Genomic DNA, 55,180 nt, shown 5'->3' with positions numbered 1-55,180 from the left:
TCAATACTGCTTGGGTTTTGAGAAAACCCTAAACTTGGCTCAGCAATCTCAAATGACTAATTCGAAGTCTTTCGACTTCTCGTGCAGTCACTTGTGATGCTGATAATCTTTCTGACTATCAGTCTGATCCACAAGCACCCACACGAATTGCTTGATTCGATTGTTAAAGAGCGTTGGCTGAAGTCTTTCGCTTCAACCGAGGCGCGCATTCTACGCTTTCCTCAAAGTGTGTCAAGCGATTATTTTGAAGTTTTTCAGAATTTCTCTTTCAACTTCAACCGCTTAACTCGCTGCGATCTCTCGTCAGCGGGAGGCGAATTCTACAGCGTTTCAATTCGCTGTCAACTACCTTTTTCACCGCTGCCGATCTTTCGATCGAAGCACTTCCAGCACTATCTGAAACATCTAACTCATTGAATCTCAAGGAGTTTTCCGTTCCGACTACGCCGGAAGTGGGGCGAATTATAGACACATCCGCAGGGGCGTCAAGGACTTATTACAACTTTGTTTCAAGAGGGACATTTCGACTATAAGAAGCATGCTGCAAGGAGAACCGCGAACACCATGCTCCTCTTGCAGCTTATCGCTTAAAGCTTGCCGCCCTTTATATAGCTTTGAGGGTAATACGAGCGAACGCCTTCTTGCCGGCCTGACAAACATGGGTAGAGCCCAAGGCAAATACGAAGCCACGGTCAACTACCTCACCATCGACCCGCACGCTACCCGCGGCAAGTAGATCGCGTGCTGCTGCAGAGTTCTTGACCAAGCCCGCCTTATTAAGGACAGCGGAGATAGGCATTTCCTCACTCGCCTGCACCTCGACTTCCGGCAGGTCCTCCGGCAGCTCGCCTTCCTTCATGCGGTTGCCTGCGCCGCGATGGGCATTTACAGCGGCCTCTTCACCATGGAAGCGCGCAACAATCTCTTCGGCCAGCTTGATCTTGATGTCACGCGGGTTCGCGCCGGCTGCAACATCAGCACGAAAGGCGTCGATTTCTTCCATCGAGCGGAAGCTCAACAACTCGAAGTAGCGCCACATCAGCGTGTCGGGAATCGATACAAGCTTGCTATACATCACCCCCGGCGCCTCCTGGATGCCTACATAATTACCCAGGGACTTGGACATCTTCTTGACGCCATCCAGGCCTTCGAGCAACGGCATGGTCACGATGTTCTGGGCTTCCTGGCCGTACGAGCGTTGCAGCTCGCGCCCCATCAGCAGATTGAACTTCTGATCGGTACCACCCAGCTCGACATCGGCCTTAAGCGCAACAGAGTCATAACCCTGTACCAACGGATAGAGGAATTCGTGAATAGCAATCGGCTGATTGGTGGTATAGCGCTTATCGAAGTCATCGCGCTCAAGCATGCGCGCCACGGTGTATTGCGAGGCCAGTCGAATGAAGTCTGCAGGCGAGAGCTTGTCCATCCAGGTAGAGTTGAACGCAACCTCAGTCTTGGCCGGATCAAGAATCTTGAATACCTGCTGCTTATAGGTTTCGGCGTTATCGAGCACCTGCTCGCGAGTCAGCGGCGGGCGCGTGGCACTTTTACCACTCGGATCACCAATCATGCCGGTGAAGTCACCGATCAGGAAGATCACCTGATGCCCCAGATCCTGGAACTGGCGCAGCTTATTAATAAGGACGGTATGCCCCAGGTGCAGGTCGGGGGCGGTAGGGTCGAAACCCGCTTTGATCCGCAGTGGCTGCCCACGCTTGAGCTTCTCGACCAATTCGGACTCGACCAATACCTCTTCCGCACCACGTTTGATCAGCGCTAGCTGCTCTTCAACCGACTTCATAACAGACCCGCAGGCTCAGATTCAAAGGGACCCAACCATACAAGATCAGCCATCAATTACAAGTTTTTGCCCCGGATGTGACCCCGTAGCCGACTGATGACGTCTGCGCGCTTGCGCTGAAAGGGATTTGGTTATATTTTATACAGTTATTTCATCTTCATCATGTCATTCATCTTTTCCAATTCATCTATTTCAAAGTCAATTCATCTATGACCAACGAACCGCCTAAAGCGCCCCCGCTTTATCCGAAGAGCCACCTGTTGGCCGCCAGCGGCATTGCCGCCCTACTCAGCCTGGCCTTGCTGGTGTTTCCATCCAGCGAGGTGGAAGCCAAGAAAACCACCCTGAACCTCGAGCTTGAAAGTCCTGCCGACCAGCTCAAGCAGGAACAGGAAGCCCCACTCACCCAAAGCGTCGAAGCGCCTGCCGCTTCTCCGTTCGCCCAAATCGACAACAGCAGTACGCCGACCGAGGACACCGCCAAGGTCGAGGCGGTCCCGGCTGCTGCATCTACCCCAGCCAAAGATGATGGCCAGCATGAGCTGACTGTTAGCCGCGGCGACACGCTTTCGACCCTATTGGCCAAGGTCGGCCTACCAGCCGCCACCGTTCACGAAGTACTGACCAGCAACAAGCAGGCAAAGCAGTTCAGCCAGCTTAAAAGCGGCCAAGTACTGCAGATCGAGCTTGATAAAGCAGGACAACTGAGCAGCCTGCGCAGCAAGGTCAGCGACCTGGAAACCATTAGCCTGACTAAAAGCGCAAACGGTTACGCATTCAATCGCGAGGTCAGCAAACCAGTAGTTCGCTCGGCCTACAGCCACGGCGTGATCAAGAGCTCATTGTCAGCCTCCGGCCAGCGCGCAGGCCTGTCCCACAGCCTGACCATGGATATGGCGCGGATCTTCGGCTATGACATTGACTTTGCTCAGGATATTCGTCAGGGCGATGAGTTCGATGTGATCTACGAGCAGAAGGTCATGAATGGCAAGGTGGTAGGCAACGGCAATATTCTTTCCGCGCGCTTTACCAACCGCGGCAAGACCTACACTGCAGTCCGCTATACCAACAAGCAAGGCAACACCAATTACTACACAGCTGATGGCAACAGCATGCGCAAGGCGTTCATCCGTACTCCGGTTGATTTCGCCCGCATTAGCTCGCGCTTTTCTGCAGGTCGCAAACATCCAATCCTGAACAAGATCCGTGCGCACAAAGGTGTTGACTACGCAGCGCCACGAGGCACGCCAATCAAGGCTGCCGGTGACGGCAAGGTACTGCTGGCAGGTCGTCGCGGGGGTTATGGCAATACGGTCATCATCCAGCACGGCAATCGCTATCAGACTCTCTACGGTCATATGCAGGGTTTCGCCAAGGGCGTGAAGACCGGCGGCTCTGTGAAACAGGGTCAGGTCATCGGCTATATCGGCACCACTGGCCTGTCCACAGGTCCGCATTTGCACTATGAGTTCCAGGTTAACGGCGTACACGTCGATCCGCTGGGACAAAAGCTGCCAATGGCCGACCCAATCGCCAAAGCCGAGCGTCAGCGTTTCCTGCAGCAGAGCCAACCCCTGGTTGCTCGTATGAACCAGGAAAAAGCCACTTTGCTCGCGTCAAACAAGCGCTAACCAGTGGCTCTTTATCTGGGTGTGATGTCCGGGACCAGCCTCGATGGCCTGGACATTGCCTTGATCGAGCAGGAGCAACACACCCGCCTGCTCGCGACTCATTACATACCGATGCCCTCCAGCCTGCGCCAGGATCTCCTGGACCTGTGCAGCAGCGGGCCGGATGAAATTGCCCGCGCCGCGCTGGCAGAAGCGCAATGGGTCCAGCTAGCAGCAAAGGGTATCGCTGATCTACTCCATAGCCAGAACCTAAAGGCGACTGATGTTTGCGCCATTGGCAGCCATGGCCAAACCATTCGCCATGAGCCTGCACGTGGTTTCACCGTACAAATAGGCAACCCAGCCTTATTGGCCGAACTCACCGGAATCTGCGTTGTAGGCGACTTCCGGCGCCGCGATGTAGCAGCTGGCGGCCAGGGCGCGCCGTTGGTTCCTGCGTTCCATGAAGCGCTGTTCGAGCATCAGGGCCAGCGACTGGCCGTTTTGAATGTCGGCGGATTCAGCAACCTCAGCCTGATCGAACAAGACAAACCTGTCAGCGGTTTCGATTGTGGCCCGGGCAACGTGCTACTCGACGCCTGGGTTCAGCAGAAGCAAGGCCACAGCTATGACGCTGACGGCGCCTGGGCAGCTACAGGCCGAGTTGATGTCAACCTGCTGGTTAGCCTGTTGAGTGATCCATTTTTCGCCGGCACTGGCCCGAAAAGTACCGGCAGGGAGGTGTTCAACCTGCCTTGGCTGATGCAGCACCTGGCCAAGCAGCCGCTGATTGCCGATGCCGATGTGCAGGCCACTCTGCTGGAAGTGACTGCTCACAGTATTGTCAGCTCGCTGCAAGCAGCACAGGAAGATACCCAGGCGCTACTGGTCTGCGGCGGCGGGGCCCACAACGCAACCCTGATGCGTCGCCTGGCAGCCCTTCTACCGGGCGCACTTGTCAGCAGCACAGCTGCCCACGGTGTAGATCCAGACTGGGTTGAAGCGATGGCATTCGCCTGGCTGGCGCATTGCTGCCTCCACGGCATACCTGCCAATCGCCCCAGCGTTACCGGCGCCCGTGGAGCAAGAGTGCTGGGCGCCATCTACCCAGCCTGAGGCACATGGCAAAACGCCGCGCTTGTGCGCGGCGTTTGCAAATACTCACTTACCTAGCGATCAAATCGAGAACGACGAGCCGCAACCACAGGTGGTGCTGGCGTTCGGGTTCTTGATAACGAAACGCGAGCCTTCCAGGCCTTCCTGGTAATCCACTTCGGCTCCTGCCAGGTACTGGAAACTCATTGGGTCGACCACCAGGGCAACACCTTCGCGTTCGACGATGGTGTCGTCTTCAGCGACATCTTCATCGAAAGTAAAACCATATTGAAAACCCGAGCAACCACCACCTGTTACGAATACTCGCAACTTCAGGCGATCATTGCCTTCTTCATCGACCAGGGTCTTCACCTTGTGAGCTGCACCCTCAGTGAACTGCAAAGCTACAGGGGTGAAGGATTCTACGCTCATGCTGACTATCTCCCGGCGCTATGCCGCCATAATGCGTGATGGTGCGCATTATCCGCTTCTCCGAGAAAATCGGTCAACAATACAAAAGCTGCAAGGGGCAAGCTGCAAGCAATAAGGCGACCGTACAGGTCGCTCACTACAGCTTGCAGCTAGAGGTTTAAGGCAGCAGGCCCGCGTGAGAAAGCCCCATGCGCTCATCCAGGCCGAAAAGGATATTAAGGTTCTGCACAGCCTGGCCCGATGCGCCTTTGACCAAGTTGTCGATTACCGAAAGAACCACGACCAGGTCACCGTCCTGAGGGCGGTGTACGGCGATTCGGCAAACGTTGGCACCGCGTACGCTGCGGGTTTCCGGGTGGCTACCAGCAGGCATTACGTCGACGAACGGCTCATTGGCATAACGTTTCTCGAACAGCGCCTGCAGATCGACCGATCTGTCGGCAACTGTCGCGTATAGCGTGGAGTGAATACCACGGATCATCGGCGTCAGATGCGGCACGAAGGTCAGGCCCACATCGCCGCCAGCAGCCCGACGCAGGCCCTGGGTAATTTCTGGCAGGTGGCGGTGCCCTTTGACCGCGTAGGCCTTCATGCTTTCACCCGCCTCGCAGAACAGCGAGCCAACCGCAGCGCCACGACCTGCGCCACTGACGCCAGACTTACAGTCGGCAATCAGGCGCGAGGCATCAGCGATGCCGGCCTCCAGCAGCGGCAGGAAGCCCAACTGAGTTGCTGTCGGGTAGCAACCCGGTACGGCAATCAGGCGAGCCTGGCGGATCTGTTCACGGTTCACTTCCGGCAAGCCGTAGACGGCATCCTTGAGCAATTCCGGCGCACCATGGGGCTGGCCGTACCATTTGGCCCACTCATCAGAATCCTGCAGGCGGAAGTCCGCAGACAGGTCGATGACCTTGGTGCCTGCCGCCAGCAACTCTCCCGCCAGGGCATGAGCGACACCATGAGGCGTAGCGAAGAATACGACGTCGCAGGCAGCCAGGGTTTTCGCGTCTGGCACACTGAAAGCCAGGCCGTCGTAGTGGCCGCGCAGGTTTGGGTACATGTCGGCAACCGCCAGGCCAGCCTCGGAGCGCGAAGTGATTACCGCCACTTCCGCTTGTGGATGCTGTGCCAACAGACGCAGCAACTCGACGCCGGTGTAACCCGTGCCGCCAACGATACCGACCTTGACCATAACGCGTGCCCCTTATCAACGAACCAACAGGAAAGCCCACGATAATAGGGGGCCGCAAACACGCCCACAACTGTTGAGATGGCCCGCGAGGCGCCTAGCCTCTACTATCTGACGACCGTGAACCCTGAAGGAACTCAACTCCATGCTTTTTCTCTGGATCAAAGCGCTGCATATCGTCAGCGTGGTCTGCTGGTTTGCCGGGCTGTTCTACCTACCGCGCTTGTTCGTCTACCACGCGCAAAGCCAGGACAGCATCAGCCAGGAACGTTTCATCGTCATGGAGCGCAAGCTGTATCGCGGCATCATGCTTCCGTCGATGATCGCCACCCTGGTCTTCGGAATCTGGCTAATGAGCCTGACGCCAGGCTTTCTCAGCCAAGGCTGGATGCACGCCAAGCTCACCCTGGTCATTCTATTGATCGGTTACCACCACATGTGTGGCGCGCAACTCAAACGCTTCGCCCGTGGTGAAAACACGCGCAGCCATGTGTTCTACCGCTGGTTCAACGAAGTACCGGTTCTGATCCTACTGACCATCGTAATTCTGGTGGTGGTCAAACCGTTCTAATCTCAAACCTTATTCAGCCTCGGGAAACCTGCCATGTCCCTGCCTGCACAGCTCGACCAACGTCTGCGTCTGCCAGTAGTGGCGGCGCCGATGTTTCTGATCTCCAACCCGCAATTGGTACTGGCCTGTTGCGCCAATGGCGTTATTGGCAGTTTTCCTGCGCTGAACCAGCGTGACAGCAATGGTTTCAAGGTCTGGCTGGAGGAGATCGAAGCGGGCTTGGTAATACTGAAGAACCCCGCACCCTATGCAGTCAATTTGATCGTGCATCAAAGCAACCCACGCCTGCAGGCGGACCTGGCGCTATGTGTTGAACACAAGGTACCGATCGTGATCACCAGCCTCGGTGCAGTAAAGGAGATCGTCGATGCAGTGCACAGCTATGGCGGCTTGGTGTTTCATGACGTAACTACACGGCGCCACGCCGAGAAAGCCGCAGAAGCTGGGGTCGATGGATTGATTGCCGTCGCAGCGGGCGCTGGTGGCCACGCAGGCACCTGGAGCCCGTTCGCCCTGGTCGCCGAAATCCGGCAGTTCTTCGATAAAACGCTGTTGCTTGCCGGCAGCATTAATCATGGCCATGAAATCCTCGCCGCCCAATTGCTTGGCGCGGACCTCGCCTATTTGGGAACCCGATTCATTGCCACCCATGAAAGCCATGCTTCAGGCCCCTACAAAGAAATGGTGCTACAGGCTAAGGCAGCCGATATTATCCACACCGCTGCAGTTTCCGGGGTGCCTGCCAGTTTTATACGCCAAAGCCTGGAAAACGCCGGCTTCGACATGGCAGCACTGCGCAGCCATACAGAAATCAAGCTCAAACCCATCGATGACGAAGCCAAGGCCTGGAAGACCGTCTGGTCTGCAGGACAAGGCGTCGGCACCATTGACGCGCTTTGCTCGGTAGAGCAGCTGATAACCCGCTTGGATGCCGAGTATCGCCAGGCGCAATGTTCAGCCGTAGCCCTTGGCCAGCGCTGGCCTGCCGGACGCCTGTAAACTTGACCTTTTACCCCTTCCCGCCTGGAGAATTGCATGACCCGTTACGCCATGATCACCGGTGCTTCCAGCGGCCTCGGCCTGGCACTGGCCGAGGCGCTGGCACGTCGGGGACGCAATCTGATTCTGGTGGCCCGCCAACGTGACCCGTTGGAAAGCATCGCTATCGAGCTGACTCAACGCTTTGGTGTTGAAGTGCTGTTTCGCGCCTGTGATCTGGGCGAACCTTTGCGCTTATCTGGATTTCTACTGGAACTTGAAGAAAGCGAGCGATACATCGACCTGCTGGTCAATTGTGCGGGCATTCGCACCTACGGACCGTTCCTGGCTCAGGAATGGGGAGACGAGCAAGACCTGATTGAGGTAAACATCCTCGCCCTGACCCGCCTTTGCCACGCCTTGGGCAATGCAATGGCCGTACAAGGCGGCGGACAAATCCTCAATGTTGCATCTCTGGCAGCCTTTGCTCCTGGCCCATGGATGAGCAGCTACGCAGCAAGCAAAGCCTATGTACTGCACTTCTCCGAAGGTCTTCGCGAAGAGCTCAGACGTACGGGAATAAAAGTCTCGGTATTGTGCCCAGGCCCAGTGCGCTCACCGTTACGTCGAGTTCCTCGCCTGGAAAAGGGCCATCGGGCCCTAAGCCCCGAAGAGGTAGCGCTGCATACCGTACGCGCCCTGGACAAAAATCGCGCACTGATCATTCCAGGTCGACGCAACCGCTGGCTGGCCTTCGCGCCGCGCCTTTTGTCGCGCTGGATCACACGCAAGCTGACCGGTGCCATCAATCAGGCCTATAGCCCACGCTGAGCGCACAGGGCTGGGCGCCGGCTCCCAGCCTGAGTACACTCAGGCACGACCCCTAACATGGAGCAACCGTAGTGGAAACTCTGTTCACCAAGATCATCAACCGGGAAATCCCGGCCAAGATCATCTACGAGGACGACCAGGTTCTGGCCTTCCACGATATCGCCCCGCAGGCACCCGTGCATTTTCTGGTCATTCCGAAAAAGCCGATTCGCACCCTCAACGACCTTACCGAGGACGACAAGGCCCTGGCCGGACACATTCTGTTCACCGCCCAGCGGCTGGCCAAAGAGCAGGGCTGTGAAGACGGCTTTCGCGTAGTCATGAACTGCAACGAGCTGGGTGGCCAGACTGTTTACCACATTCATATGCATGTGCTTGGCCAACGCCAAATGCATTGGCCGCCGGGCTGATCCAGAACAAGAACGATCATCTCGATTGCGGTAAACTATCGGGCACATTCTTGCGGAGGTGCCCGATGGCTACCGAACGTCACTATTCGCCGCTCGACCGCTTGTTGCTGCAGGCCGATACTGCCATGCGTACCTTGCTGCCCTTCAGCGGCCAACCATCCCGCCCGTCACCGGCAATCATCCAGCCGGATGCAAGCCTGGACGATACCCAAACCCGCCATGTCGCCGGGTTGATGCGTATCAACCATACTGGCGAAGTCTGTGCGCAGGCGCTGTATCAGGGTCAAGCCTTGACCGCCAAACTGCCACAAGTGCGCAAGGCCATGGAGCACGCCGCTGAAGAAGAGATCGACCACCTGGCTTGGTGTGAACAACGCATCCGTCAGCTTGGCAGCCATCCGAGCGTACTCAACCCACTGTTCTACGGCATGTCGTTCGGTATTGGAGCGCTGGCCGGTCTGGTCAGCGACAAAGTCAGCCTCGGTTTCGTTGCAGCCACCGAGCACCAGGTGTGCAAGCATCTGGACGAGCATCTGGAGCAGATTCCGGCCGAGGACGAAAAATCCCGGGCTATTCTTGAGCAAATGCGTGTCGACGAAGAACAGCACGCGGAGTCAGCACTGGAAGCCGGCGGTTTCCGTTTCCCTGCCCCCGTGCGTTTTGGCATGAGCCTGATGGCCAAGGTCATGACCAAGAGCACCTACCGTATCTAGGACACACTATGGCAGAACGCTTCGATGCCAAGGACCTGGCCCGCGCTGTTAGCGCAGGCGTTCTGAACCCGGGCCAGGATAAAGCCCTACTCGACTTCCTCAAGCGCCAGCCTGCAACGCAGGCCAGCTTTCAACTGGCCCATATTGCCTTCTATTTCGGTGCCTTGCTGATAATGGGCGCCATGGGCTGGCTACTCAGCGAAGCCTGGATGCGCGTCGGTGACAGCGCACTATTGCTGATTGCGCTGATCTATATTGGTGGTTTTACCTTGGTCGGCCTGCTTATGCAGCGCCGCGGTCAAATCGTCCCCGCCGGCGTACTCGGCGCGGTAGCCGTGAGTATCGTGCCGCTGGCTGTGTTTGCTATAGAGCGCCTGACGGGCTTCTGGCCACTGGAAGACACGCAAAGCAAGTATCACAACTACTACACCTACGTGCAGGGCGGCTGGCTGCTCATGGAGGCAGCTACGGTTGTTGCTGGCCTGCTGATGCTACGCCTGATCCCCTTCCCTTTTATCATCATGCCAATTGCCGGGGCGCTATGGTTCATGTCCATGGATCTGAGCGAGTGGTTCTACGGTGACAGCTTCGATTGGGACCAACGGCTCACGGTGTCGCTATGGTTCGGCCTCGCAGTGCTCCTGGTCTTTCTACTGATCGATGGACGCACCCGCCAGGACTATGCCTTTTGGGGCTACTTGGCTGGACTGCTGGCGTTCTGGTTGGGGCTGAGCATGATGGAAAGCGACAGTGAATTGAGCAAAGCGCTTTATTGCCTGATCAATCTAGGCCTGATGGCATTGGCGGTGTTGTTGCGCAGAGCGATGTTCATGGTCTTTGGCGCCATGGGCGTGGCGGCGTACCTGGGCTACCTGTCGTACGACGTATTTGCCGAGTCACTGCTGTTTCCAGTGGTACTGACCTTGATCGGGCTGGGTGTGATTGCTTTGGGTGTGTTTTACCAAAAACATCGAGAGGCCTTGAGCGTTCGGCTTCGTGCATTGATGCCTGATAGCCTGCTGCAATTCTTGCCAGCCCTGCGTCGTTGACGTCTCGATGATTGGCTTTGACAATGGATCTGGAGACGCGGCGGATTGCGGGGCAAGCCCGCTCCCACAGTGGTTGAGTTCACCCAAGGGAGCGGGAGCGTTTTAACCGAGTTCGACAATCTCGTAGCTGTGGGTGATTTCGACACCCGCTCGACCAAGCATGATCGATGCAGAGCAGTACTTCTCCGCCGAAAGCTCCACGGCACGCTTCACTTGGGCATCCTTGAGTCCGCGGCCCTTGACCACGAAGTTCAGGTGGATCTTGGTAAAGACCTTCGGATCCTCGCTGGCGCGCTCGGCCTCCAGGAAAGCTTCGCAGCTTTCCACGGCCTGCCGGGATTTTTTCAGAATGCTGACGACATCAAAGTTGCTGCAGCCACCGAGCCCCAGCAAAAGCATTTCCATGGGCCGCACACCTAGATTGCGACCGCCAGCCTCAGGTGGTCCGTCCATCACTACGACATGACCGCTACCCGATTCGCCCAGAAACATGGCTTCACCTGCCCACTGGATACGCGCCTTCATCTTCCGGACTCCCTTGTTTGAAAAAGGCTGCCAGCTTAGACCCAGAAGGGCTCGCGGAAAAGCTCAAGCATCAGAGTAAATCTGCCGATACAACAACAAGTGTCTGATAAGCTGGCGCCAAATCACTGGCGCGCGCCGCCAGACTACCTATAAAAGTACACAAGCGTCGCCTCTTACCGGGATTCAGCCATGGTTGCCTCAGCCCTTCCAGCCAAGATCAAAAACATCGACAAGTTGCTCGCTCATTGTCAGCGCCGCCGTTTTGCAGCCAAAAGCAATATCATTTGCGCAGGAGACAAATCCGATACGTTGTCGTTTATCGTCAAAGGGTCGGTAACGATCATGATCGAAGACGACGATGGCCATGAAATGATCATTGCTTACCTCAACAGTGGCGATTTTTTCGGTGAGTTGGGTTTGTTCGAGCCGGTTGGTCAGGAACAACCTCGCAGTGCCTGGGTGCGAGCAAAGAGTGAATGTGAAGTTGCCGAGATCAGCTACGAAAAATTCCGCGAACTGGCCCGCCAGGACACCGACATCCTTTATGCCTTGGGCAGTCAAATGGCACAGCGCCTGCGCAACACCACGCGCAAGGTGGGTGACCTGGCGTTCTTCGATGTTACTGGGCGCGTGGCCCGCTGCTTGTTGGAACTGTGTAAGCAACCCGACGCAATGACTCACCCAGATGGCATGCAGATCAAGATCACCCGCCAAGAGATAGGTCGCATCGTAGGCTGTTCAAGGGAGATGGTCGGCCGCGTGCTCAAAGATCTTGAAGAACGCAGCCTGGTTCACGTCAAAGGAAAAACGATGGTGGTTTTCGGCACTCGCTAGTCGCGTGCGATACCTTCGATCACATGGGTGTAGGCCTGGCCAAGACGTTCAAGCAAAGGTGCATCAGGCACTACTTCATGCAGGGCAATGTGACTGTCGGCAAGGCATCGCTGTTCCAGCTCACAGCATTCATTGAAGCGATTGACCGCAGCCACCATCGACTCGCGTTCGTTATCGAGCAACAAGGCCCCGTGCACCAGCACCACCGGCCGCTTGCCGCCCAGCCCCTGGCGCCAGCGCTGGGCAGTGCCAACCAACTTGCGACCGTTCAGGTTAACGTTGTAGCGGCCATCACAAAATGCGCCTTCGATCTCGCCTACCGATGCCAATCCACCCCATTCGCGCAGTACCTCACATAGGGGCAGGCACAATCGCTCGTAAGCGTTCTCGATGCGGCCATGATCGCCTTCACTACGCGGCGCCACGTAGATCAGGGCAATATTGATCACTGCTGGTGACTGCGGCACTGGCTCGCCGCCGGTCTCGCGCAACAGGACCGGCCACCCAGCAATCGCAAGTTCTGCGCAGGCCGCCTCAAAACCCTCAAGGCGACTCATGCGGCGCGGCATCACCAGCGCACGATCGGTTGGGCGCCAAAACAATAAACCGTAATCGCGTTCACCCTTGCACACCGCCGCCAGCAATTGCTGCTCGGCCTGCAGCCCCGCCTCGACAGTCACATCCATTATTTGATCAGTCATCGGAATAACCTTAGAGATACAAAAAAGCCGGCAATTGCCGGCTTCAGTGTCGAATCAGTCCAGTCCTGGTACCAGGTTCTGCACCGCGCGCTCAGGGAAGAACAGACGTTGCAGCTCCAATCCCGGATGCTCGGCACGCATGAAGGCTTCACCGACCAGGAACGAGTACACCTCGTTGATTTCCATTAACTCGACATCCGCGCGATTGAGGATACCGCTTTCGGTAATGGCCAGACGATCGCGAGGGATTCGCGGCAGCAGGTCGAGCGTGGTTTCCAAGCTGACCTCAAAAGTATGCAGGTTACGGTTGTTTACGCCGACCAGCGGAGTGTCGAGGGTTTTCAGTGCCCGCTCCAGCTCATCGCCATCGTGGACTTCAACCAGTACATCGAGGCCGACACTTTTCGCAGTTGCGGCCAGCTCGGCCATCTTCACATCATCGAGCGCCGAAACGATCAACAACACACAATCTGCGCCCAGGGCACGCGCTTCAACGATCTGGTAAGGATCGATCATGAAGTCCTTGCGGATCACCGGCAACTTGCAAGCTGCGCGAGCCTGCTGCAGGTAAACGTCGGCACCCTGGAAGTAGTCGACGTCTGTCAGCACCGACAGGCAGGTCGCACCGCCCTTCTCATAGCTGACTGCAATGTCAGCGGGCGCAAAGTTCTCCCGGATAACACCCTTGCTCGGAGAAGCTTTCTTGATCTCGGCGATGACTGCCGGCTGCTTGCGCTTGGCCTGTTCGATCAGTGCATTGGCAAAGCCGCGCGGTGCATCCGCAGCGCAGGCAAGGCGCTCAAGCTCGGCCAGGCTGACTCGCGCACTGCGCTCAGCGACTTCCTGAACTTTGCGCGCCAGGATGTTTTCCAGAACCGTCGGTACACTCATCCTTCATTCTCCAACTTGAATACGGCGGTGAAAGCGCCCAGTTCTTCGAGTTTTTCCCGAGCAAGCCCAGTATGCAGTGCGTCATGGGCCAGCTCGACACCTTGCTTGAGGCTCATGACATGGTCGGCGGCATACAACGCGGCGCCGGCGTTAAGCACGATCATTTCCGCAGCCTTTTGCCCGTTCTCGGTCTTGCGGCGTCCCAACGCGTCGCGGATCAATTCCAGGGATTTTTCCGGACTTTCCACTGCCAGGCCATGCAGGCTTTGGCTTCTCATACCAAGATCTTCGGGCTCTACCCAATACTCGGTAATTTGGTCATTCCTGAGTTCGGCAACGAAGGTTGGGGCGGCCAGACTGAATTCGTCCAGGCCGTCCTTGGAGTGCACCACCAGGACATGCTTACTGCCCAGGCGCTGCAACACTTCGGCCAGCGGCCGACACAGCGCCTGGGTAAATACGCCGACCACCTGATGCTTCACACCGGCCGGATTCGTAAGCGGGCCAAGCATGTTGAAAAGCGTACGCAGGCCCAGGTCGCGGCGCGGCGCAGCGGCATATTTCATTGCTTTGTGGTGGGTCTGGGCGAACATGAAACCAATACCGACGCTGTCGATACAACGAGCAACCTGCACCGGCGTCAGGTTCAGGTAGATGCCAGCGGCCTCAAGCAGGTCAGCACTGCCGCTCTTTCCAGAAACAGCACGGTTACCATGCTTGGCCACCGTGCAGCCGGCAGCGGCAACAACAAAAGCTGAAGCTGTAGATACGTTGAAGATATTCGCACCGTCGCCACCGGTACCCACAACATCAACCACTTGGTCGAGCGTATTGAGCTCAACCTTATCCGCCAGCTCACGCATGACCGAGACCGCACCAACGATTTCGTCGATGCTTTCGCTCTTCATGCGCATGCCCATCATGAACGCGCCGATCTGCGCTTCGCTGCACTGGCCAGTCATGATTTCGCGCATTACGTCGCGCATCTCTTCGGTGCTCAAATCCAGATGACCGACAATACGGCCAAGGGCGCTCTTGATATCCATGATCGTTCCTTAGCGGTGGCCGCCGGTCTGTTTGAGGAAGTTGGCGAACAGCTCGTGGCCCTGCTCGGTAAGAATCGACTCAGGGTGGAATTGCACCCCTTCTATATTCAGTGTCTTGTGTCGCAAGCCCATGATCTCGTCTATCGAGCCATCTTCCAGTGCAGTCCAGGCGGTGGGCTCAAGGCACTCGGGCAGGGTTTCGCGCTTGACCACCAATGAATGGTAGCGGGTTACGGTCAACGGATTGTTCAGGCCTGCAAATACGCCAAGATCCTTGTGCAAAACCGGGCTGGTCTTGCCGTGCATTACCTGGCGGGCACGCACTACATCTCCACCAAAGGCCTGGCCAATAGACTGGTGACCCAGGCATACGCCGAGAATCGGCAGTTTGCCCGCAAAGTGCAAAATGGCTTCGATGGAGACACCGGCTTCGGTCGGCGTGCAGGGGCCGGGCGAAACCACTATGCGCTCGGGGTTCAGGGCTTCGATTTGAGCAATGCTCAGCTCATCATTGCGAATGACCTTGACCTCCGCACCCAACTCGCCAAGGTACTGCACGACGTTGTAGGTGAAGGAGTCATAGTTGTCGATCATCAGTAGCATCTGGGTTCAACCTCTAGAATCAATTTCGCCGGGTGTACAGGCGCTAGGCGGCGCGCTTGGGGCGCCGCGATTTTGATTAGCTGCGTGGCGTCTGTTCCGCCAGCGCTACGGCCCGGAACATTGCCCGGCGCTTGTTGATGGTCTCTTCCCATTCCAGTGCAGGTACCGAATCGGCAACAATGCCGCCACCGGCCTGTACATGCAGCTCGCCATCCTTGATGACCGCAGTGCGAATCGCGATTGCTGTGTCCATGTTGCCATTCCAGGCAAAGTAACCGACCGCACCGCCGTATACGCCGCGCTTGACCGGCTCAAGTTCATCGATGATTTCCATGGCGCGAATCTTTGGCGCCCCGGACAAAGTGCCTGCAGGCAGAATTGCGCGCAGCGCATCCATGGCGCTGAGGCCCTCCTTCAGTTCACCGGTAACGTTGGAAACGATGTGCATGACGTTGGAATAACGCTCGATCACCATCTTCTCGGTGACCTTCACAGTGCCGGTGGTCGACACCCGGCCAGCATCATTGCGGCCCAGGTCAATCAGCATCAGGTGCTCGGCGATTTCCTTGTCGTCCGACAGCAAGTCTTCTTCAAGCGCCCGATCCGCCTCTTCGGTTGCACCACGTGGACGAGTGCCAGCGATGGGACGAACAGTAACGAGGTTGTCTTCGACCCTTACCAGTACTTCAGGTGAACTGCCGACGACATGGAAATCACCGAAGTTGAAGAAGTACATATACGGTGTTGGGTTGAAACAACGCAGGGCGCGGTAGAGATCAATCGGCGCGGCCTTGAAGTCGATCGACATCCGTTGGGACGGTACGACCTGCATGCAATCGCCCGCCAGGATGTACTCCTTGATGGTATCGACTGCACGCTCATAGTCACTCTGGGTAAAACTGGAGCGGAAGGTCGGCTCAGCAGCTTGCGGACCACCCAGCTCCAGGCCCCGACGCGGCGTAATCGGGTGACGCAGTTGTTCAAGCAAGCCTTCCAGGCGCTGCAGGCCGCTTTCGTATGCCTGTTCCTGCGCTGGGTCGACCAGCACAATGGCGTGCATCTTGCCCGCCAGGTTATCGAACACCACGACGGCATCGGAAACCATCAGTAAAATGTCTGGTACACCCAGCGGATCAGGATTCGGGCACTTGCCCAGGCGCTTCTCTACGTAGCGTACACAGTCATAGCCGAAGTAACCCACCAGGCCACCGTTGAAGCGCGGCAAACCGGCAATGGTCGGCACGTTGTAGCGTTCCTTGAAGGCCTCGACAAAGGCCAATGGATCGTCCACATCGTGACGCTCGATCTCTACGCCATCATGGGTGATTCGGACTTGATGGTCATGCACGCGCAACACCGTGCGGCAGGGCAAGCCAATAATCGAGTACCGCCCCCACTTCTCACCGCCCTGCACAGACTCGAGCAAGTAGGAATTGGGTTGATCAGCCAGTTTCAGGTAGATCGACAGCGGCGTGTCGAAATCGGCCAGCGTCTCGCAGGCCAGAGGGATACGGTTGTAGCCGGCAGCAGCCAGGCGCAGGAACTCTTCGCGGGTCATGATAGCCTCGTGGCAAACAGCAAATAGGTCAGACAGGCAAACGGGCCGACAAGGGTCGGCAGGGAACAGTCAGGCGCGCCAACGCCAACGGGCCAAGGCCTTGATGACTTTCATCCAGAGTTTGCTGGTAACCGCCACGATGGAATCTCTATCTTTGGGGGAATGAACGTCCGTCAACGTTATCCCAGTGGCCGCATCTAAGCAACCAGGCAACAGTGCGCGCAGATCATCAATAACCAGGCAAGGGGCTTCATCGCTGATCGGACGCCCATGGTTGTAACCATAGGTCAGCCCCACGCACTTGACTCCAGCAGCCTTGGCCGCCAACACATCACTGCGCGAGTCGCCGATAAACAAGGCCTGATCAGCGGACACTCCAGCCATTTTCATGACAAACAGCAAGGCTGCCGGATCTGGCTTTTTCTGTGGCAGGGTGTCGCCACCGATGATCCAGCGAAAATAACGGCCAATCTTCATTTGATCGAGCAACGGCGCGACGAAGCGCTCCGGCTTGTTGGTAATCAGGGCCATTTCCACGCCCTGCTTATGCAACCACTTGAGTGTGTCCCGCACACCGGGATAAACCACCGTCAGTTCGTGATTGTCCGCATAGGCCTGCATGAACAGTTCCAGGCCTTTTTCTGCTTCGTCCTCATCGACGGCGGTGTAGTCCAGGCCGCCCGCCAGGGCCCGGCGCACAAGCACCGGGGCACCGTTTCCAACCCAGTGGCGCACGGCCTCAAGGCCCGCGGGCTTGCGCCCCATTTCGAGCAGCATTCGATCCACCGCCGCGGCCAGGTCTGGAACCGAATCGATCAGAGTACCGTCCAGATCGAACATCACCAGCCTGGGCAGCGCCCCGGGGAATAGCTGCTCGAAGCCACTCATGGGCGAGCCAGGGCCAGTTCGGCACGCATTTTGGCGATAACCTCCTGGTAGTCCGGCGTATTGAAGATCGCCGACCCTGCAACGAAGGTATCGGCACCGGCGGCAGCGATTTCGCGAATGTTGTTCACATTCACTCCGCCGTCGATCTCGAGGCGGATATCACGGCCGCTGGCGTCGATCAGCGCACGTGCTTCACGCAGCTTGTCGAGTGTGCCAGGAATGAATTTCTGACCGCCAAAGCCTGGGTTGACGCTCATCAACAGGATCATGTCGACCTTGTCCATCACGTACTTGAGGGAATCGAGCGGGGTTGCCGGGTTGAACACCAGGCCAGCCTTGCAACCGCCGTCACGAATCAACTGTAGTGAACGATCGATGTGCAGGGTAGCTTCCGGATGGAAGGTAATGAAACTGGCTCCTGCCTCGATGAAATCGCCGATGATACGGTCAACCGGGCTGACCATCAGGTGCACGTCAATCGGCGCGGTAACGCCGTATTTGCGCAGCGCGGTGCAGACCATAGGGCCGATGGTCAGGTTGGGAACGTAGTGGTTGTCCATCACATCGAAGTGAACAATGTCGGCACCAGCGGCCAGCACATTGTCGACTTCTTCACCCAGGCGGGCGAAATCGGCAGAAAGAATGGAGGGGGCAATAGCGTAGGGCTGCATGGCGCACCTGTAGGGCAGAATCACGGTGGCGCGCATTGTACCTCAGGGAAACGGTCACCGGCTGACCGGTATCAAACCGTACGACAGATGCAGCCCACTCCCACAACGGGAGCGGGCTTGCAACGCGATACCGTCAGCCAGGCTGCTGAGTACGCAGTTTTTCGCTACGCCCACGCAGCCATTCGAGGGTCAGCAGCAGCAACACCGAAAACGCGATCAACAGGGTCGCCGCCGCGGCGATGGTCGGGCTGAGGTTCTCGCGGATGCCGCTGAACATCTGCCGAGGCAAGGTCGCCTGTTCAGGGCCGGCCAGGAACAACGTCACGACCACTTCATCGAACGAAGTGGCAAAAGCGAACAAGGCACCAGAGATCACCCCGGGGGCGATCAACGGCAAGGTCACGCGGCGAAAAGCGGTAATAGGCGAGGCGCCGAGGCTGGCTGCCGCACGCACAAGGTTGTAGTTGAAGCCCTGCAACGTCGCCGAAACGGTGATGATGACGAACGGCACACCCAGTACCGCATGCACCAGAATCAGCGAAATGAAGCTGTTGCCCAGGCCCAGCGGTGCAAAGAACAGATAGCTGGCCACACCGATGATCACCACAGGCACCACCATCGGTGAAATGACCAGCGCCATGATCAGCGGTTTGCCAGGGAAGTCGCCCCGGGTCAGGCCGATCGACGCCAGGGTACCGAAGATCATCGCCAGCACGGTCGCCGCCGGGGCGACGATGATGCTGTTCTTCAAGGCCCGCATCCACTCGGCCGAGGCGAAGAAGTCGTGGTACCACTGCAGGGAAAAACCTTGCAGTGGATAGACCAGGAAGCTGCCAGAGTTGAAAGACAGCGGAATGATCACCAGAACCGGCAACACCAGGAACAACAGGATCAGCCCGCAAAGGATGCGCAAACTGTAGAACCAGACCCGCTCGACGGGCGACATGTAAGGACTCAGCATGACAACGCTCCTCAGCTCAGGCGCAGACGGCTGGCGCCGACCAACCAGCTATAGATCAGGTACAGAATGACGGTAGCGAGCAGCAATAGGCCGCCCAGCGCAGTAGCCATGCCCCAGTTGATGCTGGTGTTGGTATAGAAGGCCACGAAGTAGCTGACCATCTGGTCATTTGGACTGCCGAGCAACGCCGGGGTGATGTAGTAGCCGATGGCCAGGATGAACACCAGCAGACAGCCCGCACCTACACCTGCATAGGTCTGCGGGAAGTACACCCGCCAGAAACTGGTGAAGGGGTGGCATCCCAGAGAGATGGCTGCTCGCATGTACGTGGGTGAGATCCCTTTCATTACGCTGTAGATCGGCAGAATCATGAACGGCAGCAGAATATGAACCATGGAGATGTACACACCGGTACGGTTGAACACCAGCTCCAGTGGTTTGTCGATGATACCCAGGGCCATCAACGCACTATTGATCAGGCCACCTGACTGCAGCAGCACGATCCAGGCCGCAACTCGCACAAGGATCGATGTCCAGAACGGCAGCAGCACCAGAATCATCAACAAGTTGCTTTGCCGGGTCGGCAGGTTGGCGAGCAAGTACGCCAACGGATAAGCCAATACCAGGCAGAGTGCAGTGATAACGAAGCCCATCCACAGGGTGCGGGTGAAAATATCCAGGTAGATGGACTGGTCCGGCGTAGCCTTGGCCAACTCGCCAAGGTCGTCGATGCGGTGGTCCACCGACGCCAGCAGATAGAATGGTGTGACGCTACTGGTGTTACGGCGAATTGCCTGCCAATAGGCCGGATCGCCCCAACGCTCGTCCAACTCCTGCAGCGCTTCTTTATACGAAGCCGGCTCGGTCTTGAATGGCAAAGCTCGGGCAGTTTTCGCCAGCAGGCTGCGATAGCCGGCCAGCTCCATGTTAAGTCGTTTGGACGTATCGCCAAGGGTCTGGTTCTTCCGCGCCTGGCCCAGGTCTTCACTCAATGCCTTGTACACCGACTCACCCGGCAGTCCTTTGCCGTCCCATTGCTCAACTGCTGCAACGGTCTGCGGCAAGCCATTGACAACTTCCGGGTTACCGACACTCTTGTAGAGCAGCGCGGCGATGGGCACCAGAAAAACCAGGAGCAGGAACAGCGCCAGCGGTGCGATCAGGGCTTGCGCCTTCCAGCGGTTGACCCGCTCGGCACGCGCCAGACGCTGCTTGAGGGTGGAACCGGCGCCTTCATTCAGGGGCACTGCGATGGCCATAGCGAACTCCGAAATCTTGAGAACAGGAAGCGTCGGCAACAGGCCGACGCTTCATCAGCCGACCTTACTTGGCAGCCCAGGCGTTGAAGCGTTGCTCCAGCTGCTCACTGTTGTCAGCCCAGAAGGTGACATCGATCTGCACCTGGTTGGCGATGTTTTCCGGGGTGGTCGGCATGTCTTTCTTGACCTCGTCGGAAAGCAGGCTCACCGCTTTGGAGTTGGCCGGACCATAGGCAATGTTTTGCGAGTAGGTCTTCTGTTGCTCAGGCTTGACCGAGAAGGCGATGAATTTCTTCGCATCTTCAGCGTTCTTCGCACCTTTTGGGATGGCCCAGGCATCGAAGTCGTAGATGCCACCGTTCCACACCACTTTCAGGTTGCTTTCTTTCTGCACGGCGGCGATTCGGCCGTTATAGGCCGAGCTCATGACCACATCACCCGAGGCCAGATACTGAGGCGGCTGCGCACCTGCTTCCCACCACTGAATGCTTGGCTTGAGCTCGTCGAGTTTCTTGAAGGCACGGTCCTGGCCTTCCTTGGTACCGAGCACCTTGTAGACATCTTTTGGCGCAACGCCGTCAGCCATCAAGGCAAACTCCAAGGTGTACTTGGCGCCCTTGCGCAGCCCACGCTTGCCCGGGAACTGCTTGGTGTCCCAGAAATCGGCCCAACTGGTCGGAGCGGTTTTCAGTTTGTCCGCGTTGTAGGCCATGACGGTGGACCAAACGAAGAAGCCGACGCCACAGGGTTGAATCGCACCTGGAACAAAATCTGCCTCGTCACCGAACAGCGCCGGATCGAGTTCTTCGAACATTCCCTCATCACAACCGCGGGCCAGCTCTGGAGACTCGACTTCAACCAGGTTCCAGGACACGCTTTTGGTGTCGACCATGGCTTTGATCTTGGCCATTTCACCGTTGTATTCGCCAGCAACGATCTTGCCGCTGCCCGCTTTTTCCCAAGGCTCGTAGAATGCCTTGGTCTGGGCGGCCTTGTTGGCGCCACCAAAAGAGATCACGGTCAGATCAGCCGCGGCCATGGCCTGGCCCGCTGCAAACAGCCCCAGCGTCAGAGCGGTCAACTTCAAGTGTTTGAGCATTATTATTCTCTCCACAGTACAGGGTTGGTGAAGCAAACCTTCAATTGGCTTCCAGAATCGGATCAAGCGCGCGGGCGTGCTCCACTTCCCAGCCAAGCGGTACCACATCGCCTACGGCCAGGGCCGGATCGAGCTCGGCAATAGGCTGTTTCACAAAGAAATCGGCCTTTCCGCACACTTCCAGACGAACCCGTACGTGGTCGCCCAGGTAGATGAATTCGGCTACCCGACCAGAGAACCGGTTAACACAGCTCTCGCTATGACCGTTCAGGCGTACGCGCTCGGGACGAATGGAAAGGGTCACGGGCTCACCGCTCTGACCGACGTTCACGGCCAGCGCTTCGACCTTCTCGCCACGAGGAAGCTGCACCAGGCAACGCTCACCGTCCTGACTGATCAGCCGGCCATTGATACGGTTGTTTTCACCAATGAAGTTGGCGACGAAGGTGTTTTTCGGCTCTTCATAAAGGGTGCGCGGATCGGCGATCTGTTGAATCTCACCTTGATGGAACACCGCTACGCGATCGGACATGGTCAGCGCTTCGCCCTGATCATGGGTCACATACACCACAGTGACGCCGAGGCGCTGGTGAAGGTGCTTGATCTCCATCTGCATGTGTTCACGCAGTTGTTTGTCGAGCGCACCCAGCGGCTCATCCATCAATACCAATTGCGGTTCGAACACCAGCGCACGGGCCAGGGCCACACGCTGTTGCTGGCCACCCGACAGTTGACCGGGGTAGCGCTTGGCGAAGGCGTCAAGCTGAACCATGTTCAGCACGCGTTTGACGCGTTCGCTGATGTCGGTTTTGCTCAAGTTACGCACACTCAACGGGAAGGCCAGGTTCTCAGCCACGGTCATGTGCGGAAACAATGCGTAATTCTGGAACACCATGCCGATGTCGCGCTTGTGCGGCGGCACGTTATTGATTGAGCGGCCTGCCAGCTGGATTTCACCGGCGGTGGGCGTTTCAAAACCTGCGAGCATCATCAGGCTGGTGGTCTTGCCGGAGCCGGAGGGACCGAGCAAGGTGAGGAACTCGCCTTTGCGAATATCCAGGTTGAGGTCTTTGACGATCAGCGATTCGCCGTCGTAGCTCTTCTGCACACCACGGAAGCTGACCAGCACTTCGCCGGCTGCAGCGCTCGAATTCACCTCACTCATACCTGTACCTTCTTGTTGGATGACTGCCGTGTTCACAGCCTAGTGAAGGGACCGACGGCCGCAAATCGGCACTCAGGAGAGATTTCCATCAGCAAGATGGAAGGGCTGGGGTAGGGATTGCCCTACAAAGATGGCGTTTTTGGATATGTGCCAGTGAAATAGAAACTATCGCGGGGCAGGCCCGCTCCCACAACAGCCGATTTGTAGGAGCGGGCTGGCCCCGCGGTTCAGTAGACACAGCGTCGCTTCTGGAACACTCAGAGCAACTTATGCTCCATGGCGTACTTCACCAGTTCTGCCAGCGAGTTCACATTGAGCTTCTGCATCAGACGCGCCTTATGGGTGCTGATGGTCTTGTTGCTTAACGCCAGTTGCTGGGCGATGTCGTTGACGTTAGCGCCCTGGGCCAAGCGCTCGAATACCGAGAACTCTCGCTCCGACAGCAGAGAGTGCAACGGCCGGGAGTCAGTCAATCCGACTTCGAAGACCATACGGTCGGCCAGGTCCGGATCGATGTACCGCCCGCCCCCAGCGACCCGTCGAATCGCGGTCAGCAGCAGGGCCGGGTCGCTGTCCTTGGTGGCGTAGCCTGCGGCACCGACCTTCAACGCCCGCGCCGCCATCTGGGCTTCGTCGTGCATCGACAGCACCAGGATCGCTGGGGGATTGTGTAACGCACGTATACGCGGAATCGCCTCAAGCCCATTGACCCCCGGCATGGAAATATCCAACAGCACGACTTCACAGTCGGTATGACGCAGGGTCTCCAGCAGTTGCTCACCGTTAGCGGCCTCCCCTGCTACCTGCATGTCCTTGGCCAGACCAATCAGCTGCTTGATGCCTTCACGGACAATGGTGTGGTCTTCGGCAACCAGAACTCGAATCACATTACCGCTCCTGTTTCAGGGGAATTCCCACACTTAGGCTGGTGCCTTCGCCGGGTTCACTCTCAAGGATCATTTGCCCACCCAGCATGAGCACGCGCTCACGCATGCCTACCAAGCCAAAGGAAGTCGGGCGGCTTTCCTCCGGGGCAAAACCAATGCCGTCGTCAATGACTGTCAAACGCAGGATCTGACTGTCAAGGCTTAAGCTGATCTGCACAGTATGCGCCTGCGCGTGGCGCATGATGTTGGTCAGGGCCTCCTGCAAGATGCGAAACAGGCCAATGGCCTTGGCATCGCTTAACGCCGGCAGGTTTTCCGGCACCTGCACCAGGCACGGTATCTGCGTACGCGCCTCGAAACGCCGTGCCTGCCACTCGATTGCCGAGGCGATGCCGGCATCCAGAATCGGAGGGCGCAGAGCCGTGGCGACATCGCGAACCAATTGGAACAATTGAGCAATCAATCGCTTCATGCTCGACAGGCGCTCATTGAGGCCAGGATCGAGATCGGCGTAGGCCAGTTCACACATGGACGTTTCCAGCTTCAGCACTGTCAGCATCTGCCCCAATTCGTCATGCACCTCCCGGGCAATTCGCCCTTTCTCCTCCTCACGAACACTTTCCATGTGCGCCGACAGTTCGCGTAATTGTTCCTGAGAGCGGGCCAGTTGCAGTTCGATGCGTTTGCTGGGGGTGATGTCCCAGACCACGCCATCCCAGACCACCCGGCCATCGCCCAAGCTGCGGGCACTGGCTTTGATATCGGCCCAGCGCTGTTCACCGTCGCGGGTCAGGATTCGTCCTTGCCAGGACCAGTCGCGGTCGGTGGCCAGGGCGAGGTCCTGGACTTTGTGGTAGTCCGCGCGATCTTGCGGATGAACCAGGTTGCGCAAACCCATGTCCGGGTGCTGCAACGCAGCCGGGGTGTAACCAACCAACGCCTCGCTGCCTTCGCTGATATAGGGAAACTCCAATTCCCCCTCGGCCGGGTTACGTTCGAGCCGGAAAACCAGACCCGGAACGTTGCCAGCTATACCTTTGAGTCTGGCCTCACTTTCGCGCAAGGCTGCCAGCGCCCGGCGACGCTCAGTGACATCGGTCAGAAAGACCACCAAGTACTCGGCGTCGCGAAAACGTAGAAAACTCAGCGATACGTCCACTGGCAGAACACTGCCATCGGCCCGCACGCATTGGGTTTCGAAGTGCTGAGCGACATCGTTGCTGCTGCGCGCGCCCTTCCACAGTTCGAGCCAGCGATCCATATGCAAACCGGGCTCGAAATCGATCAGCGGCCGATCCACCACCGCACCCTCGCTGTAGCCGAGCATGCTTTCAGCTGCGTGGTTGGCGTAGCGCACGTGACTGTCCCAATTGACCCAGAGAATGCCTACAGTGCTTTGATCGATGGAGAATTGGCTCAAACGCAACGCCTCTTCCCGCGCCCGGCGCTGGTTGATGGTTTCCCGTGCGGTCAGTAGGTTATGTTCCAACTGATGCAACTGGCGGCGCTGCCAAATCACAATGGCCATGCTGCTGAACAGCAAAGCGGCAAACAACAAGCTCAGGTTTTGCCAGAATCCAGGCGACTCACTCAGTCTTGGGTACTTGGGCTCCAGCCAGCGTTGATGCAACTGTTCCAGGTCCTTGGCCGGTATCGCTTGCAGGCCGCGCTCAAGAATATCCGCCAGTATCGGCCAATCGCGCCGCGAAGCGACCCGCAAAAGTTGCGGCAAACCAATGTCACCCACAACCGCCAGGTCGCTGAACTCGCTCTCTCGCGAGAGTCTGCTCAGTTGCGCCTCATCGATCACCGCATATCGGGCTTGCTCGCTGAGCACCAGTTGCAGTGCCTCGCGCTCTTGAGGAACACCTTGCAGGTTGAGGTTCGAATACGTGGCTCGCAGATAGTCAGCTACGGCACTTGGCATGCGTACTGCAACGCGCTCATTGTCGGTGAGTTTTTCCAGATCAACTGCCACAGCGCCCGTGCGCGGGCCGACAATCAACTGCGGCACACGCATGTACGGATCACTGAACAACCACAAACGCAAGCCAGCCGGCGTCTGGGTCAGGCCGGGGGCCAGATCGATCTCTCCGGCCCGCAGTGCTTGCTCCAGGGCAGCTTGATCCGTGAAGTTGCGCCACGTCAGATCCAACCCCAGCGACTGCCCCAGCCAGTTCATCAGTTGCACATTGACCCCGTACAGTTGCTGGAGACGACGATCGAACTGAGCAAAGGGCGCCTGCAGCACCAACCCTACCCGCAGGCTGCGATGCTGTTCGAGCCACTGCTGCTGTGCGGGCTCGAGAACCACAGCCGGCGGCGGGACCGCAGGAACCGCCCACACAATCAAGGACCAGCAGAAACAGCCGATAAGCAACAGGCAGCGCACTGATTTCATCTAAACGCTCATCAAGCAATGGATGGCCACCGAACATGGCCGTCCCGGGCAAATACTATTAGGCTGCCGGTATAACTCTGGCCTGGATAAATCCATGTTCGCACTTTATCGCACGACGCTACCGGCGTTTTGCCTTTCACTGATACTACCTTGTAGCGCACTCGCTGCTGCGGGCGAAACTGCGCAAGCATCGACCAACGAGCAGCCGCCGGTTGTCCAGCGCCAACCGTTGGCCGAGCGCAGCCAAGAAGATGCCCTGGCACTGAAACGACAAGTGCCCCGGGACGAGCAGCAAACGCTGCAAGCAGGCAGTGACAGTTTTCTCGCCCTATGGAAGCCCGCCAACACCAGCGAGCCGGAGGGCGCGCTGATTATCCTCGCCGGTGCAGGAGAGACTGCTGACTGGCCGAAAACGGTCGGCCCCCTGCGCCGCAAATTTCCGGATGGTGGCTGGCACAGTCTGAGCCTGAGCCTGCCCGATCTTCTGGTCGACAGCCCGCAAGCCCGCGTCGAAACTGCACCAGCACCGAGTCAGCCGGTGACCCAGGGCCAAAGCGCGCCGGCCAAGGATACCCCTGACAACGCCAATGCCAGTGTCGAACAAGCGACAGCCGCAGAAGGGGAAACCAGCGAGAACGCCAGCCAACCTGCATCCTCCAACAGTGATGACAAAGCGGATGCTGAACGAATTTTCGCGCGTTTGGATGCAGCCGTTGCCTACGCCCAGCAACACAATGCGCGCAGGGTCGTACTGCTTGGCAATGGCAGCGGTGCCTACTGGGCCGCGCGCTATATCAGTGAACGGCAACCTGCGCAGATCCAGAAGCTGGTAATGGTCGCAGCGCAGACCCCAGCGCGGGCCGAACTGAGCCTGGATGTGCTGGCACCGTCACTGAAAGTACCTACGGCAGACTTCTTCTATACCAATCAGGAACAGGCGCGGCAGGCGGCAGAATTGCGTTTGAAAGCCAGTAAACGCCTCAGGGACAGCAACTATCGCCAGGTCGGGTTGACCGCCATACCTGGTAATAGCACGGCGGAGCAAGAGCAACTGTACCGTCGGATCCGAGGCTGGCTAAGCCCGGAAAAAGCCGACTAAAAACCACGACGCTGGCGGATGACCGCGTACGCCTGATGCAAATCACGTGTGCGATCTGTGGCTTCACGCACTTGGGACGGGCTTGCGCCGCTACCCACCAATTTGTCCGGGTGGTGGCGGCTGAGCAACCGGCGATAGGCCTGTTTGATCTGCGCAGGCTCCGCATGTTGCTCCACGCCCAGCAAGCGCAAGGCTTGCTGATAGCCGAGGCCCGCATCGGACAAGCCATGCCGCTGAGGTTCATACTCCAGGGCCAGCGCCTGGACTTTGGCTGCCGACCATCCCAGTTTCTGCCCCCAATCGAGCAACAGCTCACGCTCGTGACGCCCCGCCCGACCATCAGCCCAGGCCATGCGCCAACAAGCCCGCAGCATCCCTTCGGCAGCATGAGGTTGCTGCTTCAGACGCAGCAGGTAATTGCCCAGGCGGTCTTTACCGTTCTTGCCGCGGTTGAACGCGGCGATGGCTCGACGACGTTCAGGCTCGCCCATCTCCAGGCGATACATTTCCTGCCGCGCTTGCTGAATGTGCCCTTCGCCCACGCGGCCATCGCTCTTGGCCAAACGACCAAGCAGAACAAACAGCACCTCGTCGTCACGCAGTACCGGACGCCCACCCAAGCGCTCACGAACATGGGCCCAACTGTGCAATTGCATACGGCGATCCATCGCCTGACCCAGCAGCGCCCCCAGCAATGCCCCAGGAATGCTGGCAATGGCGAAGCCGGCCCCGGCACCAATCACTGTGCTCGGCCACAACATATCAGCGGCGTCCTTTGATCAATTGCTCGGCTTGCGCCAGCCTTTCCAGGGTTCCGACATCCACCCAGCAGCCTGAATAGTGCTCACCCGTGACCCGCCCCAGGTTCATCGCATCGCGCAGCAGCGGTGCCAATTTGAAGGCACCCGCCTCACAGCCATCGAACAAGGCAGGATCGATGACGGCTATGCCGCTGTAGGTCAAGGTGGCTGCGTTCTCCACCCCGTCACTGACAAGTCCTTGCTGCAGGCAAAAATCACCTTTGCCATGATGGCCGGGGTTGTCGACCAGCACCAGGTGGGCAAGGCCGGCAGGCTTTTTCGGCAGTCTGGAGAAATCGTATTCGCTCCAGACATCGCCATTAACCAGCACAAAAGGTTGCTTACCCAGCAGAGGCAGCGCCTTGTAGATGCCACCACCGGTCTCCAGTGGTTCACCCTCCGCCGAATAACTGATGCTCAGCCCCCAGTCGGCGCCGTTGCCCAGGTGAGCCTCGATCTGGGCCCCCAGCCAGGCATGATTGATCACCACTTCCTTGAAGCCCGCTGCCGCCAGGCCACGCAAGTGGTACTCGATCAGCGGCACGCCGGCCACCGACACCAAGGGTTTTGGCGTATGCAGGGTGAGCGGCCGCATCCGCTCGCCCTTTCCCGCCGCCAGAATCATCGCCTTCATGGACGCGCTCCTGCAGCTGCCTGCAGACTTTCAATCAGCTCATCAAGCTCGGCCAGCTCAGGGCGGCGAGCGATCACTTCGTCTATATAGGCAAAGAAGCGCGGCACATCGCCCAGGTAACGCGGCTTGCCATCACGGTGGCAGATTCGCGCAAAAATCCCGATGACCTTGAGGTGGCGCTGTACCCCCATCAAGTCGCTGGCACGATGGAAGTCCTCAAAATCAGCCTGGACCGGGATGCCTTTGGCTTGGGCCCTTTGCCAGTAATCTTCGAGCCACCCCTGCACGCGTGCTTGCGGCCAGCTGAGGAAGGCGTCCTTGAACAGGCAGGTGATGTCATAGGTGACTGGGCCGTAAACGGCATCCTGAAAGTCCAGCACACCTGGATTGGGCACGCTTTGCATAAGGTTGCGTGGCATATAGTCGCGGTGCACCAGCACTTTTGGCTGGGCCAGAGCGCTGTCGATCAGCACTGTACTGATACGCTGCCAGGCAGCCAGTTGTACATCGGTGAACGCCACGCCCAGTTCACGGCCCACATACCACTCGGGAAACAACTCAAGCTCGCGGCGCAACAGCGCCACATCGTAGCTTGGCAACGGTGCTTGCATCGGCAATTGCTGAAGTGCCAGCAACGCTTCAATAGCATCATCGAACAGGCCATCGGCGTTATCCGCGTTGATTACATCCAGGTACGTCTGGGTGCCCAAGTCGCTGAGCAAAAGAAAACCGCGCTCCAAATCTTGCGCGTGGATAACCGGAACATTGACCTTGGCGGCGGCCAGCAAGTGGTCGATATCGACAAAGGGACGGCAGTTTTCCTGAGGGGGTGGCGCATCCATCACCACAAAACTGCGGCCTTCAGCCTGCCAGCGGAAGTAGCGGCGAAAGCTTGCGTCGCTGCTCGCAGCGGTCAGGCTAGCGGTCGGAACAGCACCCCAGCCCTGTTTCTGAAACAGATTCGCCAGTTGTTCTTCGAGCCAGACAGTAAGGTGTTGCAGGCGTACATCATGATCAGGCATTACAAGGGTCTCCGACGGCCCTAGCCGTCAAGCGGGTCATGCTTTATTATCCAGCATCTTTTTCAGACCATCGAGAGGCGTGCGGCCCCACACGCGGGCAGATGGCACGCAGGAAGCCCGGACTAATAAGATGGCATTGAAATCCCCCGCGTTTCGTAAAAAATTCCCGTTGCTGGTCACCGGCGGTCTGCTGGCACTGCAACCTCTGGCAACCTCGTACGTGGTCGCTGCAGAGCAGTTCGACTGCCAAGTGTCCGCTGCCGGAGGCTGGGACTGCAAGCCCAAGACCAACGCTGCCACGCTGCCACCACGCCCGGTGCACCCTGGTGCAGCCGTCAGTGCGGCTGGTGAAGCCACGGGTGAGGCCGGCGAAGCCGCTGCTGAATCCGGCAAAGGCCAGATGCTCGTTACCGAGAGCAAGGGCCGTGGCCTCAAGTCCCGCAGTGACGATTACAGCCACCTGGACTGGGTTCCGCGTGACCAACTGACGCCTGCGCAACTTGCCGAAACCGGCCCGTACTGCGCGGGGGCCTATATCGAGCCGACCCGTCCTGGCATGACTGACACCACGCCAAAGGACGAAGCACCGACCTTTATCGGCGCCAAGGTTTCCCGCTACCAGCAGGAGCAGCAGATCGCCACCCTCGCCGGTGACGTGGTCATGCGCCAAGGCAGCATGCAGGTCGAGGCCGACGAGGCCAACTTGTATCAAGCAGAGAACCGAGGCGAGCTGAGCGGTAACGTCAAGATCCGCGACAATGGATCGCTGGTTGTGGGCGATCATGCCGACATTCAGCTCGACACGGGCGAAGCCAAGGTCGACAACGCCGAATACGTCATGCACAAGTCGCGTATTCGCGGTAACGCGCTTTACGCCAAGCGTGCCGAGAACGCCATCATCCGCCTCAAGGATGGTACCTACACAACCTGTGAGCCGAACAGCAACGCCTGGCAGCTCAAGGGCAACAACATCACGCTGAACCCGGCCACCGGCTTCGGCACCGCGACCAACGTCACCCTGCGGGTCAAGGATATTCCGGTGTTCTACACACCTTATATCTACTTCCCGATCGACGACCGTCGCCAGTCCGGCTTCCTGCCGCCATCGTTCAGTACCAGCAGCGACACCGGCTTCATGCTGGTTACGCCGTACTACTTCAACCTGGCGCCAAACTACGACGCCACCTTGTATCCACGCTACATGGCCAAACGTGGCATGTTGATGGAAGGCGAGTTCCGCTACCTGACCAAATCGAGTGAAGGTCAGTTTGGTGGGGCTTACCTGAATGACAAGAATGATGATCGTAAGGAACAGACCGACTACAAAGATCAGCGTTGGATGATCAACTGGCAGCACAAAGGCGGCCTCGATGAGCGTCTGCTGGCTGAAGTCGATTACACCGATATCAGCGATCCGTTCTACTTCCAGGATCTGGAATCGGAGCAGATTGGTGTCGAAAGCAAGGACTATGTCGATCAGCAAGGCGCGCTGACCTGGCGCGGTGACAGCTACATGGCACGCGTGAACATGCATGCCTACGAGATGGCGACCATCTCCAAGATCACTCCGTATGATCGTTTGCCGCAGATCACTTTCAATGGAATGCTGCCGTATCATCCCGGCGGGCTTGATCTGAAGTACCAAACAGAGGCCGTTCGCTTCGACCGTGACCTCAAAAGCGGCCAAGTGTTTGATGAAGATGGTAACTTGGATACCAGCGTCCGCGCCGATGGTGGGCGTATTGACCAGAACGTTTTCGGTCTAGCACGCGCAAATGGCGACCGTTTCTACGCGGCCCCAGAAATCAGCTTGCCACTGAACGCGACATACGGTTACCTGAAGCCATCCATCAAATACACCACTACACATTACGAACTGGACCTGGACAGCCAGGGCAAGCAGCAGGCCGCTACCGGCTCCGATCTACGCGGCAGGTTCAGCAGCACCCAAAATCGAAATGTGCCGATCTTCAGCGTCGATAGCGGGCTATATTTCGACCGCAATACCCAGTGGTTCGGCAAGAACTATCGCCAGACATTGGAACCACGCCTCTACTATCTGTATGTACCTTATGAAGATCAGAAAGACATTCCGGTTTTCGACACAGGTGAAAGTACGTTCAGTTACAGCTCGCTATTCCGTGACAATCGCTTCAGCGGCCGCGACCGGATTGGTGATGAGAACAAATTGTCTCTGGGCATAACCAATCGCTGGATCGAGGAAAATGGCTTCGAACGTCAACGCTTCAGCGTAGGTCAAGCGTTATACTTCAAGGATCGAAAAGTCCAGTTGCCAGGAATCGACTATCGCACTCGCGACGACTCACTCTCGGATGTATCGCCGTATGCACTGGAATACGCATATCGCTTTAACCGCGACTGGCGCTTCAATTCCGACTTCAACTGGGATCCAGATAGCCGTAGCACCCGCTCTGGCAGCGCAATGTTCCACTATCAGCCTGAAGATAACGTAAACAAGGTGGTCAACCTTGGTTACCGCTACCGCAACGACATGGTCCGCTATGATCAGGCGACGGGTACTTGGTCCGCTGGCGGCAACAGCGACTATGGCACCCCTGGTAGCCCTAACTACGTCAAGGACTACTACAAAATCCAGCAACATGACTTCTCGGTCATGTGGCCGATTGTTCCACAGTGGAGTGCAATCGCTCGCTGGCAGCATGACTACAGCCAAAACCGTACCTTGGAAGCCTTCGGTGGCTTCGAATACGACAACTGCTGCTGGAAGCTGCGTGTGATCAACCGTTACTGGATCGATTACGACGATTTCAGCCAGGCAACACCGCAAAACGAAAAAGGCGACCACGGCGTCTTCCTGCAGATTGTGCTGAAAGGCCTCGGCGGCGTAGTGGGCTCAAAGGTCGAGTCGTTCCTCGATCAAGGCATTCAAGGTTATCGTACACGTGAAGACCAAGCTTACTGATTGTCTGCGCCCGCTATTGCTGGGCGCTGTATTGCTGAGCAGCACGGCGCATGCCGCCGTGCAACCTCTGGATAGCGTTGTGGCCATCGTCGATAACGATGTGGTCATGAAAAGCCAGCTCGACCAGCGCGTGCGCGAAGTTGAGCAGACCATCGCCAAGCGCGGTGGCTCTGCCCCACCTCCCGGCGTGCTCGACCAGCAGGTGCTTGAACGCCTGATCGTCGAGAATCTGCAACTGCAGATCGGCGATCGCTCAGGTATTCGCATCACCGACGAGGAGCTCAACCAGGCCATTGGCACCATTGCCCAACGCAACGGTATGAGTATTGAACAGTTCCGCTCGGCCCTGGCGCGTGACGGTCTGTCCTATGACGATGCCCGCGAACAGGTTCGTCGCGAGATGATCATCAGCCGCGTGCGTCAACGCCGAGTCGCTGAGCGCATTCAGGTCTCGGAACAGGAAGTGAAGAACTTCCTCGCCTCGGACATGGGCAAGATGCAACTGTCCGAAGAGTACCGCCTGGCCAATATCCTTATCCCGACCCCGGAGAGCGCCGATTCGGCTGCAATCCAGGCCGCGGCCAAGCAAGCTGGTGAGGTTTACCAGCAGCTCAAACAAGGCGCCGACTTCGCCCAACTGGCGATCGCCCGTTCGGCAAGCGAAACCGCGCTGGAGGGTGGCGAGATGGGCTGGCGTAAAGCGGCTCAATTGCCTCCTCCGTTCGACCGCCTGCTCAGCTCCATGTCGGCTGGCGAAGTGACCGAGCCGGTTCGTACCCCAGGCGGCTTCATCATTCTCAAGCTGCAGGAAAAACGTGGCGGCCAGAGCATAGTGCGTGACGAGGTGCATGTCCGCCATATCCTGATCAAGCCAAGCGAAATTCGCAGCGAAGCGGCTACCAAGGAACTGGCTGACAAGCTCTATGAGCGCATCCAGAACGGCGAAGACTTTGCTCAATTGGCAAAAAGCTACTCCGAAGACCCAGGTTCGGCCCTTAACGGCGGCGACCTGAACTGGATCGATCCGAACGCCCTGGTCCCGGAATTCCGCGAAGAAATGGCCAGCGCCCAACAAGGCCAGGTCACCAAGCCATTCAAGACTCAATACGGCTGGCACGTTCTTGAAGTCCTTGGCCGCCGCGCCACGGACAGCACCGAGCAAGCGCGTGAGCAACAGGCAATGAACGTACTGCGCAACCGCAAGTACGATGAAGAGCTGCAGACCTGGTTGCGTCAGATCCGTGACGAAGCCTACGTCGAAATCAAGCTTCCTGGCGTCGACCAGGGCGCCCAGTGAGCGCCCAGCGCTTTGCTCTCACGCCCGGCGAACCAGCCGGCATAGGTCCAGACCTGTGCCTGCTGCTCGCCACGCAAGCCCAGCCTCACCCCCTGATTGCCATTACCAGTTGTGACCTGCTCGCTGAGCGTGCCATACAACTGGGTGTGGCCATCAATCTGGTGCCGGTACTACCCGAACGTTTTCCCGACCACCCAGCCCCAGCCGGTAGCTTGTATGTATGGGATACGCCGCTGCAGCAGCCGGTGGTGGCTGGCCAGCTGAATAAAGCTAACGCCGCTTTTGTGCTGGAGACCCTGACGCGAGCAGGGCAAGGCTGCCTGGACGGACACTTTTGCGCGATGATCACCGCACCTGTGCATAAGGGCGTGATCAACGAAAGCGGTATCGCCTTTTCTGGCCATACCGAGTTTCTTGCTGACCTCACCCATACCGCCCAGGTGGTCATGATGCTGGCCACTCGCGGCCTTCGCGTAGCGCTGGTGACGACTCACCTGCCTTTGCGCGAGGTAGCCGACGCCATCACGCCGGATCGCCTGGAGCGAGTCACGCGAATACTGCATGCCGATCTGCAACAAAAGTTCGGCATCGCCAACCCGCGCATCCTGGTGTGCGGCCTCAATCCGCATGCCGGTGAAGGTGGCCATCTGGGCCACGAAGAAATCGACACCATCGAACCCACATTGGCACGCTTGCGCAACGAAGGCATGGACCTGCGTGGCCCACTGCCTGCCGATACCCTGTTTACCCCAAAATATCTGGAGCACTGCGATGCGGTGCTGGCGATGTACCACGACCAAGGCCTGCCCGTACTCAAGTACAAAGGCTTTGGCGCAGCAGTCAACGTGACCCTGGGCCTGCCGATCATCCGTACATCGGTCGATCACGGCACCGCCCTGGATCTGGCCGGCAGCGGCAAGATCGACACCGGCAGCCTGCAAGTCGCCCTGGAAACCGCCTACCAGATGGCCGAGACCCGAATATGAGTGAGCAATACCAACACCGGGCGCGCAAGCGCTTTGGCCAGAACTTCCTTCACGACGCTGGCGTCATCGACCGCATATTGCGCTCGATTCATGCCAAGGCAGGTGAACGCATGCTGGAAATCGGCCCGGGCCAGGGCGCCCTGACCGAAGGCCTGCTCAATAGCGGCGCCCAGCTTGACGTGGTCGAACTGGACAAGGACCTGGTGCCGATCCTCAATCAGCAATTTGCTGGTCGTGACAATTTCAGTCTGCACCAGGGTGACGCCCTGAAGTTCGACTTCACCACCCTGGGCGCTGCGCCGAACAGCCTGCGCGTGGTTGGCAACCTGCCATACAACATCTCCACGCCGCTGATTTTCCACTTGCTGTCCAACGCCGAGCTGATCCGCGACATGCATTTCATGTTGCAGAAGGAAGTAGTCGAGCGCCTGGCTGCAGGGCCTGGCGGTGGCGACTGGGGCCGTCTGTCGATCATGGTGCAGTACCACTGCCGGGTCGAACACCTGTTCAACGTCGGCCCTGGCGCATTCAATCCGCCACCGAAAGTCGACTCGGCAATCGTTCGTCTGGTTCCACACCAGACCTTGCCGTTCCCGGCCAAGGACCACCGACTGCTTGAGCGCATCGTTCGCGAAGCCTTCAATCAACGCCGCAAGACCTTGCGCAACACGCTCAAGGCCCTGCTCAGCAGCGAAGCCATCGAAGCGGCCGGTGTCGACGGCAGCTTGCGTCCCGAGCAGTTGGACCTCGCCGCTTTTGTCCGCCTCGCCGACAAACTGGCCGAGCAGCAAGGCGCCTGACAAGCGCTGCAATGGCCAGTCATGCCTGCATGACTGGCCGGCAACCCCGCCAATAGCCTAGACTGGACGCCATTGCCGTATTAGCGTCTGTTTCCAAGGCCCCTTGCATGTCAGATCCCCGCTACCAGATCGACGTCAGCGTCGTGACCCGCTTTCTCAAAGAACAATCCGACCCAGAGATCGACCGTTTCGCCTTTGCCTACACCATCACCGTGCAGAACAATGGTTCGATTCCAGCCAAGTTGATGTCACGTCACTGGCTGATCACTAATGGCGATGGCCAGGTGGAAGAAGTAAAGGGCGCCGGCGTAATAGGCCAGCAACCGCGGATCGAACCTGGTAACAAACACACCTATAGCAGTGGCGCGGTCATCAGCACCCAGGTGGGCACCATGCAAGGCACCTATCAAATGCTGGCCGACGACGGCAAGCGCTTTGATGCCACCATCGCACCCTTCCGCCTGGCCGTTCCTGGGGCTCTGCACTAATGGCTGTCTATGCAGTCGGCGACTTGCAGGGGTGCCTGCAACCGCTGAAATGCCTTCTTGAGCGCGTCAACTTCAATCCAGCAGTCGACCGCCTGTGGCTGGTAGGCGATCTGGTCAACCGCGGCCCGGAGTCCCTGGAAACCCTGCGGTTCTTGTATTCGATACGTGATTCGCTAGTCTGCGTCCTCGGCAACCATGACCTGCACCTGCTGGCAGCGTGGCATAACATTGAGCGCCTGAAAAAAAACGACACACTGCGCGAGATTCTCCAGGCGCCAGACGCTGGCGAACTCCTGGACTGGCTACGGCGGCAAAAGCTGCTGCACTACGATGAACAGCGTGGCGTGGTGCTGGTGCATGCTGGCATTCCTCCGCAATGGACATTGGGTAAAGCACTGGAACATGCCAGCGAAGTAGAAGAAGCCCTGCGCGATGACAATCGCCTCAAGCTTTATCTCGACGGCATGTACGGCAACGAGCCGAACAAGTGGAGCAAGAACCTCAGCGGCGTAACGCGCCTGCGGGTGATCACCAACTACTTCACTCGCATGCGTTTTTGCACCAGCGAGGGCAAACTCGACCTAAAAGGCAAGGAAGGCGCAGACACCGCACCGCCTGGCTACAAGCCATGGTTCGCGCACAAGGGCCGTCGCTCACGGCATGTAAAAATCATTTTCGGTCACTGGGCTGCCCTCGAAGGCCGCTGCAACGAGCCTGATGTCATTGCCCTGGACACTGGATGCGTGTGGGGCGGCGCCATGACCCTGTACAACGTCGACAGCGGCGAAACGCATCGTTGTGAATGCACCGACGAGGGCACTCCCGGCCCCCAGCCAACCTCCACACTACCGACTAAACTGAACGACCAGCCCTGAAGGAAAGCCGCCCCATGAGCGAATTCAAACGCATCCCTCCCGAGCAGGCCCAAGCGCTACGTGAGCAAGGTGCGGTCGTGGTCGATATTCGCGACCCGCAAACCTATGCCCTTGGCCATATCACCGGCTCCACACATCTGGACAACCATTCGGTGGCAGAATTCATCCGCGGCGCCGACCTCGATGCGCCAACGGTGGTCGTCTGTTACCACGGCAACTCGAGTCAAAGCGCCGCTGCATATCTGGTCAGCCAGGGTTTTTCCGACGTCTACAGTCTCGATGGCGGATTCGAGCTGTGGCGTGGCACCTATCCAGCAGAAACGGCTCAGGGCAGCACCGAATAATTTTTTTTCTTCTCCTGCAGCCCGCGCCCCGTGCGGGCTCGCGCCGTACCTGACGAACGGTCACCTGCAACAATTCATCCAACCGCCCTTGACCTCGCCGAGAACCAACTATCCTTAAGCCCAGGCCATCCAAAAAGGGGAGAGCCGGTACACCGGCGTGCGGGTCATCGGTAGCGATTCACAGGTGTTCTGGGGGGTATACAGCAATCGGTAGTGCCGATTGCATGCCAGCATCAGCTGACTGATCCGGCGTCGGCTCCACGTATCGAGCGAGGTGACGTCATGAGTATTTTTAGCCACTTCCAGCAACGTTTCGAGTCCACCCGTCAGGAAGAACTTTCGCTGCAAGAGTATCTGGAGCTCTGCAAAAGCGATCGCAGCGCTTACGCGTCGGCGGCCGAACGCCTGTTGATGGCCATCGGTGAGCCGGAACTGGTCGACACCTCGAATAACTCAAGGCTGTCGCGAATCTTCTCCAATAAAGTAATCCGTCGCTATCCAGCCTTTGAAGATTTTCATGGCATGGAAGAGTGCATCGATCAGATCGTCTCCTACTTCCGCCATGCTGCCCAGGGACTGGAAGAAAAGAAGCAGATTCTCTATCTGCTCGGACCGGTGGGTGGCGGTAAGTCCTCGCTGGCAGAGAAACTCAAGCAACTGATGGAGAAAGTGCCCTTCTATGCAATCAAAGGCTCTCCTGTATTCGAGTCGCCTCTGGGCCTGTTCAACGCCACAGAAGATGGCGCGATCCTGGAAGAAGACTTTGGCATTCCACGGCGTTATTTGAACACCATTATGTCGCCTTGGGCGACCAAGCGATTGGCCGAATTCGGGGGCGATATCAGCCAATTCAGGGTGGTCAAACTGCACCCCTCGATTCTCAACCAGATCGCCATAGCCAAAACCGAGCCGGGTGACGAGAACAACCAGGACATTTCCGCCCTGGTGGGTAAAGTCGATATCCGAAAACTCGAGGAGTACCCGCAAAACGACGCCGACGCCTACAGCTACTCAGGTGCGCTTTGCCGGGCCAACCAGGGTTTGATGGAATTCGTCGAGATGTTCAAGGCGCCCATCAAGGTTCTGCACCCACTGCTCACCGCCACCCAGGAAGGTAACTACAACAGTACCGAAGGCTTGGGCTCAATCCCCTACTCCGGGATTCTGTTGGCCCACTCCAACGAATCGGAATGGCATAGTTTCCGCAACAACAAGAACAACGAAGCGTTCATCGACCGGATCTATATCGTCAAAGTACCGTACTGCCTGCGGGTCAGCGACGAGATAAAGATCTACGACAAACTGCTGTTCAACAGTTCCCTGGCCAAGGCCCATTGCGCCCCGGACACGTTGAAAATGCTCGCCCAGTTCACCGTGCTATCGCGGCTGAAAGAACCGGAAAACTCGAACATTTATTCGAAAATGCGCGTCTACGACGGCGAAAACCTCAAGGATACCGATCCCAAGGCCAAATCGATTCAGGAATACCGTGACTCTGCGGGTGTCGACGAGGGCATGAATGGCCTATCGACTCGATTTGCCTTCAAGATCCTGTCGAAAGTCTTCAACTTCGATCCACACGAAATCGCCGCGAACCCGGTGCACTTGTTGTATGTGCTTGAACAGCAGATCGAACAGGAACAGTTCCCAGCCGAAGTACGTGAACGTTATCTGCGCTACCTGAAAGAGTACCTGGCGCCCCGCTACATCGAGTTCATCGGCAAAGAAATCCAGACTGCCTACCTTGAGTCCTACAGCGAGTACGGCCAGAACATTTTCGACCGTTATGTGCTGTACGCCGACTTCTGGATTCAGGACCAGGAATACCGCGATCCGGAAACCGGCGAGATCCTCAACCGCATCGCCCTCAACGAAGAACTGGAGAAAATCGAGAAGCCGGCTGGCATCAGCAATCCGAAGGATTTCCGCAACGAAATCGTCAACTTCGTGTTGCGTGCCCGCGCCAACAACAATGGCAAGAATCCAACCTGGCTCAGCTATGAAAAACTGCGGGTAGTGATCGAGAAGAAAATGTTCTCCAACACTGAGGATCTGCTGCCAGTCATCAGCTTCAACGCCAAGGCGAGCAAAGAGGATCAACAGAAACACAACGACTTTGTTACCCGAATGGTGGAACGCGGTTACACAGACAAGCAAGTTCGGCTGCTATCGGAATGGTACCTGCGGGTCAGGAAATCCCAATAAGCGGCAAGCTGCACGCTGTCAGCTGCACGTCCGGCGCATACATCCGCTATGCGCCTGGCTGGCGGCGGCAGCGATGCCCTTTCTTGCCACTTGAAGTTTGCAGCTTGCAGCTACCGCCTACTCCCGGAGGGGCCTATGAGCTATGTAATCGACCGACGCCTGAACGGCAAGAACAAGAGCACGGTCAACCGCCAGCGTTTTCTACGGCGTTACCGTGACCACATCAAAAAAGCCGTAGAGGAAGCCGTAAGTCGCCGCTCCATCACTGACATGGAGCATGGTGAGCAAATCAGTATTCCAGGCCGCGATATCGACGAGCCGGTGCTTCATCATGGTCGGGGTGGCAAACAGACCGTGGTGCATCCTGGCAACAAGGAGTTCACCGCCGGTGAGCACATCGCCCGACCTCAAGGTGGCGGCGGTGGCGGTGGTCGCGGCAAGGCAGGCAACTCTGGCGAAGGGATGGATGAGTTTGTCTTCCAGATCACCCAGGAGGAGTTCCTCGAATTCATGTTCGAGGATCTGGAGCTGCCCAACCTGGTAAAGCGTCACCTGACCGGGACCGACACCTTCAAAACCGTGCGCGCCGGGATCAGCAACGAAGGCAATCCCTCGCGCATCAACATCATTCGCACCTTGCGCTCAGCTCACGCACGCCGCATCGCTCTCTCCGGAAGCAGCCGCGCGAAGTTGCGGCTGGCACAGGAGGAACTGGCGCGCCTAAAGCGGGAAGAACCAGACAACTTCGGCGATATTCAGGAAACCGAAGCCGAAATTGAACGGTTGAGTGCACGCATCCACCGTGTGCCCTTCCTGGATACGTTCGACCTCAAATACAACCTGCTGATCAAACAACCCAACCCTAGCTCCAAAGCGGTGATGTTCTGCTTGATGGACGTTTCCGGGTCGATGACCCAAGCCACCAAAGACATTGCCAAGCGCTTTTTCATCCTTCTGTATCTGTTCCTCAAGCGCAATTACGACAAGATCGAAGTGGTGTTCATTCGCCACCACACCAGTGCCCGCGAAGTCGACGAAGAAGAATTTTTCTATTCTCGGGAAACCGGTGGCACCATCGTTTCCAGCGCCCTGAAATTGATGCAGGAGGTCATGAGCGAACGTTATCCGGCCAATGAATGGAACATTTATGCAGCCCAAGCCTCGGATGGTGACAACTGGAATGATGACTCGCCGATCTGCCGCGAGATTCTGACCAAGCAGATCATGCCGTTCGTCCAGTACTACACTTACGTTGAAATCACTCCACGCGAGCATCAGGCACTGTGGTTCGAATATGAACGTATCGGCGAAGCTTTTGCCGACACGTTTGCCCAGCAACAGCTGGTATCGGCCGGTGATATCTATCCGGTCTTCCGTGAACTCTTCCAGCGCAGGTTAGTGACATGACCGCTAGAGAGCAGAAGCGCCAACCGCTATCCACCGGGTCCGAATGGACATTCGAACTGATCCAGGCCTATGACCGGGAAATCAGCCGCCTGGCCGAGCGCTATGCCCTGGACACTTACCCTAACCAAATCGAAGTGATAACGGCTGAACAAATGATGGACGCCTATGCGTCTGTCGGCATGCCGCTTGGCTATCACCATTGGTCCTACGGCAAACACTTCCTCAGTACGGAAAAGTCGTACAGCCGAGGCCAGATGGGTCTGGCCTACGAGATTGTGATCAACTCCGACCCCTGCATCGCTTACCTGATGGAAGAAAACACCATCTGCATGCAGGCACTGGTGGTCGCGCACGCCTGCTACGGTCACAACAGTTTTTTCAAGGGCAACTATCTGTTCCGCACCTGGACCGATGCCAGCTCGATCATCGACTACCTGGTGTTCGCCAAGCAGTACATCACCCAATGCGAAGAACGTCACGGAATCGACGCGGTGGAAGATCTGCTCGACTCCTGCCACGCCCTGATGAATTACGGTGTAGACCGCTACAAGCGCCCCTATCCAATTTCTGCCGAAGAGGAACGGCGCCGGCAAAAAGAGCGCGAAGAGCACCTGCAAAAGCAGATCAATGACCTGTGGCGAACCATCCCCAAAGGCGCAGATAAGAACAGCGATCGAGATAACGCCCGCTTCCCAGCCGAACCCCAGGAGAACATTCTCTACTTCATCGAGAAACATGCCCCGCTACTGGAACCCTGGCAACGCGAGATCGTACGCATCGTGCGCAAGATCGCTCAGTATTTTTATCCGCAACGCCAGACCCAGGTGATGAACGAAGGCTGGGCAACGTTCTGGCACTACACCCTGATGAACGACCTGTACGACGAAGGCCTGGTGACCGAAGGCTTCATGATGGAGTTCCTGCAATCGCACACCAGCGTGGTGTTTCAACCTGGCTTCGATAGCCCCTACTACAGCGGCATCAACCCTTACGCCCTGGGCTTCGCCATGTATCGGGACATCCGGCGCATGTGTGAGAACCCAACCGAGGAAGACCGCCGGTGGTTCCCCGACATCGCCGGCAGTGACTGGTTGTCGACCATCAAGTTCGCCATGAGCAGCTTCAAGGACGAGAGCTTCATCCTGCAGTACCTTTCTCCTACAGTGATCCGCGACCTCAAGCTGTTCAGCATCCTCGATGATGATCAGCGCGATGACCTGTTGGTGCCAGCTATTCATGACGAAAGCGGCTACCGGATCATTCGTGAAACGCTTGCAGCCCAATACAATCTCGGCAATCGTGAGCCCAACGTGCAGATCTGGAGTATCGACCGTCGCGGTGATCGCTCCCTGACCCTGCGTCACCAACAACACGACCGCAAGCCACTAGGCGACTCGACCGAGGAGGTTCTCAAGCACCTGCACCGCCTGTGGGGCTTTGATATCCATCTGGAGACCCTGCAGGGTGACCAGATCATGAAAACCCACCATGTGCCGCCCAAGGGCGAGCACGGCGAAGCAGAGTACGGACGCCTTGACCTGGCAGTCGTGCATCTGTAGGCCAACCCTCCGTTGCCGCCATACAGGTTATCCTGTGGCATCAACGGAGGATTTTCATGCACATCTACAAAGTCGGCGGCGCCGTACGTGACCGCTTGCTCGGCCAACCGGTCAGTGATATCGACTGGGTGGTGGAAGGGGCGAGCGCAGAGCAAATGCAGGCGCTGGGCTATCGACCTGTGGGTACCGACTTTCCGGTGTTCATCCATCCCAAAAGCGGCGAAGAGTACGCTTTGGCGCGTACTGAACGGAAAAGTGGCCGCGGTTACGGTGGCTTCACTTTCCACGCAAGCCCTGAGGTAACACTCGAAGAGGACCTGATCCGACGCGATCTGACGATCAACGCCATGGCCGAGGATGAGCAGGGAAATATCTGCGATCCTTATAACGGCCAAAAGGACCTGGAAGCGCGCATTTTACGTCATGTATCCCCGGCATTCGCCGAAGATCCGTTGCGGGTCCTGCGTGTTGCCCGGTTTGCCGCACGCTACGCCGGATTGGGCTTCACGGTAGCCGCGCCAACCATTGAGTTGATGCGTCAACTCAGTGAATCCGGTGAACTTCAGGCGCTTACCGCCGAACGCAGCTGGAAGGAAATTGCCCGGGCACTGATGGAAGACCAGCCGCAGGTTTTCATTCAGGTACTGCGCGATTGCGCAGCACTGAAAGAATTGATTCCGGAGCTGGAAGCATTGTTTGGCGTACCTCAACCACCGGCCCACCACCCGGAAATCGACTGCGGTATACACACCCTGGCCGTTCTCGAACAAGCGGCACGGCATAAGCAGCCGCTGAGCGTGCGCTGGGCCTGCCTGCTCCACGATCTAGGCAAAGGGCTTACCCCTGAGGACGAATGGCCCAGGCACATCGCTCACGAGCATCGTGGGCTCAAACTCATCAAGGCGGTAAACCAGCGCTTCAAAGTGCCACGCGACTGCCAGGAACTGGCATTGCTGGTCGGCGAATACCATACCCATTGCCATCGCGCCCTGGAGCTCAAGGCATCGACCCTGCTGGGCTTACTGCAAAGCTTCGACGTTTACCGGCGGCCACAGCGTTTCGAGGAGTTTATTGCAGCCTGCGAGATGGACGCACGAGGACGCAAAGGGCTGGAGCAGCGCGAATATCCACAGGCTGACTACCTGCGCGGCGCCGCGGCTGTAGCGCGTGCGGTGCAAGTGCAGCCGCTGGTACAGAAAGGTCTGACCGGACAAGCCCTGGGAGAGGCGCTAAAGGGCGAACGACTGAAAGCTTTGAAAGCCTACGTCAGCATTGAATCTTGATCGCAAGGCAAACCCGCTCCCGCTCCATGCATGACCGCTAGGAGCGCGCTTGCCCCACGATAGTAAAGTCAGAGTCCGGTCAGTTGCTGTCCACGCCACTCAAACGGCACCGGTGCCAGCACCTGATCGATCCTTGCCTCACTCCACAATTGCCCCATGGTTTTCCCGGCGCCCGGATGTAACAAATCCGGCGCGATCAATGCCAGCGGCCAGAGAACGAAGGCATTCTTGAGAATTTCGGCGCGCGGCAGCACCAGGCCATCGAAACTACCATGCATGTCGTTGTACATGAGCACGTCGATATCCAGCGGCAAGCCTTTACGATCTGGCGCATAGCGGCCATTGTCTGCCTCGATGAACTTGAGCCGGCGATCCAGCTCCATCAGCGGCAAATCAGTCAGCCCGGTGACCACCAGATTGATAAATGGACCACTCTTGATCCCAACAGCCTGGCTTTCGAAAACCGGCGAACAGTGCATGTCTTGCAGAAAGCCAGCCAGGGCGTCGAGCCCCGCACACAGGTTCCGCTCACGCTCGACATTGCTGCCAAGACCAAGGTAAACCCGGCTCAGAGACATCCGCGCTCGATCTCCACGCCGACTCCTGTGGCTGCCGAAACAGCACCAGGCTTGGTCAATTTGAGCTGCAGCCAAGGAATCTGGAACTCACTCATCAGCACCGCGGCAAGGCGCTCGGCAAACGTCTCAACCAATTGAAACTCCGACTGCTCGGCGAACGCCTGGATCCGTGCGGTCACACTGGCATAGTCCAGTGCCAGGGTCAGATCGTCACCGGCTGCGGCCGGACGGTTGTCCCAGGCAAAACGCAGGTCCAGACGCAGGCACTGGCGAATACCACGCTCCCAGTCATAGGCACCGATAACGGTGTCGACTTCCAGGCCCTCGATGAACACTCTGTCCAAGCACTTCTCTCCACTGCACGACAAGGGCGACTTGCGCCGCTAGAATCAGGGCGTCCTCGCCCGGAATAGTTAGCATGTTTTGGTTACTGGCGCTGCTCGCCTACCTGCTTGGCTCGCTGTCCTTTGCCATTCTCCTGAGTCGCCTCAATGGCAGTCCGGACCCACGCATGAGCGGTTCTGGCAATGCCGGGGCAACCAACATGCTGCGCCTGGCCGGCCGCAAGCTCGCGGTCCTGACCCTGCTTGGCGATTTGTGCAAGGGCGTATTGCCCGTGCTAATTGCCAGTTATGCCGGCCTTGATCTGCAACAACAGGCCTGGATTGGCTTGTGTGCGGTCATTGGCCATTTGTTTCCGGTGTACTTCTGCTTCCGTGGCGGCAAAGGTGTAGCCACAGCCGCCGGCCTCCTTCTGGGCCTGTATCCTCCAGCAGCACTACTGGCTGTGTGCGCGTGGCTGCTGACGTTCTACCTGACCCGCACCAGCTCCCTGGCCGCGTTGATCGCCACACCGCTGACGCTACCACTGCTGGCCTGGCGCGAACCTGAGGCGCTATTGCCAATCAGCGTGCTGACAGTGCTGATAGTCTGGCGACACCGCGGCAATTTACGCGACCTTTTTGCCGGCCGCGAACGGCATTTCTAAATCTTCTGCATGAGCGAAGCTCATCACAGCGGCACCAACTGCTCCATTGGCCAACGTGCTTGCACGCTGATAGCAAGGCTCTCCTGCTGCCCCGCCGCCAGTCGTTGGCAACCGGCATAGGCGATCATCGCGCCATTGTCGGTGCAAAACTGCGGGCGGGCGTAGTAAACATTGCCCTTGAGGCCCGCAAGCATCTCCTCCAACGAAGTACGCAGCGCTTTGTTGGCACTCACCCCGCCTGCGATTACCAGGCGCTTGAGTCCGGTCTGCTTCAAAGCGCGCTTGCATTTGATGGTCAGAGTTTCCACCACCGCCTGCTGGAAGGCCAGCGACACGTCGCAACGGGTTTGCTCGCCGTCGTCTCCAGCCTTCTGGCACTGCTGCCAGGTATTGAGAGCAAACGTCTTGAGGCCACTGAAGCTGAAATCCAGGCCCGGACGATCGGTCATTGGCCGTGGGAAAACAAAGCGCCCCGGGACGCCTCGGGTGGCCAACAAGGCGATTTCCGGCCCCCCCGGATAATTCAGCCCCATCAACTTGGCGGTCTTGTCGAATGCTTCGCCTGCGGCGTCATCCAGGGTCTCACCCAGCAGCTCGTATTGGCCTATGCCATCCACGCGCACCAACTGAGTGTGCCCACCGGACACCAGCAACGCGACGAACGGGAACTCAGGGGGCTGCTCCTCCAGCATTGGCGCAAGCAAATGGCCTTCCATGTGGTGCACCCCTAGCGCCGGGATACCCCAGGCGAAGGCCAAGGCCTGGGCACACGAAGCGCCCACCAACAATGCGCCTACCAAACCCGGACCTGCGGTATAGGCAATGGCATCGATTTCGGTGGCGACACAGTCGGCTTCGGCCAGCACCTGGCGGATCAACGGCAGCATACGCTTGACGTGATCGCGTGAGGCGAGTTCCGGCACCACGCCGCCATAGGCACGGTGCAAGTCGATTTGACTGAACAATGCATCGGCCAAAAGACCGCGTTCACTGTCGTATAATGCGACGCCGGTTTCATCGCAGGATGTTTCTAATCCCAGTACTAGCATGGGTCTGCGCCTTGTTGAGGCTGAATTCGAAGGCGCGCATGATAGTCCCCACTCCCGATGCCGACCAGCGGTTTTCGATCAGAGGCTTTGCATTCCTGCTGGCTAAGGGTTAACATCCGCAACCCTTAAAAACCGACGTTCTCCAGTGCACAGTTTTGCCACGAGTTCGTTGACCCCCGGTAATGAATGAAGGTAGCTCTGGATGCCAGCCGTCAAAGTTAAAGAGAATGAACCCTTCGACGTAGCTCTGCGTCGTTTCAAGCGCTCCTGCGAAAAAGCCGGTGTTCTGGCTGAAGTTCGTAGCCGCGAATTTTACGAGAAGCCGACTTCTGAGCGTAAGCGCAAAGCAGCAGCCGCTGTTAAACGTCACGCCAAGAAAGTTCAGCGCGAACAGCGCCGCGCCGTTCGTCTGTACTAATACAGACGTCCGTCGCAAGCTTCTGCCTAGCCCGGCCCTAAAGCCGGGCTGTTGGCAGCAGTCGCTTGATCCTTAGGTCTTAGGACCCAAGGCGTCGCATTGCTCTGCAATGTGACAACCTGCCTGAATCGTCAGAACTGGTTTTACCGCCAGCTGTGCACGTCGTTACTGACGAGCCTTAACCGGCTGCAGACGAGCACGTCTTTCCGAATTTTGTGTTTCCCCATTCGACATCGCTCGAACGCGAAGCCGTCCCTGCAGCATTAGCGATTACACTTGTTTATCGCCTGATGATGAGAGTGCCATGGCCGGGCTGATTCCCCAAAGTTTCATCGACGACCTCCTCAACCGCACCGACATCGTCGACGTGGTGAGTTCGCGCGTGCAACTGAAAAAAGCAGGCAAAAACCTCACGGCCTGCTGCCCGTTCCACAAGGAAAAGACCCCATCGTTCAGCGTAAGCCCGGACAAGCAGTTTTATTATTGCTTCGGTTGTGGCGCGGGGGGCAATGCCCTGGGCTTCATCATGGACCACGACAACCTGGACTTTCCCCAGGCCGTCGAGGAACTGGCCAAGGCTGCCGGCATGGAAGTGCCTCGCGAGGAAGGTGGCCGCGGGCACAAGCCTCGGCAACCCACCGATTCCCCGCTTTACCCACTACTGGAAGCGGCTGCCGAATTTTATCGTCAGGCCTTGAAAAGCCACCCGACGCGCCGCTCGGCCGTGGAGTACCTCAAAGGCCGCGGCCTTTCCGGCGAAATCGCTCGAGATTTCGGCTTGGGCTACGCCCCGCCAGGCTGGGACAACCTGTTCAAGCACTTGAGCAGCGACACGCTGCAACAAAAGGCCATGATTGATGCCGGCCTGCTGATCGAGAATGCCGAATCGGGCAAGCGCTATGATCGCTTCCGTGACCGGGTCATGTTTCCGATTCGCGACAGTCGTGGCCGGGTTATCGCATTTGGTGGTCGGGTGCTGGGCGACGACAAACCCAAATACCTGAACTCCCCCGAAACCCCTGTGTTTCACAAAGGCCAAGAGCTGTATGGCCTGTACGAGGCTCGAAAATTCAACCGCAACCTCGATGAAATCATCGTGGTTGAAGGCTACATGGACGTTATCGCTCTGGCCCAACAAGGCCTGCGCAATGCGGTTGCAACCCTCGGCACAGCCACAAGCGAAGAACACCTCAAGCGTCTTTTTCGGGTAGTGCCTAGCGTGTTGTTCTGCTTCGACGGCGATCAGGCGGGCCGCAACGCTGCCTGGCGTGCCCTGGAAGCCGCCCTTTCGAGCTTGCAGGACGGCCGCAAAGCGCGGTTTTTGTTCCTGCCCGAGGGCGAAGACCCGGATACCCTGATTCGCGCCGAAGGCACCGATGCGTTTCGCGCTCGAATCAACCAGCATGCCCAGCCCCTGGCCGACTACTTTTTCCAGCAGTTGACCGAAGAAGCCGATCCTCGCTCACTTGAGGGCAAGGCGCACATGGCAACGCTGGCTGCACCGTTGATCGAAAAAGTGCCCGGCGCCAACCTGCGCGCATTGATGCGCAATCGGCTCAAGGAAATCACCGGCCTGGACAATCAACAGGTCGAGCAGTTGAGCCACAGCGCTCCTGCCGAAGCCCCCCCAAGCTACGACCCAGGCATCGATTACGATGCCATTCCCGACTACAACCCCGATTACGGCGACTTCCACCAACCCGACTACGCACCAGCACTACAACAGTGGACGCCAAGCAAGGGAGGCAAGAAGAAGTGGGAAGGCAAGCCGTGGGACAAAAAAGGTAAACCGTGGGAGCGCAACGGCCAGCGCCAGGATGCACCGCCGCGCGTACCGACTTCGGTAGAACCCCCGACCTTGAGCGCCTTGCGCACCTTGCTGCACCACCCGCAGCTAGCCAAAAAGGTCGAAGATGCTGGCCATTTCGCAGCCGAAGAACATGTCTACGCCCAGCTCCTTGTGGCCTTGCTGGAGGCGTTGCAAAAGAATCCTGAGCTACGCTCACTACAGCTGATTGCACGCTGGCACGGCACCGAACAAGGTCGCTTGCTACGCGCATTGGCAGAAAAGGAATGGCTAATCGATGCCGACAACCTTGAACAACAGTTTTTCGACACTATAACTAGCTTGTCAGCTCGCCAACGCGAGCGAAGCCTGGAACATCTGCTCAGGAAAGCACGTCAAAGTGAGTTGAGCGCAGAGGAAAAAAATCAGCTGCGCGACCTGTTAAGCCGGAATGTTCACGCACAAACCCCGACCTCAACTGGCGCGTGAGGTCCTAGCTCGGGTATAATCCTCGGCTTGTTTTTTGCCCGCCAAGACCTTCAGTGGATAGGGTGTTATGTCCGGAAAAGCGCAACAGCAGTCTCGCATCAAAGAGTTGATCACCCGCGGTCGTGAGCAGGGCTACCTGACTTACGCGGAGGTCAACGACCATCTGCCAGAGGATATTTCAGATCCGGAGCAGGTGGAAGACATCATCCGCATGATCAACGACATGGGGATCAACGTATTCGAGAGTGCTCCGGATGCGGATGCCCTTTTGTTGGCCGAAGCCGACACTGACGAAGCTGCAGCTGAAGAAGCTGCTGCTGCGTTGGCGGCTGTGGAAACCGATATTGGTCGTACGACTGACCCGGTCCGCATGTACATGCGTGAAATGGGTACCGTCGAACTTCTGACCCGTGAAGGCGAAATCGAAATCGCCAAGCGTATCGAAGAAGGTATTCGCGAAGTCATGGGGGCTATCTCCCATTTCCCGGGTACTGTCGACTACATTCTCAGCGAATACGATCGAGTAACCGCCGAGGGCGGTCGCCTGTCTGACGTTCTCAGTGGCTACATCGACCCGGACGACGGCATCGCCCCTCCGGCCGAGGTTCCGCCGCCTGTCGATCCGAAAGCTCCGGCCAAAGCCGAGAGTGAAGACGAAGACGAAGAGAAAGAAGAGACCGAGGAAGAGGAAGAGACCGAAAGCGGTCCCGACCCAGTCATTGCTCAGCAGCGCTTCGGTGCCGTTCAGGAACAACTGAACGCAACCCTCAAAGTGCTGAAAAAGAACGGTCGCCAGCACAAGGACAGCGTCAAGGCGATGCTTGAACTGGCAGAGCTGTTCATGCCGATCAAGCTGGTGCCAAAGCAGTTCGAAGTATTGGTCGAACGTGTTCGCGGTGCCCTGGATCGTCTGCGCCAGCAAGAACGCGCGATCATGCAACTGTGTGTACGTGATGCACGTATGCCTCGTGCTGACTTCCTGCGCCTGTTCCCAAGCAACGAGACGGACCAGACCTGGAGCAGTGATCTCTCCAAGCGCAGCGCCAAGTGGGCTGCAGCGCTGGGCGAGAAAAACGATGCCATCGTCGCTTGCCAGCAGAAGCTGATCGACCTGGAGAACGAAACCGGTCTGACCATCGCCGAGATCAAGGACATCAACCGTCGCATGTCGATCGGTGAAGCCAAGGCTCGTCGTGCAAAGAAAGAAATGGTTGAGGCTAACCTTCGTCTGGTTATCTCCATCGCCAAGAAGTACACCAACCGTGGCCTGCAATTCCTCGATCTGATCCAGGAAGGCAACATCGGCTTGATGAAGGCAGTGGACAAGTTCGAATACCGTCGCGGTTACAAGTTCTCGACCTATGCCACCTGGTGGATTCGCCAGGCGATCACCCGTTCGATCGCCGACCAGGCTCGCACCATCCGTATTCCGGTGCACATGATCGAGACGATCAACAAGCTCAACCGAATTTCCCGGCAGATGCTGCAGGAAATGGGCCGTGAACCGACCCCGGAAGAGCTGGGTGAGCGCATGGAAATGCCTGAGGACAAGATCCGCAAGGTATTGAAGATCGCCAAAGAGCCGATCTCCATGGAAACCCCGATCGGTGACGACGAAGATTCGCACCTGGGTGACTTCATCGAAGACTCGACCATGCAGTCGCCAATCGATGTGGCCACAGTCGAAAGCCTCAAGGAAGCGACCCGTGACGTGCTCTCCGGTCTGACCGCACGCGAAGCCAAAGTGCTGCGCATGCGTTTCGGTATCGACATGAACACCGACCACACGCTCGAAGAGGTCGGCAAACAGTTCGACGTGACCCGTGAACGGATCCGTCAAATTGAAGCCAAGGCGCTGCGCAAGCTGCGCCACCCGACGCGAAGCGAGCATCTACGCTCCTTCCTCGACGAGTGATGACAGACCCCGGCCTAGGCCGGGGTTTTTCTTTTGTGCAAAGCACTCTTTCATCCCCTCGCCACACCCTATCGTAGAAATGCCCGTCTACACTCGAATCAGTTCACCTGTGTGACGAGGCCGATATGCCCAGAATGCCGGCCCTTCTGTTGCTGTTCCAACTGATTTGGAGCACAACGGCCGGCGCCTTGACCCTGACAGAGGAAGAAAAAGCCTGGCTCAGCGCCCACCCGCAGCTGCGCCTAGGCGTCGACGCATCCTGGCCACCGTTTGAGTACCGCGACCAGGACGGTCGCTACCAGGGATTGGCTGCCGACTACATTGCGCTGTTTCAAGAGCGGCTGGACATAACCTTCAAGCTGGTCGAGCCGGCCACCTGGACGGCTGTGCTGGAGCAGGCCAAGCAAAACAAACTAGACCTGCTCCCTGGTGTCATGTCGACAGCGGAACGTCAGCGTTTCCTGGCATTCACCCGCCCTTACCTGGACTTCCCGATCGTCATTCTGGCCCATAAGGGTGGCCCTCAGCCTCGCAAACTCAAGGACCTCTATGGGCTGAAAGTGGCCGTTGTAGAAAATTATGCCCCCCATGAATTACTGCGCAGCCATCACCCTGACCTGAATCTGGTAGCAATGCCTAACGTCAATTCCGCGCTGCAAGCCCTGGCCATCGACGAAGTGGATGCCGTGGTTGGCGATTTGGCATCAAGTATCTGGAGCTTGCGCCAACTCAAGCTGGACGGGCTGTATGTAAGCGGCGACACCTCTTACCGATATCAACTGGCCATGGCGGTACCTCGAGAGCAGAAAATCCTCGTCGGTATCCTCGATAAAGTCATGGCAGACATGAGTGCGAGTGAAGTCAGCGATATTCAGGAGCGATGGGTGGGCAAGGTTCTCGACCATCGTACCTTCTGGACTGACTTATTGATCTACGGCCTACCCGGCATCTTATTGCTGGTCGGCCTGTTAGTGGCGGTGATCAGGGCCAATAGACGGTTGAGCTCCGAGATTTCCCGACGTATCGCCCTTGAGCAAGAGCTGCGTAGCAGCGAGTACCACTACCGCGGCCTTATTGAAAGCCTGTCGGCCATCGCCTGGGAAGCCGACGCCAATGACTTCAAGTACAGTTATGTCTCACCCCACGCGGAGAATCTGCTCGGCTACCCACTAGGCCAATGGCTACGTCCGGGCTTCTGGCGCAGCATCATTCATCCCGACGATGCACTTTGGGCTCAGGCTTACTGCGACAGTGAAACTGCCGCCGGACGTGACCACAGCCTCGAATACCGGGTCATTCGTGCCGACGGCAGTAGCCTTTGGGTGCGCGATATCGTCAGCCTGATCGAACATGGACACACGCCAGTAATGCGCGGGCTGATGATTGATATCAGCGAAACCAAGAACGCCGAAGATGCCCTGCGCCTCTCCGAGCAGAAATTTGTCTCGGTTTTCCAGCAATGCCCAGACATCCTTCTGATTGCCCGCCTCAGCGACGGCTGTCTACTGGAGGTCAACGAAGCATTTGAAGAGCAAATCGGCCTGAGTGCAGCAGAGGTCATCGGGCGCACGACCACGGAACTGAACATTTGGGGAGCCGATGGCAGTGGCCCTGGACTGCTCCTGCGCCTTCAATCAGGCAGCATCCGCAACCTGGAAACGCTGTTGCGCCGCAGCAACGGCCAGTTGTTCACCGGCCTGATATCGGCAGAAACGTTCGAGCTCGACAGCACACCTGCACTGGTGGTAGCCGTGCGTGATATCAGTCAGCTCAAGGAAACCCAGGAGCAACTGCAAACCTCCGAAGAAAAATTTGCCAAGGCTTTCCACGCATCCCCCGATGGCCTGCTGCTCTCACGCCAACGTGACGGCATGCTGCTCGAGGTAAACGACGGTTTTTGCCGCCTGACCGGTTTCGACAGTCGCATGTCGCTGGATCACACCTCACTTGACCTGGGTATTTGGGTCGACCTCAACGAACGTCGGCGCCTGTTGGAGCTGCTGAAAAAAGACGGCTTCGTACGTGATTTCAGCTGCCATATCCGACGCAGTGACGGACAGATCCGCCTGTGTGAGCTATCTGCCCGCCCCTTACCGATCGGCAGTGAAGACTGCATGCTGACCATTGCCCGGGACATCACAGAGCGCCACCTGATGCAGGAAAAACTGCAACTGGCCGCTACAGTGTTCGAGAACACCGCTGAAGGCGTGCTGATCACCGATACCGAACAACACATCAGTGCTGTGAACCGAGCGTTCAGCGAAATCACCGGGTACAGCGAATTCGAAGCCCTGGGCCAGACGCCACGCCTGCTCGCCTCGGGCCAACACGACAGCGCCTTTTACGTATCAATGTGGCACCAGCTGACCGCTGAAGGGCATTGGCAAGGCGAGATTCAGAATCGCCGAAAAAATGGAGAACTTTACCCTAGCTGGCTGACCATCAGCGCCGTGCGTAACAGCGAACGGGTTATCACCCATTTCGTCGCGGTATTTGCCGACATCTCAAGCCTCAAGCATGCCCAGGCAAAACTTGATTACCAGGCGCACCATGATCCGCTCACCGGATTGCCAAACCGCACCCTGTTCGAGAGCCGCCTGCAAGCTGCCCTCACCTGCGCCCAGACCTCTAAACGCCAGGGAGCCGTGTTGTTCCTCGACCTGGACCGCTTCAAACATATCAACGACAGTCTCGGTCATCCCGTCGGTGACCTGCTGCTCAAAGGCATCGCCCAGCGCCTGAAAGAACAGGTTCGAGACATCGACACCGTGGCTCGCCTGGGCGGTGACGAGTTCATCATTCTCCTGCCTGGCCTGCATCAGCCTAGCGATGCAAGCCACATTGCGAACAAGTTACTGGCCTGCTTCAGTGCTCCTTTCCAGGCCGGCGAACACGAGTTTTTCACCAGCGCCAGCATCGGCACCAGCCTCTACCCACAGGACGGCAGCGACGTTGCTTCTCTGATCCGCAACGCCGACGCAGCGATGTATCGATCCAAAGCCAAGGGGCGCAACCGGGTCGAATCCTACACCCGCGACCTGACCGCACAGGCCAGTGAACGCATCGCCCTGGAACACGAACTGCGCCGGGCAATCGAGCGCAACGAGTTGAGCCTGAACTTCCAACCAAAATTCAGCCTGAAGACCCAGAGCCTTGTTGGCGCCGAAGCACTGATTCGCTGGACACATCCGCTGTTTGGCGAAGTCCCTCCCGAACACTTCATCGCCCTGGCCGAAGAAAACGGCATGATCCTGCAACTGGGGGATTGGGTCCTGGAAAAAGCCTGCCAACAGATGCAGGCCTGGAAAAAGCACTACCTGCCGTTCGGTCCCTTGTCGGTCAACCTCGCCGGCGCCCAACTTCGTCAGCCAAGCCTGATAAAGCGTATCGAGCAACTGTTGAAGACCCATCAACTCAAAGCCGGCGACCTGCAACTGGAGATCACCGAAAACTTCATCATGAGCCAGGCTGAAGAAGCCCTGGCCATCCTCCATCAACTCAAACACCTGGGCGTACAGCTGGCCATTGACGACTTCGGCACAGGCTACTCCTCCCTGAGTTACCTCAAGCGCCTGCCGCTGGATATCCTCAAGATCGACCAATCGTTCATTCGCGGGCTACCGGATGATCCTCACGATGCCGCCATCGCCCGAGCGATCATCGCCCTGGGACGCAGCATGCAATTGACCATCATTGCCGAAGGCGTCGAGAACCTGGCTCAGCAACGATTCCTCACCGCCGAAGGCTGCGAACAGATCCAGGGCTACATCATCAGCCTGCCTTTAGCAGCCGACGAATTCGCCACAACGTTTCTTCGTATAGCAGTTTCGGATCTTTCGGATGGCACAGCCCGCAAACCCTCGTTATAATCCGCGACCACTGGGGCCTATAGCTCAGTTGGTTAGAGCAGAGGACTCATAATCCTTTGGTCCACGGTTCAAGTCCGTGTGGGCCCACCAATAAAATCAACGGCTTACGTCATTTCGGCGTAGGCCGTTTGTGTTTATAGACTCAAATCTCTAACGAATTGCTAAACGAATGCT

At 57.7% G+C, this 55,180-nt stretch carries 49 protein-coding genes and 1 tRNA gene; 27 read left to right on the top strand and 23 right to left on the bottom strand.

The window, feature by feature from the left end; all coding sequences use genetic code 11:
* Positions 1 to 604 precede the first annotated feature (604 nt).
* Positions 605 to 1,804 carry a tyrosine--tRNA ligase gene (tyrS, locus tag H8F21_RS08425; protein ID WP_203479822.1) on the bottom strand — a complete coding sequence of 400 codons (1,200 nt, stop codon included), beginning with the start codon at positions 1,802 to 1,804 and terminating at the stop codon, positions 605 to 607.
* A 209-nt stretch (positions 1,805 to 2,013) separates the two neighbouring features.
* Here tyrS and H8F21_RS08420 point away from each other — a divergent pair, with 209 nt between their 5' ends.
* Positions 2,014 to 3,435, top strand: coding sequence for a peptidoglycan DD-metalloendopeptidase family protein (locus H8F21_RS08420; protein WP_203479823.1), 1,422 nt, complete (start codon positions 2,014 to 2,016; stop codon positions 3,433 to 3,435).
* A 3-nt stretch (positions 3,436 to 3,438) separates the two neighbouring features.
* Positions 3,439 to 4,530, top strand: coding sequence for an anhydro-N-acetylmuramic acid kinase (locus tag H8F21_RS08415; RefSeq protein WP_203584214.1), 1,092 nt, complete (start codon positions 3,439 to 3,441; stop codon positions 4,528 to 4,530).
* 60 nt (positions 4,531 to 4,590) lie between these two features.
* Here the strand turns inward: H8F21_RS08415 and erpA are convergent, their stop codons facing one another.
* Complete coding sequence (gene erpA / locus H8F21_RS08410) at positions 4,591 to 4,941, bottom strand: iron-sulfur cluster insertion protein ErpA (RefSeq protein WP_028942121.1); 351 nt, start codon at positions 4,939 to 4,941, stop codon at positions 4,591 to 4,593.
* Between the two features lie 157 nt (positions 4,942 to 5,098).
* Positions 5,099 to 6,133: an N-acetyl-gamma-glutamyl-phosphate reductase gene (argC, locus tag H8F21_RS08405; protein ID WP_136474242.1), complete on the bottom strand. Its 1,035-nt coding sequence runs from the start codon at positions 6,131 to 6,133 to the stop codon at positions 5,099 to 5,101.
* Between the two features lie 142 nt (positions 6,134 to 6,275).
* Here argC and hemJ point away from each other — a divergent pair, with 142 nt between their 5' ends.
* The 6 genes from hemJ (at position 6,276) to H8F21_RS08375 (ending at position 10,682) form a co-directional block, all read left to right on the top strand.
* Positions 6,276 to 6,701 (top strand): protoporphyrinogen oxidase HemJ, encoded by a 426-nt coding sequence (gene hemJ / locus H8F21_RS08400; RefSeq protein WP_203584213.1) that lies wholly within the window; start codon positions 6,276 to 6,278, stop codon positions 6,699 to 6,701.
* Positions 6,702 to 6,734: 33 nt separating this feature from the next.
* On the top strand, positions 6,735 to 7,700 hold the full coding sequence (locus H8F21_RS08395; protein ID WP_203584212.1) for an NAD(P)H-dependent flavin oxidoreductase: 966 nt from the start codon (positions 6,735 to 6,737) through the stop codon (positions 7,698 to 7,700).
* A 36-nt stretch (positions 7,701 to 7,736) separates the two neighbouring features.
* Positions 7,737 to 8,510 (top strand): SDR family NAD(P)-dependent oxidoreductase, encoded by a 774-nt coding sequence (locus H8F21_RS08390; RefSeq protein WP_203543836.1) that lies wholly within the window; start codon positions 7,737 to 7,739, stop codon positions 8,508 to 8,510.
* Between the two features lie 71 nt (positions 8,511 to 8,581).
* On the top strand, positions 8,582 to 8,920 hold the full coding sequence (locus H8F21_RS08385) for a histidine triad nucleotide-binding protein (protein ID WP_136474238.1): 339 nt from the start codon (positions 8,582 to 8,584) through the stop codon (positions 8,918 to 8,920).
* A 65-nt stretch (positions 8,921 to 8,985) separates the two neighbouring features.
* Positions 8,986 to 9,633 (top strand): 2-polyprenyl-3-methyl-6-methoxy-1,4-benzoquinone monooxygenase, encoded by a 648-nt coding sequence (coq7, locus tag H8F21_RS08380; RefSeq protein ID WP_203479829.1) that lies wholly within the window; start codon positions 8,986 to 8,988, stop codon positions 9,631 to 9,633.
* An 8-nt stretch (positions 9,634 to 9,641) separates the two neighbouring features.
* The gene (locus H8F21_RS08375; protein ID WP_203479830.1) at positions 9,642 to 10,682 is read left to right on the top strand and encodes a DUF2157 domain-containing protein; all 1,041 of its coding nucleotides are present in this window, start codon (positions 9,642 to 9,644) and stop codon (positions 10,680 to 10,682) included.
* A gap of 102 nt (positions 10,683 to 10,784) precedes the next feature.
* Here the strand turns inward: H8F21_RS08375 and H8F21_RS08370 are convergent, their stop codons facing one another.
* On the bottom strand, positions 10,785 to 11,207 hold the full coding sequence (locus H8F21_RS08370; RefSeq protein ID WP_038616192.1) for an OsmC family protein: 423 nt from the start codon (positions 11,205 to 11,207) through the stop codon (positions 10,785 to 10,787).
* Between the two features lie 189 nt (positions 11,208 to 11,396).
* Here H8F21_RS08370 and crp point away from each other — a divergent pair, with 189 nt between their 5' ends.
* Positions 11,397 to 12,041 (top strand): cAMP-activated global transcriptional regulator CRP, encoded by a 645-nt coding sequence (gene crp / locus H8F21_RS08365; RefSeq protein WP_203584211.1) that lies wholly within the window; start codon positions 11,397 to 11,399, stop codon positions 12,039 to 12,041.
* On the opposite strand, the gene H8F21_RS08360 is transcribed toward crp, so the two are convergent.
* From H8F21_RS08360 to H8F21_RS08300, 13 genes are all read right to left on the bottom strand, one after another.
* Positions 12,038 to 12,742: a lipoate--protein ligase family protein gene (locus H8F21_RS08360; protein WP_203543835.1), complete on the bottom strand. Its 705-nt coding sequence runs from the start codon at positions 12,740 to 12,742 to the stop codon at positions 12,038 to 12,040. The genes crp and H8F21_RS08360 overlap by 4 nt on opposite strands.
* Before the next feature lie 54 nt (positions 12,743 to 12,796).
* Complete coding sequence (gene trpC, locus H8F21_RS08355; protein ID WP_203584210.1) at positions 12,797 to 13,633, bottom strand: indole-3-glycerol phosphate synthase TrpC; 837 nt, start codon at positions 13,631 to 13,633, stop codon at positions 12,797 to 12,799.
* Entirely contained in the window at positions 13,630 to 14,679 is a 1,050-nt protein-coding gene (gene trpD, locus H8F21_RS08350; RefSeq protein WP_203584209.1) for an anthranilate phosphoribosyltransferase, read from the bottom strand. Before trpD ends, trpC begins: the two co-directional genes overlap by 4 nt.
* Positions 14,680 to 14,688: 9 nt before the next feature.
* A complete protein-coding gene (locus H8F21_RS08345; protein WP_203584208.1) occupies positions 14,689 to 15,282 on the bottom strand; it encodes an aminodeoxychorismate/anthranilate synthase component II in 594 nt (197 codons plus the stop codon).
* A 76-nt stretch (positions 15,283 to 15,358) separates the two neighbouring features.
* The gene (trpE, locus tag H8F21_RS08340; protein ID WP_203479836.1) at positions 15,359 to 16,840 is read right to left on the bottom strand and encodes an anthranilate synthase component I; all 1,482 of its coding nucleotides are present in this window, start codon (positions 16,838 to 16,840) and stop codon (positions 15,359 to 15,361) included.
* A gap of 69 nt (positions 16,841 to 16,909) precedes the next feature.
* Positions 16,910 to 17,728: a phosphoglycolate phosphatase gene (locus tag H8F21_RS08335; protein WP_203479837.1), complete on the bottom strand. Its 819-nt coding sequence runs from the start codon at positions 17,726 to 17,728 to the stop codon at positions 16,910 to 16,912.
* Positions 17,725 to 18,399, bottom strand: a complete 675-nt coding sequence (gene rpe, locus H8F21_RS08330) for a ribulose-phosphate 3-epimerase (RefSeq protein ID WP_203479838.1) — start codon at positions 18,397 to 18,399, stop codon at positions 17,725 to 17,727. The genes H8F21_RS08335 and rpe overlap by 4 nt, the downstream gene beginning before the upstream one ends.
* Before the next feature lie 133 nt (positions 18,400 to 18,532).
* Entirely contained in the window at positions 18,533 to 19,360 is an 828-nt protein-coding gene (locus tag H8F21_RS08325; protein ID WP_203479839.1) for an ABC transporter permease, read from the bottom strand.
* A gap of 11 nt (positions 19,361 to 19,371) precedes the next feature.
* A complete protein-coding gene (locus tag H8F21_RS08320; RefSeq protein ID WP_203479840.1) occupies positions 19,372 to 20,619 on the bottom strand; it encodes an ABC transporter permease in 1,248 nt (415 codons plus the stop codon).
* A gap of 64 nt (positions 20,620 to 20,683) precedes the next feature.
* Complete coding sequence (locus H8F21_RS08315; RefSeq protein WP_203479841.1) at positions 20,684 to 21,718, bottom strand: ABC transporter substrate-binding protein; 1,035 nt, start codon at positions 21,716 to 21,718, stop codon at positions 20,684 to 20,686.
* Positions 21,719 to 21,758: 40 nt separating this feature from the next.
* Positions 21,759 to 22,883 carry an ABC transporter ATP-binding protein gene (locus H8F21_RS08310; RefSeq protein WP_203479842.1) on the bottom strand — a complete coding sequence of 375 codons (1,125 nt, stop codon included), beginning with the start codon at positions 22,881 to 22,883 and terminating at the stop codon, positions 21,759 to 21,761.
* Between the two features lie 257 nt (positions 22,884 to 23,140).
* Positions 23,141 to 23,770 carry a response regulator gene (locus tag H8F21_RS08305; RefSeq protein WP_203479843.1) on the bottom strand — a complete coding sequence of 210 codons (630 nt, stop codon included), beginning with the start codon at positions 23,768 to 23,770 and terminating at the stop codon, positions 23,141 to 23,143.
* Between the two features lies 1 nt (position 23,771).
* Positions 23,772 to 26,171, bottom strand: coding sequence for a PAS domain-containing sensor histidine kinase (locus H8F21_RS08300; protein WP_203479844.1), 2,400 nt, complete (start codon positions 26,169 to 26,171; stop codon positions 23,772 to 23,774).
* Between the two features lie 94 nt (positions 26,172 to 26,265).
* Between H8F21_RS08300 and H8F21_RS08295 the strand changes: the two genes are divergently transcribed.
* On the top strand, positions 26,266 to 27,270 hold the full coding sequence (locus H8F21_RS08295; protein ID WP_203479845.1) for an alpha/beta hydrolase family protein: 1,005 nt from the start codon (positions 26,266 to 26,268) through the stop codon (positions 27,268 to 27,270).
* Here H8F21_RS08295 and H8F21_RS08290 read toward each other — a convergent pair.
* Genes H8F21_RS08290 through H8F21_RS08280 form a run of 3 tightly spaced genes read right to left on the bottom strand, consistent with a single transcriptional unit; the run spans position 27,267 to position 29,726 of the window.
* Complete coding sequence (locus H8F21_RS08290; protein WP_203479846.1) at positions 27,267 to 28,031, bottom strand: TerB family tellurite resistance protein; 765 nt, start codon at positions 28,029 to 28,031, stop codon at positions 27,267 to 27,269. The two genes, H8F21_RS08295 and H8F21_RS08290, sit on opposite strands and share 4 nt — an antisense overlap.
* Before the next feature lies 1 nt (position 28,032).
* Positions 28,033 to 28,704 (bottom strand): N-acetylmuramate alpha-1-phosphate uridylyltransferase MurU, encoded by a 672-nt coding sequence (gene murU, locus H8F21_RS08285; protein WP_203584207.1) that lies wholly within the window; start codon positions 28,702 to 28,704, stop codon positions 28,033 to 28,035.
* Positions 28,701 to 29,726 (bottom strand): aminoglycoside phosphotransferase family protein, encoded by a 1,026-nt coding sequence (locus H8F21_RS08280; RefSeq protein ID WP_203479848.1) that lies wholly within the window; start codon positions 29,724 to 29,726, stop codon positions 28,701 to 28,703. Before H8F21_RS08280 ends, murU begins: the two co-directional genes overlap by 4 nt.
* Before the next feature lie 130 nt (positions 29,727 to 29,856).
* Between H8F21_RS08280 and H8F21_RS08275 the strand changes: the two genes are divergently transcribed.
* The 11 genes from H8F21_RS08275 (at position 29,857) to H8F21_RS08225 (ending at position 43,914) form a co-directional block, all read left to right on the top strand.
* Positions 29,857 to 32,670, top strand: a complete 2,814-nt coding sequence (locus tag H8F21_RS08275) for an LPS-assembly protein LptD (protein ID WP_203543826.1) — start codon at positions 29,857 to 29,859, stop codon at positions 32,668 to 32,670.
* The gene (gene surA / locus H8F21_RS08270) at positions 32,651 to 33,967 is read left to right on the top strand and encodes a peptidylprolyl isomerase SurA (RefSeq protein WP_203479850.1); all 1,317 of its coding nucleotides are present in this window, start codon (positions 32,651 to 32,653) and stop codon (positions 33,965 to 33,967) included. The genes H8F21_RS08275 and surA overlap by 20 nt, the downstream gene beginning before the upstream one ends.
* Positions 33,964 to 34,953, top strand: a complete 990-nt coding sequence (gene pdxA, locus H8F21_RS08265) for a 4-hydroxythreonine-4-phosphate dehydrogenase PdxA (protein ID WP_203584206.1) — start codon at positions 33,964 to 33,966, stop codon at positions 34,951 to 34,953. The genes surA and pdxA overlap by 4 nt, the downstream gene beginning before the upstream one ends.
* The gene (gene rsmA, locus H8F21_RS08260; RefSeq protein WP_203479852.1) at positions 34,950 to 35,753 is read left to right on the top strand and encodes a 16S rRNA (adenine(1518)-N(6)/adenine(1519)-N(6))-dimethyltransferase RsmA; all 804 of its coding nucleotides are present in this window, start codon (positions 34,950 to 34,952) and stop codon (positions 35,751 to 35,753) included. Before pdxA ends, rsmA begins: the two co-directional genes overlap by 4 nt.
* Before the next feature lie 107 nt (positions 35,754 to 35,860).
* Positions 35,861 to 36,241: a Co2+/Mg2+ efflux protein ApaG gene (gene apaG, locus H8F21_RS08255; RefSeq protein WP_203479853.1), complete on the top strand. Its 381-nt coding sequence runs from the start codon at positions 35,861 to 35,863 to the stop codon at positions 36,239 to 36,241.
* Positions 36,241 to 37,116: a symmetrical bis(5'-nucleosyl)-tetraphosphatase gene (locus tag H8F21_RS08250; protein ID WP_203543824.1), complete on the top strand. Its 876-nt coding sequence runs from the start codon at positions 36,241 to 36,243 to the stop codon at positions 37,114 to 37,116. The genes apaG and H8F21_RS08250 overlap by 1 nt, the downstream gene beginning before the upstream one ends.
* A 14-nt stretch (positions 37,117 to 37,130) precedes the next feature.
* On the top strand, positions 37,131 to 37,460 hold the full coding sequence (glpE, locus tag H8F21_RS08245) for a thiosulfate sulfurtransferase GlpE (protein WP_203543823.1): 330 nt from the start codon (positions 37,131 to 37,133) through the stop codon (positions 37,458 to 37,460).
* Between the two features lie 282 nt (positions 37,461 to 37,742).
* The gene (locus tag H8F21_RS08240) at positions 37,743 to 39,665 is read left to right on the top strand and encodes a PrkA family serine protein kinase (RefSeq protein WP_203543822.1); all 1,923 of its coding nucleotides are present in this window, start codon (positions 37,743 to 37,745) and stop codon (positions 39,663 to 39,665) included.
* A 135-nt stretch (positions 39,666 to 39,800) separates the two neighbouring features.
* Positions 39,801 to 41,072 carry a YeaH/YhbH family protein gene (locus H8F21_RS08235; protein ID WP_203479857.1) on the top strand — a complete coding sequence of 424 codons (1,272 nt, stop codon included), beginning with the start codon at positions 39,801 to 39,803 and terminating at the stop codon, positions 41,070 to 41,072.
* Positions 41,069 to 42,631: a SpoVR family protein gene (locus H8F21_RS08230; RefSeq protein WP_203479858.1), complete on the top strand. Its 1,563-nt coding sequence runs from the start codon at positions 41,069 to 41,071 to the stop codon at positions 42,629 to 42,631. The genes H8F21_RS08235 and H8F21_RS08230 overlap by 4 nt, the downstream gene beginning before the upstream one ends.
* Positions 42,632 to 42,687: 56 nt before the next feature.
* Positions 42,688 to 43,914: a multifunctional CCA addition/repair protein gene (locus H8F21_RS08225; protein ID WP_203584205.1), complete on the top strand. Its 1,227-nt coding sequence runs from the start codon at positions 42,688 to 42,690 to the stop codon at positions 43,912 to 43,914.
* A gap of 68 nt (positions 43,915 to 43,982) precedes the next feature.
* Here H8F21_RS08225 and folK read toward each other — a convergent pair whose 3' ends face one another.
* Positions 43,983 to 44,492, bottom strand: a complete 510-nt coding sequence (gene folK, locus H8F21_RS08220; protein WP_203543821.1) for a 2-amino-4-hydroxy-6-hydroxymethyldihydropteridine diphosphokinase — start codon at positions 44,490 to 44,492, stop codon at positions 43,983 to 43,985.
* A complete protein-coding gene (gene folB, locus H8F21_RS08215) occupies positions 44,483 to 44,836 on the bottom strand; it encodes a dihydroneopterin aldolase (protein WP_038606019.1) in 354 nt (117 codons plus the stop codon). The genes folK and folB overlap by 10 nt, the downstream gene beginning before the upstream one ends.
* Before the next feature lie 74 nt (positions 44,837 to 44,910).
* Here folB and plsY point away from each other — a divergent pair, with 74 nt between their 5' ends.
* Positions 44,911 to 45,480, top strand: a complete 570-nt coding sequence (gene plsY, locus H8F21_RS08210) for a glycerol-3-phosphate 1-O-acyltransferase PlsY (protein ID WP_203479861.1) — start codon at positions 44,911 to 44,913, stop codon at positions 45,478 to 45,480.
* Between the two features lie 23 nt (positions 45,481 to 45,503).
* Here the strand turns inward: plsY and tsaD are convergent, their stop codons facing one another.
* The gene (tsaD, locus tag H8F21_RS08205) at positions 45,504 to 46,529 is read right to left on the bottom strand and encodes a tRNA (adenosine(37)-N6)-threonylcarbamoyltransferase complex transferase subunit TsaD (RefSeq protein WP_203584204.1); all 1,026 of its coding nucleotides are present in this window, start codon (positions 46,527 to 46,529) and stop codon (positions 45,504 to 45,506) included.
* 202 nt (positions 46,530 to 46,731) lie between these two features.
* Between tsaD and rpsU the strand changes: the two genes are divergently transcribed.
* The 5 genes from rpsU to H8F21_RS08180 all read left to right on the top strand — a co-directional run bounded on the left by rpsU (position 46,732) and on the right by H8F21_RS08180 (position 55,096).
* The gene (gene rpsU / locus H8F21_RS08200) at positions 46,732 to 46,947 is read left to right on the top strand and encodes a 30S ribosomal protein S21 (protein WP_002551877.1); all 216 of its coding nucleotides are present in this window, start codon (positions 46,732 to 46,734) and stop codon (positions 46,945 to 46,947) included.
* A 304-nt stretch (positions 46,948 to 47,251) separates the two neighbouring features.
* Positions 47,252 to 49,222, top strand: coding sequence for a DNA primase (gene dnaG, locus H8F21_RS08195; protein WP_203479863.1), 1,971 nt, complete (start codon positions 47,252 to 47,254; stop codon positions 49,220 to 49,222).
* A 67-nt stretch (positions 49,223 to 49,289) separates the two neighbouring features.
* Entirely contained in the window at positions 49,290 to 51,137 is a 1,848-nt protein-coding gene (rpoD, locus tag H8F21_RS08190) for an RNA polymerase sigma factor RpoD (RefSeq protein WP_203584203.1), read from the top strand.
* Between the two features lie 125 nt (positions 51,138 to 51,262).
* Positions 51,263 to 55,006 (top strand): bifunctional diguanylate cyclase/phosphodiesterase, encoded by a 3,744-nt coding sequence (locus H8F21_RS08185; RefSeq protein ID WP_203584202.1) that lies wholly within the window; start codon positions 51,263 to 51,265, stop codon positions 55,004 to 55,006.
* 13 nt (positions 55,007 to 55,019) lie between these two features.
* Positions 55,020 to 55,096 (top strand) — tRNA-Ile (locus H8F21_RS08180).
* The last annotated feature ends 84 nt before the right edge of the window (positions 55,097 to 55,180 follow it).

Source organism: Pseudomonas arcuscaelestis, from assembly GCF_016881005.1.
GTDB classification, from domain to species: Bacteria; Pseudomonadota; Gammaproteobacteria; order Pseudomonadales; family Pseudomonadaceae; genus Aquipseudomonas; species Aquipseudomonas arcuscaelestis.
This window is presented reverse-complemented; position numbering and strand designations above follow the sequence as displayed.

Excerpts from the sequence above, each read along its gene's own strand:
- rsmA (WP_203479852.1), top strand. The coding sequence starts at position 34,950 with ATGAGTGAGCAATACCAACACCGGGCGCGCAAGCGCTTTGGCCAGAAC.
- tyrS (WP_203479822.1), bottom strand. The coding sequence starts at position 1,804 with ATGAAGTCGGTTGAAGAGCAGCTAGCGCTGATCAAACGTGGTGCGGAA.
- hemJ (WP_203584213.1), top strand. The coding sequence starts at position 6,276 with ATGCTTTTTCTCTGGATCAAAGCGCTGCATATCGTCAGCGTGGTCTGC.
- H8F21_RS08420 (WP_203479823.1), top strand. The coding sequence starts at position 2,014 with ATGACCAACGAACCGCCTAAAGCGCCCCCGCTTTATCCGAAGAGCCAC.
- dnaG (WP_203479863.1), top strand. The coding sequence starts at position 47,252 with ATGGCCGGGCTGATTCCCCAAAGTTTCATCGACGACCTCCTCAACCGC.
- H8F21_RS08240 (WP_203543822.1), top strand. The coding sequence starts at position 37,743 with ATGAGTATTTTTAGCCACTTCCAGCAACGTTTCGAGTCCACCCGTCAG.
- H8F21_RS08360 (WP_203543835.1), bottom strand. The coding sequence starts at position 12,742 with ATGACTGATCAAATAATGGATGTGACTGTCGAGGCGGGGCTGCAGGCC.
- folK (WP_203543821.1), bottom strand. The coding sequence starts at position 44,492 with ATGTCTCTGAGCCGGGTTTACCTTGGTCTTGGCAGCAATGTCGAGCGT.
- H8F21_RS08345 (WP_203584208.1), bottom strand. The coding sequence starts at position 15,282 with ATGCTACTGATGATCGACAACTATGACTCCTTCACCTACAACGTCGTG.
- apaG (WP_203479853.1), top strand. The coding sequence starts at position 35,861 with ATGTCAGATCCCCGCTACCAGATCGACGTCAGCGTCGTGACCCGCTTT.
- H8F21_RS08375 (WP_203479830.1), top strand. The coding sequence starts at position 9,642 with ATGGCAGAACGCTTCGATGCCAAGGACCTGGCCCGCGCTGTTAGCGCA.
- glpE (WP_203543823.1), top strand. The coding sequence starts at position 37,131 with ATGAGCGAATTCAAACGCATCCCTCCCGAGCAGGCCCAAGCGCTACGT.
- H8F21_RS08250 (WP_203543824.1), top strand. The coding sequence starts at position 36,241 with ATGGCTGTCTATGCAGTCGGCGACTTGCAGGGGTGCCTGCAACCGCTG.
- plsY (WP_203479861.1), top strand. The coding sequence starts at position 44,911 with ATGTTTTGGTTACTGGCGCTGCTCGCCTACCTGCTTGGCTCGCTGTCC.
- H8F21_RS08315 (WP_203479841.1), bottom strand. The coding sequence starts at position 21,718 with ATGCTCAAACACTTGAAGTTGACCGCTCTGACGCTGGGGCTGTTTGCA.
- murU (WP_203584207.1), bottom strand. The coding sequence starts at position 28,704 with ATGAAGGCGATGATTCTGGCGGCGGGAAAGGGCGAGCGGATGCGGCCG.
- H8F21_RS08320 (WP_203479840.1), bottom strand. The coding sequence starts at position 20,619 with ATGGCCATCGCAGTGCCCCTGAATGAAGGCGCCGGTTCCACCCTCAAG.
- H8F21_RS08225 (WP_203584205.1), top strand. The coding sequence starts at position 42,688 with ATGCACATCTACAAAGTCGGCGGCGCCGTACGTGACCGCTTGCTCGGC.
- H8F21_RS08230 (WP_203479858.1), top strand. The coding sequence starts at position 41,069 with ATGACCGCTAGAGAGCAGAAGCGCCAACCGCTATCCACCGGGTCCGAA.
- rpoD (WP_203584203.1), top strand. The coding sequence starts at position 49,290 with ATGTCCGGAAAAGCGCAACAGCAGTCTCGCATCAAAGAGTTGATCACC.
- rpe (WP_203479838.1), bottom strand. The coding sequence starts at position 18,399 with ATGCAGCCCTACGCTATTGCCCCCTCCATTCTTTCTGCCGATTTCGCC.
- H8F21_RS08395 (WP_203584212.1), top strand. The coding sequence starts at position 6,735 with ATGTCCCTGCCTGCACAGCTCGACCAACGTCTGCGTCTGCCAGTAGTG.
- crp (WP_203584211.1), top strand. The coding sequence starts at position 11,397 with ATGGTTGCCTCAGCCCTTCCAGCCAAGATCAAAAACATCGACAAGTTG.
- H8F21_RS08370 (WP_038616192.1), bottom strand. The coding sequence starts at position 11,207 with ATGAAGGCGCGTATCCAGTGGGCAGGTGAAGCCATGTTTCTGGGCGAA.
- rpsU (WP_002551877.1), top strand. The coding sequence starts at position 46,732 with ATGCCAGCCGTCAAAGTTAAAGAGAATGAACCCTTCGACGTAGCTCTG.
- trpC (WP_203584210.1), bottom strand. The coding sequence starts at position 13,633 with ATGAGTGTACCGACGGTTCTGGAAAACATCCTGGCGCGCAAAGTTCAG.
- H8F21_RS08325 (WP_203479839.1), bottom strand. The coding sequence starts at position 19,360 with ATGCTGAGTCCTTACATGTCGCCCGTCGAGCGGGTCTGGTTCTACAGT.
- H8F21_RS08280 (WP_203479848.1), bottom strand. The coding sequence starts at position 29,726 with ATGCCTGATCATGATGTACGCCTGCAACACCTTACTGTCTGGCTCGAA.
- erpA (WP_028942121.1), bottom strand. The coding sequence starts at position 4,941 with ATGAGCGTAGAATCCTTCACCCCTGTAGCTTTGCAGTTCACTGAGGGT.
- trpE (WP_203479836.1), bottom strand. The coding sequence starts at position 16,840 with ATGACCCGCGAAGAGTTCCTGCGCCTGGCTGCTGCCGGCTACAACCGT.
- H8F21_RS08390 (WP_203543836.1), top strand. The coding sequence starts at position 7,737 with ATGACCCGTTACGCCATGATCACCGGTGCTTCCAGCGGCCTCGGCCTG.
- coq7 (WP_203479829.1), top strand. The coding sequence starts at position 8,986 with ATGGCTACCGAACGTCACTATTCGCCGCTCGACCGCTTGTTGCTGCAG.
- H8F21_RS08275 (WP_203543826.1), top strand. The coding sequence starts at position 29,857 with ATGGCATTGAAATCCCCCGCGTTTCGTAAAAAATTCCCGTTGCTGGTC.
- H8F21_RS08295 (WP_203479845.1), top strand. The coding sequence starts at position 26,266 with ATGTTCGCACTTTATCGCACGACGCTACCGGCGTTTTGCCTTTCACTG.
- H8F21_RS08300 (WP_203479844.1), bottom strand. The coding sequence starts at position 26,171 with ATGAAATCAGTGCGCTGCCTGTTGCTTATCGGCTGTTTCTGCTGGTCC.
- tsaD (WP_203584204.1), bottom strand. The coding sequence starts at position 46,529 with ATGCTAGTACTGGGATTAGAAACATCCTGCGATGAAACCGGCGTCGCA.
- H8F21_RS08235 (WP_203479857.1), top strand. The coding sequence starts at position 39,801 with ATGAGCTATGTAATCGACCGACGCCTGAACGGCAAGAACAAGAGCACG.
- H8F21_RS08335 (WP_203479837.1), bottom strand. The coding sequence starts at position 17,728 with ATGAGTGGCTTCGAGCAGCTATTCCCCGGGGCGCTGCCCAGGCTGGTG.
- argC (WP_136474242.1), bottom strand. The coding sequence starts at position 6,133 with ATGGTCAAGGTCGGTATCGTTGGCGGCACGGGTTACACCGGCGTCGAG.
- trpD (WP_203584209.1), bottom strand. The coding sequence starts at position 14,679 with ATGGATATCAAGAGCGCCCTTGGCCGTATTGTCGGTCATCTGGATTTG.
- H8F21_RS08290 (WP_203479846.1), bottom strand. The coding sequence starts at position 28,031 with ATGTTGTGGCCGAGCACAGTGATTGGTGCCGGGGCCGGCTTCGCCATT.
- H8F21_RS08310 (WP_203479842.1), bottom strand. The coding sequence starts at position 22,883 with ATGAGTGAGGTGAATTCGAGCGCTGCAGCCGGCGAAGTGCTGGTCAGC.
- H8F21_RS08185 (WP_203584202.1), top strand. The coding sequence starts at position 51,263 with ATGCCCAGAATGCCGGCCCTTCTGTTGCTGTTCCAACTGATTTGGAGC.